Here is a 50,461-nt window from a genome sequence, read left to right as displayed (position 1 = left end):
TCCAGGAGTGGTCCGCCGTTGCGGATGGTGTCGGCGATGGGGTGTTGCAGGTGGGGGTCGAGTGCGGCGCACACCTCGTCGAAGGCGGCGGCGAATGCGGGGAAGTGTTCGTACAGTTGTGTGCCCATGCCGAGTCGTTGTGAGCCCTGGCCGGTGAAGAGGAACGCGGTCTTCCCGGGGTTCACGACACCCGAGACCACACCCGGCGCCGGCCTCCCCTGCGACACCGCCCGTAGGCCCTCCAGGAGTTGGGCCTGATCTGAGCCGAGTACGACGCTTCGGTGGGTGTGCGTGGCACGTGTGGTGGCCAGGGACCAGCCGACGTCGACAGGCGAGACCGCAGTGTTGCGGCTGCACAGGTCGATGAGCCGATCAGCCTGCTCGCGCAGGGCCTGGCCGCTCTTGGCCGACAGCAGCCAGGGCATCATCACCGATGGCGTCACCGATGGCGTCACCGGCGGCTCCACCGACTGCACCACCGACGGAACGGTGGAGTTCGTGCCGGGCGCGGCCGGGGAGTCTTCCTCGGCAGGACCCTGCTCGAGGATCACATGCGCGTTCGTCCCTCCGAATCCGAACGACGAGACCGCCGCGCGCCGCGTCCGACCCGTCTCCGGCCATTCCCGTGGGCGGGTCAGGAGTTCGACGGCTCCGGAGGACCAGTCGACCATCGGTGTGGGTTCGTCGACATGGAGCGTTCGGGGCAGGACGCCGTGCCGCATGGCCTGCACCATCTTGATCACCCCGCCGACACCCGCGGCCGCCTGCGCATGCCCGATGTTGGATTTGAGTGAGCCGAGGTAGAGGGGGTGGGGGGTGGTGCGGTTGTGGCCGTAGGTGGCGAGGAGGGCTTGGGCTTCGATGGGGTCGCCGAGGCGGGTTCCGGTGCCGTGGGCTTCGACGGCGTCGATGTCGTCGGTGGTGAGTCCGGCGTCGGTGAGGGCTTGGCGGATGACGCGTTCTTGTGAGGGGCCGTTGGGGGCGGTGAGGCCGTTGCTGGCGCCGTCCTGGTTGACGGCGGATCCTCGGAGGACGGCGAGGATCTGGTGGCCGTTGCGGCGGGCGTCGGAGAGGCGTTCGACGAGGAGGAGGCCGACGCCTTCGGACCAGGCGGTGCCGTCCGCCGCCGCCGCGAACGACTTGATACGCCCGTCGGGCGCCAGGCCCCGGAGCCGGGAGAACTCGACGAAGGCGACCGGCGTCGACATCACGGTGGCGCCGCCCGCGAGGGCCAGGTCGCATTCGCCTCGGCGCAGTGCGCCGGCCGCGAGGTGGAGGGCGACCAGGGAGGACGAGCAGGCCGTGTCGACCGAGATCGCCGGCCCCTCGAAGCCGAAGGTGTACGAGAGCCTGCCCGCGGCGATGCTGCCCGCGCTGCCGCTGAAGAGATAGCCCTCGGAGGTCTCCTTGGGCAGACCCGGCCGTGAGCCGTAGTCGTTGTACATGACACCCGCGTACACGCCGGTGCGACTGCCCTTCAGCGTCCCGGGGTCGATGCCGGCCCGCTCGAAGGTCTCCCACGCCGTTTCGAGCAGCAACCGCTGCTGAGGGTCCGCGGTCGACGCCTCACGGGGCGACATCGCGAAGAAGCGCGCGTCGAACTCCGCCGCGTCGTGCAGGAATCCGCCTTCACGCCCGTAGCTGGTGCCGACGTGATCCGGTTCGGGGTCGTAGAGGTTCTCCAGGTCCCAGCCGCGGTCCGTCGGGAAGGGGGTGATGGCGTCGACGCCCTCCGCCGCGAGCCGCCACAGCTCCTCGGGCGAGGTCGCCCCACCGGGGTACCGGCAGCCCATCGACACGATCGCGATCGGCTCCCGCGCTCTCTCCTCGACGTCGCGCAGTCGGTCGCGCGCGTCACGGGCGTCCGTGATCGCTCGCTTGAGGTACTCGCGGAGTGTGTCCTCGTCCGCCATGATGCTCAGCTCCCCGGTGAGGTGTTCTCGTGCTCCCTTGATGTGCGCCACATGGCGGAAGTCGAATGTCTCCCACGGAGATTTATCGCAGCCGGCGACCATGAATGCGGCGAATTTCAGAAGGGCCCATGGATCGTAATGCGAGTCTGCGCATGCTGCGGTAACTGCCGCCGGTCCGGGCGAGGTGGTCGGCTCGTTACTTCGCAGTGACTGAAGGGTTCCTGGCGCGTTGTTACCTTCTCCGGGCATCCAGTCGAAATTCCCTTGGGTGGTCGAGCGGTCGCCTGAACAGAGGAGTTCAATCATGGCGCAACTCACGAACGACGTCGAAAAGCACACGGCGCTCTATGTCGAGGCGTTCAACGCGGGTGACGCGGACGCCGTGAACGCGATGTACACGGATGACGCCGTGGCGGTCTGGGACCGGGGTGTTCCGCTCACCGGACAGGCCCGGATCGATTCGGTCGAGGAATACCTCGCCGCGGGTCCGAGGATGACCGCGGTGCCGCGCCAGTCCTTCGTGACGGGCGACACGGCCCTGCTGATCGTCGACTGGACCATCGACACCACGGACGCGGACGGAAACGCCGAGCACCTCTCCGGAGTCGGGGTCGACGTGCTGCGTCAGGGTGCGGACGGGAACTGGCGGTACGCCATCGACGACCCGTACGGCGAGGAGTAGGCGCGCCCGGCTCCCCTCGCCTCCGGCCCCACGCCGGCAGGCGCGTCGTACGCACCATCACCCTCAACGAAGAAAGCAGGGGTCTTTCACTCCATGGCCATCACCGTCGACATCGACTTCGACAAGCCCGACCTGACCGACGACACCGATCTGCAGAACGAGATATTCCTGCAAGTCTTCAACTCCGGTGACGGCGAGCTGTTCGACCGGCTCTACCTGCCGGACGCGATCTCCAACTTCTCGGGGACACCGCTGACCGGCAAGGAACGACTCGCGTTCTTCAAGGAGTTCCTGGCCTCCAAGCCGGTGCTCCAGGCGGAGGTCACGCACTCCTACGTCGCCGGCGACGTGGCCCTGATCGGCGTGCGCTTCGTCATCGACGGCACCGGCGCCGACGGTGAACCGCTCCACATCGAGGGCAACTGCACCGATGTCCTGCGCCGTGGCACGGACGGGCGCTGGCTCATGGCCGTGGACCGCCCCGTCGCGGGCAGCCTGCTGCCCGAGTAACCGAGGCCCCGGGCTTCCGGCCCCGGAAGACGCCCGTCCCCGTGTGCCGGAGGGGTCCGCTGGTGCACGGCGATAGGGCGTACCGCAGCGGATGAGCGGACCGTTGCCGGTGAATGGGCGGGCGATCGGAACGACGCCCCGACGGTCCGGGAGCCAGCCGGGTCCTCCGTTCTCCTCCGTGAGGTTCCTTATCACCCGTCCATTACCGCTCGTCTGAACAGCGGTCGTCCCTGCCCGGCAGCCGCCGCCTCATCTCGTGCGACATCGCGCAATTCCCGATCGGAGCTTCACGATGATCAATGTCTTCCAGCCGAGCCTCGGCTCCGAGGAACTCGCCGCGGTCGCGGCGGTGTTCGAGAGCAACTGGCTCGGCCACGGACCGCGCACCAGGGAATTCGAAGCCGCTTTCGCCGCACACCTGGGCGTGGCGGCGGAGCAGACGATCTTCATCAACTCGGCCACCGCCGGACTGTTCCTCAGCACCGAACTCCTCGGCCTCGGCCCGGACGACGACGTCGTGCTGCCCTCCGCGAGCTTCGTCGCCGCCGGCAACGCGGTCGCCGCCACGGGCGCCCGTCCGGTCTTCTGCGACGTCGACCCGCACCTGCTCAACCCGACCGTCGAGCACGTCGAGCGCGCCCTGACCCCGCGTACCAGGGCCGTCCTCCTTCTGCACTACGGAGGGCGGCCCGGCGACGTCGTCGCCATCGCCGAACTGTGCCGCGCCCGCGGTATCACGCTCATCGAGGACGCGGCGTGCGCCGTGGCCTCCGCCGTCGACGGTGTCACGTGCGGCACCTTCGGCGACGTGGCGATGTGGAGCTTCGACTCCATGAAGGTCCTGGTGACCGGCGACGGCGGCATGCTGTACGTCCGCGACCCCGAACTCGCGCGCAAGGCGCGCCGGTTGGCCTATCACGGACTGGAGCAGTCCAGCGGCTTCTCGGCGGCCAAGGTCTCGCACCGCTGGTGGGAGCTGGACGTCAGGGAGTTCGGCCGCCGGATCATCGGCAACGACGTCACCGCGGCCATCGGCGGCGTCCAGCTCCGCCGGCTCCCCGAGTTCGTGGAGCGCCGCCGGGCCATCGCCGAGCGGTACGACACCCTCCTCGCCGGCGTGGAGGGGCTGCGCCTGCCGGCCCCGCTGCCGGCCGGGCACGACTCGACGTACTACTTCCACTGGGTGCAGATGGACGCCGGCATCCGCGACCAGGTCGCCGCCGACCTCCTCGCCAAGGGCATCTACACCACCTACCGCTATCCGCCCCTGCACAAGGTGCCCGCGTACGGCGACCCCGGCACCCATCTCCCCGGCACCGACATAGCCGCCGAGACCACCCTCCTGCTGCCGCTGCACCAGGGACTCGACGACAGTGAGGTGAGCACCGTCGCCCACGAGCTGCGAAAGTCGGTCGAACACCGCCTCACACAGCTCGCCGGCTGACCGGACGCGACCAGGAGAGGCTGTCATTTCCGTGCACATCGCCGAAACCGCGGTCCCCGGCGTCCACGTCGTGACTCCCGAGCCGCACACCGACGAGCGCGGCGACTTCTTCGAGGGCCTGCGCACGGACCTCCTCGAAGCCGCCGTCGGACGCCCCTTCGTGCCGCGCCAGATCAACTACTCGACCTCGCGCCGTAACACCCTGCGCGGGATCCACGGCGTGGCCATACCGCCGGGGCAGGCGAAGTACGTCACCTGCGTGCGCGGCGCACTGCGCGACATCGCGGTGGATCTGCGGGTCGGCTCGCCCACCTTCGGCGCGTACACGACCCACGTGCTCGACGCCGCGTCGGGCAGGGCGGTCTACATACCGGAGGGCGTAGGCCACGGGTTCCTCACCCTCACCGACGACGCCCGTATCTGCTACGTACTCTCCAGCGTGTACATCCCCGGCACGCAGATCGACATCAACCCCCTGGACGCCGATCTCGCCCTCCCCTGGGGCTTCTCCGAACCCCCACTGATGTCCCGCAAGGACGCGACGGCCCCCGGCGTTCGCGAAGCCGTATCCACGGGACTTCTGGCCTCATGGCAGGAAGCGACCCGAGGCACACACTCCTCAGCTTCAAGGAAGGCACTGTCATGAAGGCTCTGGTGCTGTCGGGCGGGGCGGGTACGCGCCTGCGCCCCTTCAGCTATTCGATGCCGAAACAGCTGATCCCGATCGTGAACAAGCCGGTCCTCGAGTACGCCGTGGAGAACATCGTCGATCTCGGGGTGAGCGAGATCGCCGTGATCGTCGGCGACCGCGCCGCGCAGATCACCGAAGCCCTCGGCGACGGGTCCCGCTTCGGCGCCCGCATCACCCCCATCCACCAGGACAGGCCGCGGGGGCTCGCCCACTGCGTCGAGCTGGCACGCCCGTTCCTCGGTGACGACGACTTCGTCATGTACCTCGGCGACAACATGCTCCCCGAGGGCATCACCAAGATCGCGGAGGAGTTCCGTGCCGACCGCCCCGCCGCCCAGATCGTCGTCTCCAAGGTGCCCGACCCGCGCGCCTTCGGCGTCGCCGAGCTCGACGCGGACGGCGCCGTCGTCTCCCTGGAGGAGAAGCCGAGCCGGCCGCGCAGCGACCTCGCCCTGATCGGCGTGTACTTCTTCACCAGCGCCGTCCACCAGGCCGTCGCCGCCATCGAGCCCAGCGCCCGGGGCGAGCTGGAGATCACCGACGCCATCCAGTGGCTGCTCACCCACGGCCACGGCGTGAGGGCCGGCGAGTACGACGGGTACTGGAAGGACACCGGCAGGGCCGACGACGTACTGGAGTGCAACCGGCACCTCCTCGGCGCCCTGAGCCGCCGTGTCGACGGAGACGTCGACGCGACCAGCGAACTCGTCGGCCCGGTCGTCGTGGAGCACGGCGCGCGCGTCGTACGCTCCCGCATCGTGGGGCCTGTCGTGATCGGCGCCGGCACGCTCGTGGAGGACAGCCGGATCGGCCCGGACACCTCCATCGCCCGCGACTGCGTCCTGCGAGCCACCCAGCTCACGGACTCCATCGTCATGGCCGGCGCGTCGATCACCCAGGTGCCGGGGCTGCACGGCTCGCTCATCGGCCGCTCCGCGAGCATCGGGCCGAGCGATCACGCCGAGGCCCACCACCGTCTCGTGGTCGGCGACCACACCCATGTGGAGGTGGCGGCATGAGGGTACTGGTCACCGGCGGCGCCGGGTTCATCGGATCCCACTACGTCCGCACCATGCTGGCCGGGGGCTACCCCGGCTACGAGCAGGCCCACGTCACCGTCCTCGACAAGCTGACCTACGCCGGCAACCGGGACAACATCCCCCTCGGGCACCCCCGCCTCGACCTGGTCGAAGGCGACGTCTGCGACCGCGACCTGCTGCTCGACGTGCTCCCCGGCCACGACGCCGTCGTCCACTTCGCCGCCGAGTCCCACGTCGACCGCTCGCTCGCCCTCGCCGACGCGTTCGTCCGTACGAACGTCCTGGGCACCCAGATCCTCCTCGACGCCTGCCTCGCCGCCGGCGTGGGCCGCGTCGTCCACGTCTCCACCGACGAGGTGTACGGCTCCATCGCCGAGGGCTCGTGGACGGAGGAGTGGCCCCTCCTGCCGAACTCCCCCTACGCGGCGTCGAAGGCCGCGTCCGACCTGATCGCCCGCGCCTACTGGCGTACGCACGGACTGAACCTCTCGATCACCCGGTGCTCCAACAACTTCGGCCCCCACCAGCACCCCGAGAAGCTCATTCCGCTGTTCATCACCAACCTCCTCGAAGGCGAGCGGGTTCCGCTGTACGGCGACGGGCTCAACGTGCGGGAATGGCTGCACGTCGACGACCACTCGCGGGCCATCCAGCTGGTCCTCACCCGGGGACGCGCGGGCGAGATCTACAACGTCGGCGGCGGAAACGAGCAGACCAACCTCTCCGTCACCGAGCGGCTTCTCGAGCTGTGCGGGGCGGACCGGTCGAGCATCCGGCACGTCGAGGACCGCAAGGGACACGACCTGCGCTACTCGCTCGACGAGACCAAGATCCGCGAAGAGCTGGGCTACGCCCCGCGGATCGACTTCGGGCAGGGCCTGGCGGAGACCGTCGCCTGGTACCGCGACAACGTGCACTGGTGGAAAGCGTCCAAGGAGCGGGCCCGTGGCTGAGGAGCGATCGATGAGCGACCACAAGGCGCTGGTCCTGGACGAGGTCCGCAAGTACCACCTCGACCAGCAGGACACCGACGGCTTCGTGCCCGGGGTCACGGAGATCTGGCCCTCCGGAGCCGTCCTCGACGCGGACGACCGGGCGGCCCTCGTCGAGGCCGCGCTCGACCTGCGCATCGCGGCCGGGCCGAGCTCCCGGCGGTTCGAGTCCGCCTTCGCCCGCCGGCTGCGGCGCCGCAAGGCGCATCTGACGAACTCGGGCTCCTCCGCCAACCTGCTGGCGCTGTCCGCGTACACCTCGCACCTGTTCGAGGACCGCAGGCTCCGCCCGGGCGACGAGGTGATCACCGTCGCCGCGGGCTTCCCCACCACGGTGAATCCGATCGTGCAGAACGGCCTCATCCCCGTCTTCGTCGACGTGGAGCTGGGCACCTACAACACCACGGCCGACCGCGTGGCGCAGGCCATCGGCCCCAAGACCCGCGCCATCATGATCGCCCACGCGCTCGGCAACCCCTTCGAGGCGGCGGAGATCGCCCAACTCGCCAGGGACCACGGCCTGTTCTTCATCGAGGACAACTGCGACGGCGTGGGCTCCACGTACCAGGGGCAGCTCACCGGCACCTTCGGCGACGTCACGACCGTCAGCTTCTACCCCGCCCATCACCTCACCATGGGCGAGGGCGGCTGTGTCCTGACCTCCGACCTGAAGCTCGCGCGGATCGTGGAGTCCCTACGCGACTGGGGACGGGACTGCTGGTGCGAGCCCGGCAAGAACAACACGTGCCTGAAGCGCTTCCAGTACCAGATGGGAACGCTTCCGGAGGGCTACGACCACAAGTACATCTTCTCCCACGTCGGCTACAACCTGAAGGCGACCGACCTGCAAGCGGCCCTGGGCCTGACCCAGTTGGAGAAGCTCGACGGGTTCATCGAGGCCCGCAGGCGGAACTGGCGCCGACTGCGCGAGGGGCTCGACGGCGTCCCGCATCTGCTGCTGCCCGAACCCACCCCGGGCAGCGACCCCAGCTGGTTCGGGTTCGTGATCACCGTGGACGCGGACGCGCCGTTCAGCCGGGCCGAGCTGGTCCATCACCTGGAGGACCGCAAGATCGGCACCCGTCGGCTCTTCGCCGGCAACCTCACGCGCCACCCCGCCTACCTGGACCGCCCCCACAGGGTCGTCGGCGACCTGGTCAACTCCGACATCGTCACCGACCGCACCTTCTGGGTCGGGGTCTATCCGGGGCTGACCGAGCCGATGCTCGACTACGTGATCGCCACGGTCAAGGAGTTCGTGGAGGCACGCGTATGAACACCGCGCCATCGCTCCTGAGTGCACGTCATGACCCCGCCCTGGGACCACGGTTCATCCGGTCCGCGCAGGTCACCGACGCCGGCGCACAGCTCCGCACGGCGGACTTCGACCGCTGGCTCCAGGGCCGCAGGAAGGCTCACCACTTCCGCGTGGAGCGCATCCCGTTCGCGGAGCTGGACGGCTGGTCGTTCCAGGACGGTACCGGCAACCTCGGCCACCGCACCGGAAGGTTCTTCACCGTCGAGGGGCTGTCCGTCGACACCGACACGGGCCCCTTCCCGCACTGGCAGCAGCCGATCATCAAACAGCCCGAGGTCGGGATCCTCGGCATCCTGGTCAAGGAGTTCGACGGCGTTCCGCACTTCCTGATGCAGGCCAAGATGGAGCCCGGCAACCGCAACCTGCTCCAGCTCTCGCCCACGGTGCAGGCCACCCGCAGCAACTACACCAAGGTCCACCGCGGCGCGGACGTGAAGTACCTCGAACACTTCACCGATCCCGGTCGCGGCCGGGTCCTCGCGGACGTCCTGCAGTCCGAGCACGGCGCGTGGTTCTTCCGCAAGGCCAACCGCAACATGCTCGTGGAGACGGACGAGGACATCCCGCTCGACGAGGACTTCTGCTGGCTGACCCTCGGCCAGATCGGCGAACTCCTGCGCCGTGACAACGTGGTGAACATGGACTCCCGCACCGTCCTCGCCTGCGCGCCCGTCGCCTCCTCGGAACCGGGCGCCCTGCGGTCCGACACGGCCCTGCTCTCCTGGTTCACCGCCCGACGCTCCGCGGCCGAGGTACGGGCGGAGCGCATCCCGCTCGGCCAGGTCCAGGACTGGGTACGGGGGGAGTCGTCCATCGACCACGTCAAGGGGCGGTTCTTCCGCGTCGTCGCCGTCGCCGTGGAGGCCGCCAACCGGGAGGTGCGCGGCTGGACGCAGCCCCTGTTCGAACCGTGCGGCATCGGCGTCACCGCGTTCGTGACCCGCCGCATCGGAGGAGTGCCGCACCTGCTCGCCCACGCCAGGATGGAGGGCGGCTTCCTCGACCGGATCGAGCTGGCACCGACCGTCCAGTACACGGCGGCCAACCACGCGGAGCGCACGGGAGACGGACGGCCCCCGTTCCTCGACCTCGTCCTCTCCGCCGATCCCGATCGCGTGCGCTACGACGTGCTCCACTCGGAGGAGGGCGGGCGCTTCCTCAACGCCGAGAGTCGCTATCTCTTCGTGGATGCCGACGAGAGCGAGGCCCCCCTGGACCCGCCCCCCGGGTACGCCTGGGTGACGCCCGGCCAACTGCGCTCGCTGGTGCGCCACAGCCACTACGTCAACGTCCAGGCCCGCACCCTGCTCTCCCTCCTGAACACCGGTGCGGTGACGCTGTGACCCCACCCGTACGCCTGGCCGTACTCGGCTGCGCCGACATCGCCCGCCGCCGCATGCTGCCCGCCTTCGCCGCCTGCCGCGACATCACGGTCGCGGCGGTGGCGAGCCGGGACCCGGCGAAGGCCCGGGCGCTCGCGCACACGTACGGCGGCCGTGCCCTCCACGGCTACGACGCCGCCCTGGAGGACGACGAGATCGAAGCCGTGTACGTACCTCTGCCCGCCGCGCTCCACGCGCACTGGGTCCGAGCGGCCCTGCTGGCCGGCAAGCACGTCCTGGCGGAGAAACCCCTCACCACCACCCGGGCCGAGACCGCCGAACTCCTCGGCCTCGCCCACTCCCGAGGGCTGGCCCTGGTCGAGAACGTCATGTTCCCGCACCACTCCCAGCACGCGGCGGCACGGGCGCTCGTCGAGGACGGTGCCATCGGTGAACTGCGCTCCTTCCATGCCGCTTTCACGGTCCCCAGACGGGACCCCGCCGACATCCGCTACCGCCAGGACCTCGGCGGCGGAGCGCTGTGGGACACCGGCGTCTACCCGGTGCGCGCCGCCCTGCTCGCCCTCGGCGAGGGGCTGCGGGTCGCCGGGGCTGTCGCCCTCCGTGGCCCGAAGGACGAGGTGGACACGGGCGGCACGGTCCTGCTCCACACCCCGGCAGGCGTCGGCGCCCAGCTCACGTACGGACTCGACGACGCCTACCGCAACGTCTACGCGTACGCGGGAAGCCGGGGCCGGCTGACCGTCGAACGCGCCTTCACGCCGCCGGCCGACCACACCCCGGTGCTGCGCCTGGAGTCGGGCGGCGAGGTCACGGAGGTTCGGCTCGCCGCCGAGGACCAGGTCGCCCGGGCAGTCGCCTCCTTCGCGCACGCGGTGCGCACCCGCGCGAGGGCGGACAAGGATCTGCTGGGACAGGCCACGCTGCTGGAGGAGATCGCCGCTCGCGCCGCGGGCGCCGAAACCGCGTGCCCTCCCCGGACGACCCTGCGAGACTCCCCTCATGTCTAGTGATCTTCTGTTGGGGAAAGTCGTCCTGATCACCGGGGCGAGCAGCGGCATCGGCGCGGCGACGGCGGAGGCCTGCGCACAGGAGGGCGCGGCGGTGGTCCTGACCGCGCGCCGCGAGGACCGGCTGGCCGAACTCACCGAGAGGCTCCGGGCGAAGGGGGCACGGGCGTCGTACGTCGTCGGGGACGTCACCGTCCCCGACGACGCCAAGCGGGCCGTGGACTTCACGGTCGCCGAACACGGGCGCCTCGACGGGGCGTTCAACAACGCCGGCATAGGCGGGGACCGCACTCCGCTGCATCTGATGTCGGACGAGGTCTACGAGACCATCATGGACACCAACGTACGCGGGGTGTTCAACTGCCTGCGCCACGAGCTCGCGGCGATGCTCGAAGGCGGGGGCGGCGCGATCGTGAACAACAGCAGCGTCGGCGGACTGGTCGCCATCCCCACGGCGGCCCCGTACGTCGCGTCCAAGCACGCGGTCATCGGCCTCACGCGGGCCGCCGCGGACGAGTACGCCCACCAGGGTGTGCGGGTGAACGCGATCGCGCCGGGCACCACCCGGAGCGAGATCACCCGTGACTGGTTCGGACGCAACCCCGGCTTGGAGGAGCTCGCCAACTCCCTGACGCCGCAAGGCCGAACGGCCGAGCCCGAGGAGATCGCGCAGGCCGTGGTGTGGCTGCTCAGCGACCGCTGCCCGTTCCTGACCGGTGCCGTGGTGCCGGTGGACGGCGGGTTCGTCAACAAGTGACGGCAGCGTGGGCGGGCGGGCGAGGCTCTCGCCCGCCCGCCCACGCACGGGGGCCGGACAGCCGGCGTACGGCCGTGGCGGCCGCGTCGCCGAAGCCGGTCAGCTCATCCGCCCGCTCCGCGGAAGACCGCCGAGAACGCGCGGACACCGTCCTGTGTGCCGGTCACCGACACGGCGAAGCGGCCGGGCTCGGCGGGAAGCAGCTCCGCCTCGACCAGACACGGCCGGTCGAACTCCACGTACCGGACGTAGCTGGTGGACACCTCCGTGGGCCGGAAGGTCTCGGGCCCCAGCACCGCGTGCGCCGCCTGGTCGGCGGCCTCCATCAGCGTCAGACCCGGCACGTGGTCGACGGGGTGGTCGAAGAGCACCGTGTTGGACACGTCGTTGCGCAGCTGCCAGCGGTAGGGCTCTTCGGTGGGCGAGAGCAGCACGTCGGTGACGTCCTCGCGCCCCACGCGCGCCGGATCCACCGGCTCGGGCAGCGGCCAGGCACCCCAGTCGACCGTGAGGTGCTCGCCTCTGACACGGCGGTAGACCTGGGGGGACATCCAGCCGAACTCCGAGTCGGCCCGGGCAACGGTGGTGCCCTCGTGGTGGATGCGGAAGTGCATGTGCAGCGAACTGCGGTTCTGGCGACCTCCTTTGGCGCGCGCCACCGTCACGTCGACCTCCAGGTGGGAGGGTTGCCGCCCGTCCGGTATCGGGAAGGGGTCGGCGACGGTGATGTCGAGGAAGCGCAGCAGGGTCTGATGATCGAGAGGGACGTCGTACTCGGCATGCGCGACGACCAGCCCGCTCTGCCTGATCGTCTGGTTGAGGACGCGTGGATCGTACGGCCGTCCGGCGGAGGGTGAGGGCCAGCGGACGCGGAGTGTCGAGCTGTGCTCGCCGGTGCGTTCCCAGCTGGTCACGAGGATGGATTCGCGGATCCTGAGGTGGGTGTAACCGCCCAGGCGTGCCGAAAGGTCGGTGGCGGACGACGGTGCGGGGCGCGGACCGGGTAACGGGCAACGGGCAACAGAGACTGCGGGCAAGGCCCCCCCTTGGACTTGTGAACGCTGTCGTGATGTTGTGGTTGTAAAGTACCGGTCCTCCGTTCGGTTTTTTTGGTTTGGTCAATGTGAGTTCAAGCACTGGCAAAGAGAGTGCCATGGAGGCAACTGGTGGCGAGACAGGAACGAGCGATCCGCACCCGCAGAGCGATCCTTGTGGCGGCTGCGGAGATGTTCAACGAGCTGGGGTACGACGCCACCACCATCGGTGGACTCATCGAGCGGATCCAACTCACGCGTGGCGGGCTGTACTTCCACTTCACGTCGAAGGAGGAGCTGGCGCGTGCCGTGCTGGACGAGGCGGTCACCACGGAAGGCGCCACGCCGCAGCAGTTCAAGCTGCAGGAGTGGGTGGACCTGGCGCTCCTGCTGGCCTACCGCCTGCCCAGGGAGCCCCTGTTGAGCGCCTCGGTCCGGCTGTCCGTGGACCCCAAGGCCCGCAGCCTCTTCGGTACCCGGTGGCCCGACTGGATCGTGGTCAGCCGTGACGTCCTCCAAGAGGCCCAAGTGCGCGGGGAGTTGCTGCCCCACGTCGATCCGGGCGAGACGGCGCGGCTGTTCGTCGGGGCGTGGACCGGCGTTCAGTTGGTGACCGAGGCGCTGCCGGACGCCGATCTCTCGGAGGAGATCTCGGCGCTGCTGGCGCTCGTGCTTCCCAACGTCGCGTCCGCCGGCGTACTGGCGAAGCTGGACACCTCGCCCTACCGCGCCGAGCGCCTGCTGGCGGCCGTCGATCCCGCCCGGCTTGTCCCGGTTCCGGTGCGGGGGCAGGAGGCCGGTCACCCCGCATGACGGAGGAGGCCGGTCATACCGGGCGTCTCGACTCCCGTTCGCAGGGGTCGTGTTCCATTGAAAACGGACGTCTGACCTGTTTCGTGAGCGGCAGCCGGCCGCCAGGGGCCACGTCCGGATCGCCACATCACGGGGGAATCTTGAACAGGCACGTCTCACCACCTGTCGACGCGGCGGGTACCGCCCTGCCGCGTCCTGTTCTCGACGCCGAGCTCGGCCGCCGCCTGTTCGGCTCGATGCCGCGCGCCGAGCAGCGTCGTAAGGCCGAGCGGTATGTGCGCGGCCTGCTCGACCGGCCCGGCCGCAAGACCCTGCGCAACATCGCGGCGCAGTTCGAGGGGGACGCCGCGCAGCAGAACGTGCATCACTTCATCAGCGCATCGCCCTGGGACTGGATGCCGGTGCGCCACGCTCTGGCCAGGCATGTCCAGCACGCCCTGGCTCCCGAGGCATGGGTCGTCAGGCCCACGGTGATCCCGAAGGCCGGACCCCATTCGATCGGTGCCGACCCGCAGGGGGCCGGCCTCTACGGCCAGCAGGCGGTGGGGGTCTGGATGGCCGCGAACCGGTACGCCGTGCCGGTCGACTGGCGGTTGCGGCTCTCCGACCGCTGGCTGGAGGACCCGCTCAGGGGGCGCGCGAACATACCCGAGGACGCCACCTCCGGCACCCTTGAGCAGTGCGTTCGGGATGCCGTCGCCGGTGTCGAAGGGGTCGAGGGGGTCCTGGGCGGCCCCGTCGTCGTCGATGCCGAGGAGATCGACGGGCCGGCGCTCGCGGGCCGGCTCGCATCGCGTGGCACCCGTTTCCTCGTACGCGTGCCCGCCGGTGCCCTGCTCCGGCTGAACCGGGCCAAGCTGCCCCGGTTCGGCGACCGCGACCGGACCGCGGCGGAGCTCGCGGCCACCCTGCCCCGCCTGCGGCGGCAGGTGAATCCCGGGGACGGGCCGACGACGGCGGCGGCCATCCCCGTCACGCACCCGGAGGCGCTCAGGCGGGGCATGCTGCTGGTGGGGGAGTGGCGCAACGGGCCGGGGGACCCGAGCCTGTGGCTGACCAACGCCGACGCGCCGGATCTGTCGTCGCTGCTGCGGCTGACCCGGCTACCCGCCGTCGTGGCACGCGACTTCACCGCCGTCTCGGCGCGCGTGGGTGTCACCGACTTCGCCGGACGCTCGTTCCCCGGCTGGCACCGGCACGTCACGCTGGCGTCGGTCGCCCATCACGTCCTCGCCACGCACACGTATGGCGTGGGCGGATCGCGCGGGCCGGATTCACCGGACTACCGTCCGGTAATATGACATTCTCGTGGTTACTCATGAGGACGCCCGTCCCTCTGCTCCCTAGTGTCGACAGCAACACACCAGCAGCACCGACACAGGCGGCGGAAGCGCCGGAACGGGAGCGTGCACAGTGCAGTTCAACCTCATCGGGCCCTTCGAGATCGTGACCGATGACGGACAGTCGTGCGCTCCCCGGGCACCGAAGATCTGTCAGATGCTCGCCGTGCTCGCCCTCCAGCCGCGCGAGGCCGTCGCCACGGACACGCTCATCAGGGAACTGTGGGGCGAAGAGGCGCCGAACAACGCGATCAGGACCCTGCAGACCCACGTCTACCACGCACGCAAGATGCTGGAGGACATCCTGTCGCCCGCGGCCGAACTGCTCGTGACCCAGGCGCCCGGCTACCGGCTCGACATCAACGACGACGAGGTCGACGCCCTGGTCTTCGAGCAGTTCGTCCGGCGGGCCCAGTGGGATCTCGCCCAGGGCTCTCCCGAACGGGCCGCCGATCACCTCACACGGGCCCAACAGCTGTGGCGCGGCCCGGTGCTGAGCAACATCCCCGTCAAGGGAGTGCTCACAGGACGCATCGCCCACCTTCAGGAACTCCGCATCCGGGCCCTGGAGCTCCGCGTCGAGACCGAGACCCGCCTCGGCCGTTCCCGCGAGTTCCTCCCCGAACTGCGCGCCCTCGTCAACGACCACCCCCTGCACGAGTGGTTCCACGGTCAGCTCATCGCGGCCCTGCACCGCGCGGGCCGCCGAGGAGAGGCCCTGCAGGCCTATCAGAGCCTGTATCAGATCCTCAGAAGCGAACTCGGCCTGGAGCCGTCCGAGGAACTCCAGCGCCTTCAGGCCGAGATCCTCCACACGACCGCCCGCACAGCCGTCCCCCTGAGGCCCGGCCAGGCCCTGGCGGCCCGCTCGGCCGCCCCCCTGCGCGACTCGGCGGTCGCCAGCTGACGCCCACCCGGCGGGCTCCCGCACAAGGCGGGGTGCTCGGGCCTCACGCGGCACGCGTGAGGCCCGGACTCATCTCGTCGTCCGTCACCTGACTCCGCCTCCGTGCACCGGACCCACCGGCCGGCCGGCCCTCGCCACGGTCGTCGTACGCGGTTGCCGCGCGGGTTCCGGCGGACCGGCCCCCCGTCCGGGGCTACCGGTCCGCACGTACCGGAGCAGCCACAGCGCTGCGGATCCCATCACCCGGTCCGACCGGTCGGACCGTTCCCCACCGCCGTGTCGACGACGTGCGTCGGCGCCATGTTCTTCTCCGGGGTCGTGTGCACGGACAGGCCCTTCGCTCGGGAGATCGGCCGGTGGACGATCGATGCCCTCAGTACAGACCCTGCCGTCGCGTCAAGGTCAACCGGTGCCGCCGCGCCACTGCCACGGCCACGCCCCCGCCACGGTCGCGCCCCCGCCGTGTCCCCCGCCACGGCCGCGTCCGGTGGCGCGCCCGCCCCGCCAATCGGTCGGACGCGCCGCTCGTACGGGTGAGGTGCGGGCACCGTCGGCCGCCGCCGCCACCCCCGGTGCCCGATGATCGCTGGCGGTCGGTCGCCCCGTGTCCCCGGGCCGTGCCGTCCACCGCAACCCGGAAGGGACGCCATGCGCATTCTGCTCATCGCCGCCGGTTTCAACAGCCTCACCCAGCGCGTGCTGGTCGAGCTGCGCGACCGCGGGCACACCGTTCCCGTGGAGGTGACGCCCGACGGGTCCGCCATCCGCGACGCCGTCGCGCGCCACGCTCCGGACCTGGTCGTCGCCCCCATGCTGAAGGCCGCCGTGCCCAGGGACGTGTGGACCGCGCACCGTTGTCTGATCGTGCATCCGGGCCCGGTCGGTGACCGGGGACCGTCGTCGCTCGACCGGGCCGTCCAGGAGGGCGTCACCGAGTGGGCCGTCACGGTCCTCCAGGCCGAGGAGGAGATGGACGCCGGCGACGTCTGGGCGTCCGCACCCTTCCGTGTCCCGGACGTCGGCAAGAGCGACCTGTACCGCAACGAGCTGTCCGACGCCGCCGTCACCGCCGTGCTCCTCGCCGTCGAGCGGGTCGCCGCCGGGGCCGAGCCGCAGCCGCAGAACGGCGCGGTCCACGCCCGCCCCGCGCTCCGCCAGGAACAGCGCGCGATCTCCTGGAGCGAGGACGGCACGGAGACCGTCCTGCGCATCCTGCGCGCCGCCGACTCCCAGCCGGGAGTCCGCGACCACCTGCTCGGCGCCGAGTGGTTCCTGCACGGCGGCCACCCGGAGGACGGCCTGCGCGGCCGCCCCGGTGAGCTGCTCGCCACCCGGGCGGGCGCCGTCTGCCGTGCCACCGCGGACGGCGCGGTGTGGATCCCCGAACTCCGCGCCCGTACCGGGCCCGGCCGCCCCCGTGCCTGCAAGCTCCCCGCCACGCTGGCCCTCGCCGGCCGGCTGCCGGATCTCCCCGAACTGCCGGTGCCCGTGGACCCGCCACCCGGCGGACGGACCTGGTCCGACATCCGGTACCGGGAGCAGGGGCCGGTCGGCGTCCTCTCCTTCGCCTTCCCCGGCGGCGCGATGAGCACCGACCAGTGCCGCCGCCTGCTCGACGCCTACCAGGCCGCCCGCACACGCCCCACTTCGGTGCTCGTGCTCGGCGGCGGGCGCGACTTCTTCTCCAACGGCATCCACCTCAACGTCATCGAGGCCGCGGCCGACCCGGCCGCCGAGTCCTGGGCCAACATCAACGCCATGAACGACCTGGTCGAGGCGGTGCTCACCACCACCGACCGGCTCGTCGTCAGCGCGATCGGCGGCAACGCCGCCGCCGGTGGGGTGATGCTCGCCCTCGCCGCCGACGAGGTCTGGTGCCGCTCGGGTTCGGTGCTCAACCCGCACTACCGGCGCATGGGCCTGTACGGCTCGGAGTACTGGACGTACACCCTGCCCCGCAAGGTGGGCGCGGCCCTCGCGGCGCGGCTCACCGATGAGGCCCGGCCCGTCTCCGCGGCCGCCTCGCTCGTCATGGGGCTCGTCGACCGGGTCGTCGACTGCGGACCCGCGGACTTCGCCGACGAGATCACCCGATCGGCCCTCCAGCTGGCGTCCCGCGGTGGCGTCCAGCCACGCATCGCCGCGAAGAAGGCCGAGCACGAGCGCCGGGAAGCCGTCACTCCCCTTGCCGCGTACCGCGAGCAGGAGCTCGCCCGGATGCGGCGGATCTTCGACGACCCCGCCGCGGCCTACCACCGACTGCGCCGGGCCTTCGTCCGAAAGGAGGCGAACGGTGTGCTTTCCCCCGACGGCCCAGATGCGGGCGCGGCCGGACCGGTTGACTGTTAAGCAAGACCCAGGCCCGAAATGTGGCCTTTGCCCATCCCTCCTCAGGAGGCGCGACCCATGAGCGCAGCAACGCCGGCACCGGTCGAGGACCGGGGCGCCGCCCCCGGCAGCGAAGAGAAGCCGATCCACATCCTCTGGATCAACGCGGGTCTGAGCTGCGACGGCGACTCCGTGGCTCTGACCGCCGCCATGCAGCCCAGCATCGAGGAGATCGCACTCGCCGGGCTGCCGGGACTGCCCAGGATCGCGGTCCACTGGCCGCTGATCGACTTCGAGTGCGGCCCGGTGGGCGGCGCCGACACGTTCATCGAGTGGTTCTTCAAGGGTGAGCGGGGCGAGATCGACCCGTTCGTGCTGGTCGTCGAGGGCTCGATCCCGAACGAGGCCATCAAGCAGGAGGGGTACTGGTGCGGCTTCGGCGACGACCCGGAGACCGGCCAGCCCATCACCACGAGCGAGTGGATCGACCGGCTCGCTCCCAAGGCCCTCGCGGTCGTCGCGATCGGCACCTGCGCCACGTACGGCGGCATCCACGCCATGGCGGGGAACCCGACCGGAGCGATGGGCGTGCCGGACTATCTGGGATGGGACTGGAAGTCCCACGCCGGCATCCCGATCGTGTGCGTGCCCGGCTGCCCCATCCAGCCGGACAACTTCGCCGAGACGCTGACGTACCTGCTCTACCAGGCCGCAGGCTCCGCGCCCATGATCCCGCTGGACGACAAGCTCCGCCCCACCTGGCTGTTCGGCGCGACCGTGCACGAGGGCTGCGACCGGGCCGGCTACTACGAGCAGGGCCAGTTCGCGTCGACGTACGACTCGCCCAAGTGTCTGGTGAAGCTCGGCTGCTGGGGGCCGGTCGTCAAGTGCAACGTCCCCAAGCGCGGCTGGATGAACGGCGTCGGCGGCTGTCCGAACGTCGGCGGCATCTGCATCGCCTGCACGATGCCCGGCTTCCCGGACAAGTTCATGCCGTTCATGGACGAGCCTCCCGGCGGCAAGGTCTCCAGCGCCGCCAGCGGGGTGTACGGCTCCGTCATCCGCCGCCTGCGCACCATCACGGCCAGGACCGTGGACAAGGAACCGAAGTGGCGGCACACCGGCGAGCGGATCACGACCGGCTACCGGCCGCCCTGGTGACGGTCATGTCACCGCGGCGCACACCCCGCCAGACCCCCGCTCCACCCCGCTAGACCCCAACCAACCGCACTGTTCGCGAAGTCTAAGAGCTCACGAAGGGCACCACAACGACCATGGCACCTCCGGCGAAGACGACGGGTGACGGCTCCGGACTGGTGGAGATGGCCTGGGATCCCATCACCCGGATCGTGGGCAGTCTCGGCATCCACACCAAGATCGATTTCAAGCAGAAGCGCGTCGCGGAGTGCTACAGCACGTCCTCCGTCTTCCGCGGCTACAGCGTCTTCATGCGGGGCAAGGACCCCCGCGACGCGCACTTCATCACCAGCCGCATCTGCGGCATCTGCGGTGACAACCACGCCACCTGCTCCGTGTACGCGCAGAACATGGCGTACGGAGTGAAACCGCCGCACCTCGGCGAGTGGATCATCAACCTCGGCGAGTCCGCGGAGTACATGTTCGACCACAACATCTTCCAGGAGAACCTGGTCGGGGTCGACTACTGCGAGAAGATGGTCCGCGAGACCAACCCCGGGGTCCTGGAGCTGGCCGAGCGCACCGAGGCCCCGCACGCCGCCGAGCACGGCTACCGCACGATCGCCGACATCATGCGGTCGCTCAACCCCCTCGAAGGCGAGTTCTACCGGGAGGCGCTGCAGGTCAGCCGCTACACCCGGGAGATGTTCTGCCTGATGGAGGGACGGCACGTCCACCCCTCCACGCTCTACCCCGGAGGCGTCGGCACCGTCGCGTCGGTCCAGCTCTTCACCGACTACATGAGCCGGCTCATGCGGTACGTGGAGTTCATGAAGCGCGTCGTCCCGCTCCACGACGACCTCTTCGACTTCTTCTACGAGGCGCTGCCCGGCTACGAGGAGGTCGGCCGGCGCCGCGTCCTGCTCGGCTGCTGGGGCGCGCTCAACGACCCCGAGCACTGCGACTTCACCTACGCCAACATGACCGACTGGGGACGGAAGATGTTCGTCACCCCGGGCGTCGTCGTCGACGGCAAACTGGTGACCAACGACCTCACCGAGATCAACCTCGGCATCCGGATCCTGCTCGGCAGCTCGTACTACGAGGACTGGCAGGGGCAGGAGCAGTTCGTCACCCACGACCCGCTCGGCAACCCGGTCGACCCGCGCCACCCGTGGAACCAGCACACCATCCCGGCGCCGCAGAAGCGCAACTTCGACGACAAGTACAGCTGGGTCATGTCCCCCCGCTGGTTCGACGGCAAGGACCACCTGGCCCTGGACACCGGCGGCGGCCCCATCGCCCGCCTGTGGTCCACGGCCCTGTCCGGCCTCGTCGACATCGGCTACGTCAAGGCGACCGGACACAGCGTCGTCATCAACCTGCCCCGCACGATGACCAAGCCGGAGACCACCTTCGAGTGGAAGATCCCGCAGTGGAGCAACGCCCTGGAGCGCAACCGCGCCCGGACGTACTTCCAGGCCTACGCGGCTGCCGTCGCCCTGCACTGCGCCGAGAAGGGCCTGGAGGAGGTCCGCGCCGGACGCACCCAGACCTGGGAGAAGTTCGAGGTCCCCGACGAGTCCATCGGTGTCGGCTTCACCGAGGCCGTCCGCGGTGTCCTCTCGCACCACATGGTCATCCGCGACGGCAAGATCGCCAACTACCACCCGTACCCGCCCACCCCGTGGAACGCCTCCACCCGGGACACCTTCGGGACGCCCGGCCCGTACGAGGACGCCGTGCAGAACACGCCGATCTTCGAGGAGAACACCCCGGAGAACTTCAAGGGCATCGACATCATGCGCGCCGTGCGCAGCTTCGACCCCTGTCTGCCGTGCGGCGTCCACATGTACACGGGCAACGGCAGGACCGTGAAGTCGATGCACGTCCCCACCGGCCTGAGCGGTCTCGCCGGATGAGCGCGACCACCGCCGAACAGGCGGGTCGACGGGTCGAGGAAGTGCTGGACCGGCTGGCGGAGAACGGGGACGCGGAGGCCTGCGCGGCCGCCGAGGAAGTCGTCCGCGTGCTCATGGAGTTCTACGGAAGCGGCCTCGCCCGCGTCGTGGACCTCCTGGGCCGCCCCGCCGCCCGTCCCTCCGCCGGCCCGTCGACCGCCCAGGCCGCCCCGGCGGGCACGCAGCCCGCCGGCCCGCTGGACCCGCTGCTCGGGGACGAGCTCGTCGCGAGCCTGCTCACCCTGCACGGACTGCACCCCGAGGACGCGCAGACCCGGATCGGGCGCGCCCTGTCCACTCTGCCGCAGCCCGTGGAGAACGCCGGATTCGACGCGGAACGAGGGATGTTGCGGCTGCGCGTCACCGCGGCGTCCTCCGGCTCCGCGTCCAGCGGCTGCGGCTGTCCCAGCACACAGGAGTCCGTACGGCAGGCGGCCGTGGACGCCCTGGCGTGCTTCGCCCCCGAGGTGACCGACGTCGAGCTGGAACCCGCCGCTCCGCGCGAGCCGACCCTGCTCCAGATCGGCACGCGTCCGTCCCTCGCGGGCGCGGACGGCCGCTCCACGGCGGCCCTGTGAACGGGCCGCCGAACGGCGCCGTGCGGGCGCCGCGCCCCCCGGGCCTGCGCAGGTTCACCGCCCCACGGCCGCCGCGCGAGGAGCGCTGCGAACTGTGCGGGGCGCGCCTCGCCGACGAACGCCACCGGCACCTGGTGGACATCGACAAGCGGGCCCTGGCGTGCGCCTGCGGCCCGTGTGCGCAGCTCATGGACGGCTCCGGCGGCTCTCAGGGCCGCTTCCGGGCCGTCCCCGGCCGCTTCCTCGTCGATCCGGAGCACCGGATCGACGACCAGGCGTGGGAGTCGCTGCGGATCCCGGTCTCGGTGGCGTTCGTCTTCCGCAACTCCGCCCTCGACCGGCCCGTGGCGCTCTACCCGAGCCCCGCGGGCGCCACCGAGAGCGAGCTGGAGGAGGCGTCCTGGCGCTCAGTCCTCGACGCCACCCGGCTCGCCGCCCTCCTCGAACCCGATGTGGAGGCCCTGCTGCTGCGGCGCCACGAGGGCCGCACGGAGTGCTTCCTCGTGCCCATCGACCTCTGCTACGAACTGGTGGGCCGCATGCGACTGCTCTGGCAGGGCTTCGACGGCGGCGCGGAGGCGCGCGCCGATCTCGACGCCCTCTTCACCCATGTGCGCGGCCGGGCCCGCGAGCCGCAGGGGAGTCGGCCGTGACCGAGTTCTCCTTCAGCTGCACCGACGTCCGCGCCGACCCCTACGCGGCGGGTCCGACCCTCGTGTTCCGGCTGCGCATCACCGCCTCCGGCGGGACCCGCGTCCACGCCCTCGCGCTGCGCTGCCAGATCCGCGTCGAACCCGCCCGGCGCGGCTACGACGACTCCGAGGCCGAGGCGCTCGGCGACCTGTTCGGCGAACGCTCCCGCTGGGGCAGCAGCCTCAACCCGGTCCAGTTCGCCCAGGTCTCCGTCATGGTGCCCGGCTTCACCGACGAGATCGAGACCGACCTCGTCGTGCCGTGCACCTACGACACCGACATCGCCGCGTCCCGCTACTTCCGCGCGCTCTCCGGCGGCGACGTGCCTCTGCTCCTGTTGTTCTCCGGCACCGCGTTCACCGGCGCCGGCGGCTTCCATGTCGAACCCGTGCCCTGGGACAAGGAGATCTCCCACCGGATGCCCGTGAAGGTCTGGCGGGAGATGATCGACCAGCACTTCCCCGGCTGCGGCTGGCTCCGGCTCCCCGCCGACACCATGGACGCCCTGCTCGCCTACCGGTCGAGGAACGCCCTCCCCTCCTGGCAGGCCACCGTCGAGACCCTGCTCGAAGCGGCGGGGGAGAGGACACGATGACCACCGTCGCCTTCACCCCCGGCACCGAGGCGCGGTTCGCCGTCGCCCGGCACGTCGCCGACGCCGTCCTCTTCGAGGGGTACGTGCTCTACCCGTACCGCGCGTCCGCCGCGAAGAACCGCCTCCGCTGGCAGTTCGGGGTCCTCGTGCCGCCGTCCTGGAGCGCGGCCGCCGAGGAGCACGACTTCCAGCACACCGAGTGCCTCATCGAGCCCAGGACCGGCGCCGAACTCGCCGTGGAGGTCCGCTTCCTGCGCGCCCAGCGCCGCACCGTCGAGGAGCTCCGCGCGGACGGGACGTTCGCCCCCACCGCCGAACTCCGCCTGGCCGACCGCGTCCTGGTGGCCTGGGACGAAGGCGTCGAGGAGCGGGTCGCCCTCGTCGTCCCGGTCGGCGACCTGGCGGGCGACGGCACCGCCCTGCCGTTCACCCGCCCCGCCGCCGAGGAGACCGAGGACGTCACCGACGCCGACGGACGCCTCCTCGGGCGGCTGGTGCGCCGGCGCGAGGAGATCAGCGGCACGCTGCGCATCTCGGCGACCGAACTCGACGGCCCGTACCGCGTCCAGCGGCTCTCGGTCACCGTGGAGAACACCAGTGCCTGGACCGCGGAGCCGGCCGCCGACCGCCACGCGGCGCTGCCGTACTCGCTGGTCGCCACCCACACGCTGCTCCGGCTCGACGGCGGTTCGTTCCTCTCGATGACCGATCCGCCGGAGTGGGCGAAGGGCGCCGTCGCGGCCTGCCGCAACCTCCACACCTGGCCCGTTCTGGCCGGTGAACCAGGACGCGACGACCTGATGCTCTCCTCGCCGATCATCCTCGAGGACCACCCCGCCATCGCACCCGAAAGTCCCGGAGCCCTCTACGACGCCACCGAGATCGACGAGATCCTCGCCCTGCGCACCGCCGCCCTCACCGACGAGGAGAAGCGCGAGGCCCGGGGGACGGACGCCCGCGCCGCGGCCGTGATCGAGCTGGCGGACACCATGCCGCCCGAGGTGCTCGAACGCCTCCACGGAGCGGTACGCAGCCTCCAGAGCGTCACCGGACCCAAGGAACCGGACGTCGACGTCCTGCGCCCCGACACCCCCTGGTGGGACCCCGGCGGCGACACCGGCGTCGATCCGGGGCGCGACCACGTCCTCGTCGACGGACGCGCCGTCCGTGCGGGCAGCAGGGTCGTCCTGCGCCCGGGTCTGCGCCGCAGCGACGCCCAGGACCTCTTCCTCGACGGGCGCACCGCCCTGGTCGAAGCCGTCCTGCACGACGTCGACGGAGGGGTGCACATCGCCGTGACCGTCGAGGACGACCCGGGCGCTGACATCCGCCGCGAACAGGGCCGGTTCCTCTACTTCCAGCCCGACGAGGTCGACGTGCTGGAGGACGCGTGAGCGGGCAGCCGGCGCCGGGCGCCGCCGGCACCCCCGCCGCCCCGGCGGCTCGCACCCTCGTGGCCGGGGTCGGCAACATCTTCCTCGGCGACGACGGCTTCGGGGTCGAGACCGTCCGGCGGCTCACCCGGGAGGACCTTCCCCCGCACGTCGAGGTGGCCGACGTCGGCGTCCGCGGTGTCCACCTCGCGTACCAGCTCCTCGACGGCTGGGACACCCTCGTCCTCGTCGACGTCACCGCACGCGGCGGCGCACCGGGGACGCTGTACCTGATCGACGCCTCGGACGCCGCCGGACGGAGCTCCGCCCAGGAGCCCGCACCCCTCGACGGCCACCGGATGACGCCCGACGCCGTCCTCGCCCTGCTCGACACCCTGTGTGCGGGAACCGGAGCCGCGCCCCCGCGCCGGATCTTCGTCGTCGGCTGCGAACCCGCCGCCCTCGACGAGGGCATCGGGCTCACCCCGCAGGTCGCCGCCGCGGTGCCCGAGGCGGTGCGCATGGTGACCGAGCTGGTCCGCCAGGAAGCCGTCGTATGAACACCGAAACGGAGAGCACCATGTCCAAGAACGTCGTCGGCACCGCCGCCGCAGTCACCGCCGCCCTGGCCGCCGTGGCCGTCGTGGTGGGAGTCCTTCCCGACCTCCGGCGCTACCTGCGCATCAGCAGGATGTGACACCGGAACCCGGCACCGGCGGCGGGCCGGTGGCCTCGGCTGCACCGAACGGACGACACCGCCGTGCGATCCCGGCGCGCCGGGCCGACCCCGCCGCCCGCCCGTCCTCTAATGGCGCCCGAGAGACACCCCGCGTCCAGGACGGAGACCGATGCACGAGATGTCCGTGGCGGTCGCCGTCGTCGACCAGGTCGAGGCGGCGGCGCGGTCCCGCGGCGCCGTCGGTGTCAGCAGCATCCGGCTGGACGTGGGCGAGCTGGCGGGTGTCGTCGGCGAGGCCCTCGCCTTCTGCTTCGAACTCGCCTGCGCCGGAACCGTCGTCGAGGGCGCCGAGCTGATCACCCGTACTGTCCCGGGCACGGCGCGCTGCGCGCCGTGCGCCGAGGACTGGCCGGTCGGCATGCCTCCGCAGCTGCTCTGCCCCGGCTGCGGTGCCGCGGCCGACGAACTCGTCTCCGGCCGCGAACTCCGGATCAGGGAAGTCCGCTGGGCCGACCCCGAGACGGCCGGCGAACGACGCCCCCAACCGATCACCGAGGAGAGCTGAGCATGTGCCGAGCCGTCGATCTCCAGCGCGCCGTCCTCGCCAAGAACGAGGCAGCGGCACAGATCCTGCGCACCGAACTCACCGCCCGCGGCACCGCCGTCGTCAACCTGCTCTCCAGCCCCGGCAGCGGTAAGACCGCCCTGCTGGAGCGTGAACTGCGCCTCGCCGGCGAACGAGGCGTCAGTGCGGCCGCGCTCACCGCGGACCTGGCGACCGAGAACGACGCCCGGCGGCTGGCCCGGTCGGGGGCTCCGGTCAAGCAGGTGCTCACCGACGGCCTCTGCCATCTGGAGGCCGACATGGTCGCCCGGCACCTGCACGACTGGCTGCCCGAGACCACCCGGCTGCTGTTCGTCGAGAACGTCGGCAACCTCGTCTGCCCCGCCGGCTACGACCTGGGCGAGACCCTCCGGGTCGTCCTCGCCTCGGTCACCGAGGGGGAGGACAAGCCCCTGAAGTACCCGACGGCGTTCGGCCTCGCGCAGCTGGTGATCGTCACCAAGACGGACATGGCCGACGCCGCCGAGTTCGACGAGGCCGCCTTCCGCCGGAACGTGGAGCAGGTCAACCCCGGTGTCGAGGTCGTCCTCAGCTCCGTGCGCGACGGCCGGGGCGCCGGCGCCCTGCTGGACCGCGCGCTCGCGGCGGCCGAGGGGAACCGCGTCCACACCCCGGTGATGGCCCAGGCCGGCGCGTGACCACGGCACGGCCCGGAACCGCGCCCGACACGGCCCCACGGCGCAGCCGGGTGGTCGTCCGCGGTGTCGTGCAGGGGGTCGGGTTCCGGCCCTTCGTCTACGCCCTCGCCACCGGGCTGCGCCTCTCCGGCCACGTCACCAACACGGCCGACGGCGTCGTCGCCGAGGTCGAGGGCGACCCGGCGGACGTGGCGGCCTTCTGCGCCCGCATCGCCCCCGACGCTCCGCCGCTGGCCCGGGTGGAGTCCGTGGAAGCGGCGGATGTGGCCGCGAGCGGCGGCAGCGGCTTCACGATCGTCCCCTCCCGCCAGGGCGGCGCCGTCCGCACGCTCGTCCCGCCGGACACCGCCACCTGCGCCGACTGCCTCACGGAGCTCGCCGACCCGGCCGACCGGCGTCACCTCCACCCGTTCATCACGTGCACCCACTGCGGGCCCCGGTTCACCATCGTCACGGGCATGCCCTACGACCGGGTCCACACCACCATGGCCGGCTTCCCGATGTGCCCGGACTGCGCCCGCGAGTACGCGGATCCGGCCGACCGCCGCTTCCACGCCCAACCCGTCGCCTGCCCGGCCTGCGGCCCCCGCCTGAGACTGGTCACGCCCGCCGGAGCCGGGTCCCGTACCGGCACGGAAGCGGCTGCCGAGGTCGGCTCAGACCCCCTCGCCGAGGTCGGGTCCGACTCCGTTGCCGAAGTCGGCTCCGACCCCGTCGCCGACGCGCGTCGGATGCTCGCGGCGGGCGCGATCCTGGCCGTCAAGGGTCTCGGGGGCTACCACCTCGCCTGCGACGCCACCAACCCCGACGCCGTGGCCGAACTGCGCCGTCGCAAGGCGCGCGGTGACAAACCGTTCGCGATGATGGCGGCCGACCTCGCCGACATCGAGCCCCTCGTCCACCTCGGCCCGCTCGAACGCGACCTCCTCACCGGGAGCGTCCGGCCCGTCGTCCTTCTGCGGCGCCGCGAGCACGCACGGCCGCGCCCCGGGGCCGCCCCGGCGCAGGCGGTGGCACCCGGCAGCCCGGACCTCGGCTTCATGCTCCCGTACACCCCCGTCCACCACCTGCTCCTCGGCCTGGGCTCAGCGGACGGGGAGGGACCGCGGCTGCTGGTCATGACCAGCGGCAACCTCTCGGGCGAACCCATCGTCACCGACGACGACGAGGCGCTCACCCGACTCGCCGGCCTGGCCGACGCCTGGCTGCTGCACGACCGCGCCATCCACGTGCCCTGCGACGACTCCGTCGTCCGCGTCTGCGACGGCGAACCGCTGACACTGCGGCGGTCGCGGGGGTACGCCCCGCTGCCCGTGACGCTGCCCGTCGAGGTCGCTCCCGCGCTCGCCGTGGGAGGGGACCTGAAGAACGCGTTCTGTCTCGGCGAGGGACGCCAGGCATGGCTCTCCGCCCACATCGGCGACATGGACGACCTCGCGACGCAGCTCGCCCTCGCCTCCGCCGAGCGGCAGCTGGAGTCCATCACGGGCGTACGCCCCGGCCGGATCGCCACCGACCGCCACCCCGCGTACCGGTCCGCCCGCTGGGCGCGCGGCCAGGCCGCCGGACGCCCCGTCGTTCCCGTGCAACACCACCACGCGCACGTCGCGGCGGCGATGGCCGAGAACGGCCTCGACGGTACGCGACCGGTCATCGGCGTGGCCTTCGACGGCACGGGCTACGGCCTGGACGGCGCCGTATGGGGCGGCGAGTTCCTCGTGGCGGACTACGCCGGGTTCTCACGCTTCGCGCACCTGGCCTACGTTCCGCTCCCCGGTGGAGACGCGGCCGTACGCCGGCCCTACCGGATGGCCCTGGCCCATCTGCTGGCCGCGGGCCTGGCCGCCGACCCGGGACTGTCGTGCACCCGGGCCTGCCCGTCCGCAGAACTCTCCGTACTCACCCGGCAGTTGACGCGCGGGCTGAACTGCGTGCCCACGTCCAGCATGGGGCGCCTCTTCGACGCCGTCTCCTCCCTCGCGGGGATCTGCCACCACGCCGGCTACGAGGCCCAGGCCGCGATCGAGCTGGAGGCCGCGGCCCTGCGCGAGACCGCCGTCGCGGAGGACGGACGCTACGTCTTCCGGTCGGGCCGCCGCAGGACCGGTGAACCGATCGCCGCCGACCCCGCGCCCCTGCTGGCGGCGGTGGTCGAGGACGTGCTCGGCGGCACCCCCGCCGCCGTGGTCGCGGCGCGGTTCCACCATGCCGTGGCGCGCTGGGTCCGTACGGTCTGCGCCGCCGCGCGGAGCGAGACCGGAGTGGAGACGGTCGCCCTGACCGGGGGAGTGTTCGCCAACGTGGTGCTCTCCTCCGCCTGTGCCCGAGGACTGCGGGACGACGGCTTCACCGTGCTGCGCCACCGCAGGATCCCGCCGAACGACGGCGGCCTGGCCCTCGGCCAGCTCGTCGTGGCCGCCCGCACCGAGGACCACTCGGGGGGCGCGGGCGCCATGGACCACTCGGGGGGCGCGGGCGTCGCGGACCGACCCGCGGCCGTCCCCGGCACGCCACGACGAGAGCGACAGTGAGGAGACACCCATGTGCCTGGCGGTACCCGGAAAGGTGCTGGACGTAGAGGACCGGGACGGCACCCGGATGGCCACGGTCGACTTCGGCGGCGTGGTCAAGGAGGTGTGCCTGGAGTACCTGCCGGACCTGCAGCCCGGTGAGTACGCGATCGTCCATGTGGGGTTCGCCCTGCAGCGTCTGGACGAGGAGTCGGCCAGGAGGACGCTGGAGCTGTTCGAGACGCTCGGCATGCTCCAGGAGGAGTTCGGCGACCCGTGGGAGTCGGCCGCCGGAGCGACGGTAGACGACGAGCGGCCGGCGCACGAGGGCGTGGCCGGAGAGGTGCGGCGGTGAAGTACATCGACGAGTTCCAGGACCCCGAGCTGGCCAGGAGGCTGCTCGACGAGATCCGCGCGACGGTGACGCGGCCCTGGGCGCTGATGGAGGTCTGCGGTGGTCAGACCCATACCATCATCCGGCACGGGATCGACCAACTGCTGCCCGAGGAGGTGGAGTTGATCCACGGCCCGGGCTGTCCGGTGTGCGTGACGCCGCTTGAGGTGATCGACAAGGCGCTGGAGATCGCGTCCCGGCCGGGCGTGATCTTCTGCTCGTTCGGGGACATGCTGCGGGTGCCCGGCACCGACCGCGACCTGTTCCAGGTCCGCGGGCAGGGCGGTGACGTCCGGGTCGTCTACTCGCCGCTCGACGCGCTGCGGATCGCCGAGCAGAACCCGGATCGCGAAGTGGTCTTCTTCGGCATCGGGTTCGAGACGACGGCTCCGCCCAACGCGATGACGGTCCATCAGGCACGCAAGCTGGGCATCCGCAACTTCAGCCTGCTCGTCTCCCACGTCCGGGTGCCCCCGGCGATCGAGGCGATCATGAACTCCCCCGACTGCCGCGTCCAGGGCTTCCTCGCGGCGGGGCACGTGTGCAGCGTGATGGGCACGGCCGAGTACCCCGAACTCGCGGAACGCCACCGGGTGCCGATCGTCGTGACCGGCTTCGAGCCGCTGGACATCCTCGAAGGCGTAAGGCGCACTGTCCGCCAGCTGGAGCGCGGGGATCACACCGTCGAGAACGCCTATCCGCGGGCGGTGCTCGCCGAGGGCAACCCGGCCGCGCGGGCGATGCTGGACGACGTCTTCGAGGTCACGGACCGCGCGTGGCGCGGGATCGGGGTCATCCCGGACAGCGGCTGGAAGCTGTCGGAACGGTACCGGGCGTACGACGCCGAGCACAGGTTCTCCGTCGAGGGGATCACCACGCGCGAACCGGCAGAGTGCCGGAGCGGCGAGGTGCTGCAGGGGCTGCTCAAGCCCCACGAGTGCGAGGCGTTCGGTACGACCTGCACCCCGCGCTCCCCGCTGGGCGCGACGATGGTCTCCAGCGAGGGGGCGTGCGCCGCGTACTACCTCTACCGGCGGCTCGACCTCGGCACCCCGGCGCGGACGTCGCCGGCACAGAAGTCTCCGGCAGAGAAGTCCGCCGCCCTGGAGGGAAGTTCCGTTGTCTGAGCTGATGCGCGACACCGCTCCGGGCCAGGCGCCCGACCTGCTCGCCTGGACGTGTCCGGCGCCGCTGCGGGACCAGCCGCGTGTGGTGATGGGCCACGGCGGGGGAGGCGCCCTCTCCGCCGAACTGGTCGAGCAGATCTTCGCGCCCGCCTTCGGCGGACCCTCGCTCTCGGTCACCACCGACGCCGCGACCGTCGAACTCGGCGGCGCCCGGCTGGCGTTCTCCACCGACTCCTTCGTGGTGCGTCCCCTGTTCTTCCCCGGGGGCAGCATCGGCGACCTGGCCGTCAACGGCACGGTGAACGACCTCGCCATGAGCGGCGCCCGCGCGGCCTATCTGTCCTGCGGGTTCATCCTGGAGGAGGGCGTGGAGACCGATGTCGTGACCCGCGTCGCCCAGGCGCTCGGCGCGGCGGCGCGCGCGGCGGGCGTGGAGGTGGTCACCGGGGACACCAAGGTGGTCGAGGCAGGCCACGGCGACGGCATCTACATCAACACCTCCGGCGTGGGTCTCATCCCTGCCGGGGTCGATCTCCGCCCGCAGCGCGTCGTACCCGGCGACGTGGTGATCGTCAGCGGCCCGATCGGCGTGCACGGCGTGGCGATCATGAGCGTGCGCGAGGGCCTGGAGTTCGGGGTCGAGATCGAGAGCGACTGCGCCGCGCTCGGCGGCCTGGTCGAGGCGATGCTCGCGGTCACCCCGGACCTGCACGTGCTGCGTGACCCCACGCGCGGGGGGCTCGCCGCCTCGCTCAACGAGATCGCGGCCGCGTCGGGCACCGGAGTCGTCGTACGGGAGCGGGACGTCCCCGTCCCGGACCCCGTGGCGAACGCGTGCGCGGTGCTCGGCCTCGATCCGATGTACGTGGCGAACGAGGGCAAGCTGGTGGCCTTCGTCCCGCGCGAGCACGCCAACGCCGTACTCGCCGCGATGCGCGCGCACCCGCTGGGCGCGGGAGCGGCTGTGATCGGGGAGGCCGTCGAGGCGCATCCCGGCATGGTGGTCGCCCGTACCGGCCTCGGTGGTACGCGTGTGGTGGACATGCCGCTCGGGGAGCAGCTGCCCCGGATCTGCTGAAGGTCAGCCGCGGGCGCGGCGGTGGCGCGAGGTGTCGAGGGTCCAGGTGTGGGTGCAGTTCGGGCACTGCAGGTGGACCCGAGGCCCCTTGTTGGAGATCAGGTAGCGCCAGTGCTCCGAGCAGTTGCGGCGCTCGCCACAGGGCGTGCAGTCGCGCGCGTCGTCGCATCCGGGGCAGGCGACCCAGGCGCGGCGGGCCCGGTCGGCGTGGGGATCAATGGGAAGACGCACGACCCGGCTCCTCTCCCGGCAGCACACCCTCCGACACGAGCATGGCGTGGATCCGCTGCTGCTCCTCGTCCAGACCGGAGTAGAGCAGGGCGTACGCGGCCTGCTCCTCCCGCAGCACGGCCACGGGGTCCCAGTCGGGCCCCAGCGCCGCCACGACCTCGGCCCGGCGGCGGGCCTCCTCAAGGGTGAGGTCGATGGTGAAGGTGACGTGGTCGGGATCGGTGTCGTGGCTCATGGGAGGTGCTTTCGACGGCGCTCTCGGAGGAAATCCGAAAATCGGACAGGTTCTGCCACGTGTATCAGAGGGGTCAGGGGGTGCGGAAGGGGCGGGTCGCGCGGTGAGACGGGGTCGGAGGCGCGAAGCGGTACCCCGAATCCGGCGGACGAGGCGCCCCAGGGCACGGATCGAGGGATCGGGACGCCCCGCAGGAGGCCGGCGGCCGATCTCCACGCGGCAGGTTGGTGTGTCGCATCTCATGCGAAACCGGTCACCCGGACCGTGGTGACCACGTCTGTCCGAGCCGCCCGCGGGCAGTCTTGCGGATCTCGCAACTCCGCCGATTCGGGGGCAAGATCGTTGTAGTGTCCGCGCCATGACTACGGACACCACCGACGCGGAATGCCTTGCCCTCACCCGCTCACTGCGCCGCCGGGGCGCGATCGTCCTCGCTGTCTTCGCCCTGGTCTGGGCGCTCGCCGGCGGCTCGGGCATATCGGCGGCACCGATGTCGGTCGCGGTCGGCGTCGTCGCCGCCCTCGTGACGGCCGGCGCGGTGGTGCTCGCGTTCCGGGGCACGGCGGGCCCCGTCACGAGACCGGTGCGGCTGCCGGAGAAGTGGAACCGGGGGGTCGGCATGGTCAACATGGCCGAGCTGGTGGCGATCTTCGTGGTGATCGCCGAGTCGAACGCCTCGGGTCACCCGGAGTTCATCCCCGTCGGCATCTGCCTCGTCGTGGGCCTGCACTTCTTCCCGCTGGCCCGGCTCTTCGACCAGGGGCAGTACAAGTGGACCGCGATCTTCCTGACGGTGGTCGCGCTGGTGGGGCTCGTGGTCCTGGCGGCCGGAACCACGGCGGAGACGGTCCGCACGGTGGTGGGTCTGGGGGCGGCGGTCGTCCTGTGGGCCTCGTCCTTCCACGTGGCCCTGCGCGGCTGACGTCCGAACCCGTTCGGCACAGCCGCGCCCGTGTTCGCGTCGTACGGGCCGCCGTGCGGGGTAGATCGCGGCCCTGCGCCGAAAACCCTCGGTCGCCCTGACGATCGCCACCGAGGCCCACCCGCCGACGATCCTGCTGCTCCGCCGCGAGGCGCTGGACGTGGTCGACGGCACCCCGGACGAGTTCTTCCGGTCGAGCGGCAGCTACGAGATGACCGCCGGGCAGCGGGCGGAGTGGGAGACCGAGGTCCGATCGCCTACGTCCGCATGGTCCGGATCGTGGTGAGCCCGACATGGGCGAAGCTGATCGACTTCGAGACGACGCTGCCGAGCGCGGTCGAGGAACTGCTGAGACGCCGCGAGGAACGCGGCGGCGCGTGACACACGTGTCGCTGTGGGCCTCTCCGGAATTCCGGCCGCCCGGCGACCGCCCCCTCCACCGCAGAGCTCGGAGCTATGGTGGGCCGGCGGGTGAGGCCGACAGGCGGAGCGGTTGGGGTGGGCATGGGTGGATGGGTCACGGCTGTGAGCCGGAATGGCACGTATGCGTTCAGCAAGCCGAACCGGGAGTCCGTCACGCTGGTGGCCGGGCTCGGGGTCGAGGGGGACGTGCATGCCGGGGAGACCATCCGGCATCAGTTCCGCATGACGTACGAGCCGGACCTGCCCAACCTGCGCCAGGTCCATCTGATGCACGAGGAGCTCTTCGACGAGCTGGCCCGCAAGGGTTTCGACGTCGCGGCCGGGCAACTCGGGGAGAACGTCACCACGCGGGGCGTGGACCTGTTGGGTCTGCCCACCGGCGCCCTTCTCCACCTCGGAGCGCAGGCGGTGGTCGAGGTGACGGGCCTGCGCAACCCGTGCGCGAAGATCAACGACTTCCGGAGGGGCCTGCTCGCCGAGGTCTTCGAACTGGACCCCGGGTCGGGAGAGTTCACCTTCAAGTCCGGCGTCATGGGTGTCGTCCGCCATGGCGGCCCGGTCCGCCCGCACGACCGCGTCGAGGTCGAACTCCCTCCCGGCCCGCACCGTCCCCTCGAGCGCGTCTAGGTTCCGCCTCCGATCGGAGCACCGGCGGACGCCGTGCACGTGGCGATGCCCTGGTCGGCCGCCCGGACGCGGGCGGCCGACCAGGGCATCAGGTCCCGCCGGCTCAGGCGAGGTCGAACCGGTCGAGGTTCATCACCTTGTCCCACGCCGCCACGAAGTCGCGTACGAACTTCTCGCTCGCGTCCTCGGAGGCGTACACCTCCGAGATCGCGCGGAGCTGGGAGTGCGAACCGAAGACGAGGTCGACGGCGGTCGCGGTCCATTTGACGTCGCCCGTGGCGCGGTCCCGGCCCTCGAAGACGTTCTCCGTCGAGGCAGACGGCTTCCACTCCGTGTCCATGTCGAGCAGATTGACGAAGAAGTCGTTCGTCAACGCCTCCGGCCTGTCCGTGAACACACCGTGCCCGGACTGCTTGAAGCCGGTGTTCATCGCCCGCATGCCGCCGGTCAGCACCGTCATCTCCGGAGCGGTCAGCGTCAGCAGGTTGGCGCGGTCGAGCATGAGGGTCTCCGGCGACAACTTCTCGCCGGCCCGCAGATAGTTGCGGAACCCGTCCGCCCTCGGTTCGAGCACCGCGAACGACTCCACGTCCGTCTGCTCCTGCGAGGCGTCCGTCCGCCCCGGAGCGAACGGCACCGTCACGTCGTGCCCCGCGTTCTTCGCGGCCCGCTCGACGGCCGCGCAGCCGCCGAGGACGATCAGGTCGGCGAGCGAGACCTTCTTGCCGCCGGACTGGGCGCCGTTGAAGTCCTGCTGGATCCGTTCGAGGCCGCGCACCACCTCGGCCACCTCGGGCAGGTCGTTGACCTCCCAGTCCTTCTGCGGCGCGAGCCGGAGCCGTGCCCCGTTCGCCCCGCCGCGCTTGTCGGTGCCGCGGAAGCTCGCCGCCGCCGCCCACGCGGCCCCGGCCAGCTGGGAGACCGAGAGCCCCGAGTCGAGGATCCGGCGCTTGAGGTCGGCGATGTCCGCGTCCCCGACGAGCTCGTGGTCGACCGCGGGCACGGGGTCCTGCCACAGCTGCGACTCGGGAATCCACGGGCCCAGGTAGCGCGAGACGGGTCCCATGTCACGGTGCAGCAGCTTGTACCATGCCTTCGCGAACGCCTCCGCGAGGAGTTCGGGGTTCTCGTGGAAGCGCTTCGAGATGGGTGCGTAGACCGGATCCATCTTCAGCGACAGGTCCGTCGTCAGCATCATGGGCGCGTGGCTCTTCGACCGGTCGTGGGCGTCGGGCACCGTGCCCTGCGCCGCCGGATCCGTGGGCGTCCACTGCTTGGCCCCGGCCGGGCTGGTCGTCAGCTCCCACTCGTACCGGAACAGGTTGTCCAGGTAGCCGTTGTCCCACTTCGTCGGCTCCGAGGTCCAGGCGCCCTCCAGACCGCTGGTGATCGTGTCGGCGCCCTTGCCGGTGCCGGACGTGTTCCGCCAGCCGATGCCCTGCTGCTCGATGGGGGCGGCCTCGGGCTCGGGTCCCACGTACGAGGGATCCACGGCGCCGTGGCACTTGCCGAACGTGTGGCCGCCGACGATGAGCGCCACCGTCTCCTCGTCGTTCATCGCCATGCGTCCGAACGTCTCGCGGATGTCGCGCGCCGCGGCGATCGGGTCCGGATTGCCGTTGGGGCCCTCCGGGTTGACGTAGATCAACCCCATCTGCACGGCGCCGAACGGACCGGTCAGTTCCCTGTCGCCGCTGTAGCGCTCGTCGCCGAGCCAGGTGTCCTCCGGGCCCCAGAAGATCTCCTCGGGCTCCCAGATGTCCTCCCGACCGAAGCCGAATCCGAAGGTCTTGAACCCCATCGACTCCATGGCGCAGTTGCCGGCGAAGACCAGGAGGTCGGCCCAGGAGATCTTCCGCCCGTACTTCCGCTTCACCGGCCAGAGCAGACGGCGCGCCTTGTCGAGGCTCGCGTTGTCCGGCCAGCTGTTCAGCGGGGCGAAACGCTGGGCGCCGGAGCCGCCGCCGCCCCGGCCGTCCTCGATGCGGTACGTGCCCGCCGCGTGCCAGCTCATGCGGATGAAGAGCGGCCCGTAGTGGCCGTAGTCGGCGGGCCACCAGTCCTGCGACGTCGTCATCACGTCGATGACGTCCCGCTTCAGCGCGTCGACGTCGACGGTCGCGAACTCCTTCGCGTAGTCGAAGTCGCCGTCCATCGGGCTGGACTGCGGCGAGTGCGTGTGGAGGACCTGAAGGTCGAGCTGATTCGGCCACCAGTCCCGGTTCGTCCTGGGGCGATCCGGCGTAGGGGTGGGGGAGGGAATTACCGGGTTTTCGCTTTCGCTGCCGGACACGTCCGTCCTTCTTCCTGTCTCGTGATTTCCTGCAGGTGGCGTCCGTATGGTCGCGCACGGGGGACCGCACCGCACGGGAACACGCAGGGCACGCCCAGGTATGGCGCGGCGGAAAAGCGGCCGGGGCACGCCGGAAAAGGGGCTTCGCGGGCGGCGGATCGCTGCTTCGGTGGTTGTGCCGCCCCGGGAGTGGGACGCTGATAGAAAGCTGGGGGCCCGCTCCGAGGAGAACCGGGAGGGCACAATGGGACGTGATGTCCCGGCGCTGGAGTTCACCCGTGAAGACCGCCGCCGGTTCCGGAACAAGACGCACTCGTGCCTCGACGTGTTCGCGCGGATGCTGCGCGAGTCGAGGTTCGATTTCGAACGGCCGCAGGTCGGTCTGGAAATCGAACTGAATCTCGTGGACGCCACCGGCGAGCCCGCCATGCGCAGCACGGAGGTTCTGGACGCGATAGCGGATCCCTCCTGGTCGACCGAGCTGGGCCGGTTCAATCTGGAGATCAACGTCGAGCCGAGGCGGCTCACCGCGGGCGGCCCCGACTCCTGGGAGCAGGAGATCCGCGACGCGCTCAACCATGCCGAGCAGAAGGCCGCGGAGATAGGCGCCCATCTCGTCATGATCGGCATTCTGCCGACGCTGGAGCTGAAGGACGCGGGCCCCGACTCGCTCTCCGAGAATCCGCGGTACCGCCTGCTGAACGAGCAGATCTTCTCCGCGCGCGGCGAGGACCTGCTGATCTCGGTTGACGGAGTGGAGCGACTGCGGACCTACGCGGAGACCATCACGCCGGAGGCGGCGTGCACCAGCACGCAGTTCCACCTCCAGGTCTCGCCGGACGAGTTCGCGGAGTACTGGAACGCCGCGCAGGCCATCGCCGGCGTGCAGGTGGCCCTGGCGGCGAACTCGCCGTTCCTGTTCTCCAAGGAGCTGTGGCGCGAGACGCGCATCCCGCTCTTCGAGCAGGCCACCGACACCAGGCCGGACGAGATCAAGGTGCAGGGCGTACGGCCCCGGGTCTGGTTCGGCGAGCGGTGGATCACCTCCGTCTTCGACCTGTTCGAGGAGAACACGCGGTACTTCCCCGCCCTGCTGCCGCTCTGCGACGACGAGGACCCGGAGGAGATGCTCGAGCGCGGCGAAACACCGGGCCTGGGCGAGCTCACCCTGCACAACGGGACGGTCTACCGATGGAACCGCCCCGTCTACGCCGTCGTCGACGGTGTGCCGCATCTGCGGGTGGAGAACCGGGTGCTGCCCGCCGGCCCCACGGTCGCCGACGTGCTGTCGAACGGCGCCTTCTACTACGGGCTCGTCCGCGCCCTCGTCGACGAGGACCGGCCGGTCTGGTCGCGGATGTCGTTCGCGGCGGCGGAGGACAACCTCCACGCCGCGGCCCGGTACGGGATCGACGCCCAGCTGTACTGGCCCGGCATGGGCGAGGTCCCGGCGACCGAGCTGGTCCTGCGGCGGCTGCTGCCGCTGGCCGACCGCGGTCTCGAGCGGCTGGGCATGGACGCGGGCTGGCGGGAGCCGCTCCTCGGCATCATCGAGCAGCGCTGCGTGACCGGCCGTAACGGCGCCGTATGGCAGTCCGAGATGTTCCACCACATCCAGGACATCGCCCACGCGGACCGCCACCAGGCGCTCCGGCGGATGACCCAGCAGTACATCGAGTACATGCATCTGAACGCTCCGGCCCACACCTGGCCGGTCGAGTGAGACCGCCCCAACGACCTTTCGGAGGGCGGACGACGTGACGCGCCCGGAGTGGCTCCTGAACAAGGGCGAACGCGGTAACGACGCCACGTGCCTCGACAGCCGCCGCCCGGACGGAAAGGCCTGGTCGCAGGGGAACGAGGCGCGCCCTCTGGTGCACGGTGCGGTCTACTTCCGGGAGCTGCTGGCGGCCGTCCGCGTCATGCGCCGCGGTGACCTGCTGCTCTTCACCGACTGGCGCGGCGATCCCGACGAACGGCTCGCCGGACCCGGTACCGAGATCGGCGCGGTGCTCAGCCGCGCGGCGAGACGCGGAGTCGTCGTGAAGGGGCTGGTGTGGCGCTCCCACCTGGACGGTCTGCGGTTCAGCGAGGAGGAGAACCGGCACCTCGGCGCCGTGATCGAGGAGGCGGGCGGAGAGTGCCTGCTCGACCTGCGCGTACGGCCCGGAGGCTCGCACCACCAGAAGCTGGTGGTGCTGCGGCACCCCGGCCGCCCGGAGCTCGACGTGGCGTACGTGGGCGGCATCGACCTCTGCCACAACAGGAACGACGATGCCGCCCACCGGGGCGACCGCCAGTCCCTGCCCATGGCCGCCGCCTATGGTCCGCACCCGCCGTGGCACGACGTCCAGCTCGCCCTCCGCGGCCCGGTCGTCGGCGATGTCGAGGCCGTGTTCCGGGAGCGCTGGGACGACCCCGCTCCGCTCAGCCGCAGCCCGCTCACCCGGCTCCGGGAGCTGGTGCACCGGGAGGACACCTCGGCGGGCACGCTGCCGCCGCAGGAACCCGACCCGGCGCCCTGCGGTACGCACACCGTGCAGCTCCTGCGCACGTACCCGAACCGGCTGCTGCGCGGCTACCCCTTCGCACCCGACGGCGAACGGAGCATCGCCCGGGGGTACCTCAAGGCGCTGCGCAGGGCCCGTGCGCTGATCTACGTCGAGGACCAGTACCTGTGGTCCCCGAGGGTGGTCGCCGGCTTCGCCCGCGCGTTGGCCCGGCAACCCGATCTGCTGATGATCGGCGTCGTCCCCTCGGTCCCGGAGCAGGACGGCCGGTTCTCGCTGCCCATGAACCTGATCGGACGCGTCGAGGCGCTGGACGAGCTGCGCCGCGCGGGCGGTGACAGGGTCGCGGTGTACGGAGTGGAGAACCGGGCGGGGACCCCCGTCTACGTGCACGCGAAGGTGTGCGTGATCGACGACGTCTGGGCCTCCGTGGGCTCCGACAACATCAACCTCCGCTCCTGGACGCACGACTCCGAGCTCAGCTGCGCCGTCGTCGACGAGACCACGGACCCGCGGCGGCCGCGGGACCCCGGCGGTCTCGGCGACGGCGCGCGGGTCTTCGCCCGCGAGCTGCGCCTGGAGCTGATGGGTGAGCACCTGGACGTGGAAGGTACGGCCAGGCAGCGGGCGGCCGCCGCGGGCGCGCTCTGCGACCCCGCGTTCGCCTTCGCCGCCTTCGAGAAGGCGGCGGCCGACCTGGACGGCTGGCACGCGCGGGGCCGTCGTGGACCACGGCCGCCGGGCCGGCTGCGCCGTTACGCCGCCCCGGATCTGCCCGCCGCCCAGCGGGTGTCGGCGACCCCGCTGCACCGTGCGCTGATCGACCCGGACGGCCGCCCGCAGCGGCTGCGGCGCCGTAACGCGTTCTGATCCGGTCCGGTCAGGGGGCGGTCGGGCCCGCCGTGATCGGCACACCGTTGGTGCGCAGGACCTCCCGGACGTCCAGGATCAGCGGGAAGACCTCGTGGTTCCGGTCCCCGCCCTGCTCGTCCCAGGCCCGCTGCTCGGCTTCCACAGCCATCCGGTCCTGGGCGAACACCCGCTCCGTGAAGCGCCGGATGAACGGCCAGGCGAGGTCCAGCGCCCCTGGGATCGACGGCTTCGCGATCATCAGGAGGCCGTACGCGTGATTGGTGCGCTGCTCTGCGTCCTCCGGCACATAGGCGACCCAGAGGGAGAACGCGGGGAGTTCGGACTGCGTGGGCACCGCCTGGAGCGTCTGGTACGGGTATTCGGTGCGTACGGTGACGACGTCGGGCGAGTCGGCGCCGCCGATCCCCTCAGCGGAGAGCAGCCCGGCGCCGCGGTCCTTCCTGCCGCCGCCGGGAACGAAGAGATAGCGCGCCTCGACGAACTGCGGTCCGGTGTCATAACCCAGGAGTTCGGGCTGGATCTTGCCCAGGACACCCCGGTGGAGAAACTGGTGGTTCATGTCGAGCAGGTTCTCGTGCATGAACGTGTAGTGGCACCGAACGGTGCGCGAGAACGTCATCGTCTTGTGCCGGGGCGAATGGAACTCGGGCAGCACGGGAAGCGGAGTCGTCGCCGCCTTCTCCGGATCGCCGGGAAAGACGAACACCAGTCCGTACATTTCCCGGACCGGAAAGGCGCGTACGCCGCGTGGCGGCCGGTCGACGCCCTTCGGGAGATAGGGGATCTGCGAGATGCGTCCGTTTCCGCGATACGCCCACGCGTGATAGCAGCATCGCAGCGTCTCGCCTTCCACGACGCCCATGCTCAGCGGTACCTGACGGTGCGCGCACCGGTCCTCCAGTGCGAAGACCTCACCGCTCGCACCGCGGTACAGGGCGATCCGTTCACCCGCGAACACGGCGGCGAACGTCTCTCCCTTGCGGACCTTCCGGGACAGTGCGACCGGATACCAGAAATCGGGATGGATTCCGATTCTCCGGAGGTCGGTGAAATCCTCGGACTCTTCGGCTGTCGTACGCCGTGGTTGCGCCTCGGTCATTCACCACTCCCTCGCCGGGCAGGCCTTCGCTGCGGGAACGCTTTCCTCTGCAGGGTGGCAGCGGGCGGAGAGTTCAGCCACCGGGAACCAGGGCCGCTGGGGTGATGCCCGCCTCGCCCGGAGCCGGCCGCAGACCCCCGCCCGGAAGCCGACCGACTCGGCCGGAGCGACCGCACCGAGCGCGGCCGCTCCGGCGTCGGCGTAGGGCACCGTCAGACTCTCTCCGGACGGGGAGCGACGCACAGTCCCCAGATGATGAGGGCGTCGAGCGCGATGAACAGCAGCGCCCATCCGGGGGTGTACGGCAGCCACATGAAGTTGGCGATCATGCTGAGGCCCGCCAGCCCCACGCCGACGACCCGCGCCCAGGTGGCGCCCGTGAACAGGGCGACCCCGGTGAGTGCGATCACGATGCCCAGGATGAGATGGATCCAGCCCCATGCGGTGAGGTCCAGCTCGTAGACGTAGTTGCGGGTCGCGATGAACACATCGTCCTCGGCGATGGCCGAGATGCCCCCGAGCAGCGTCATGATGCCGCTGAAGAGCATGATCACGGCGGCGAACACGAGCCAGCCGCTGCTGTGCGTGTTCTCTCTGCGGCCGGGTTCGCTCACGTGTGTGGTCATGACAGGTTCCTCCCTGTCGTCTGGCCTGTCCGCCGGGACACCTCTCGGCGTGGCGAGTCGGATACATCCAATCTGACCCCGCGCCACCCCGGGCGCACGTCGACGGCGGGCGGAGTGGAGAGCTCCGGATCATGTGGGCCCGTGTCGGGAACCGAACCCTTCGCGTTGGCACTCATGATCCGTGGGTTCCGGGGACGGCGCGCGCCGCGGCCGGGTCCCCCGGAGCCTCACGGCAGACCCCAGCCCGTGTGCCGTGTCGAACGAGTCGAGGAATCAAACGTGCCCCTGTCGTCGCATCGACGCCTTGCCCTCAGCACAACCCTGCTCGCCGCCCTCGCGGCCGGAGTCGTCCCCGCCACCGGCGCGGCCGCCGCACCCGCCACCGCCTCCGCCACCGCCTCGGCCACCGCCTCCGACGCGGCCGCCGCGGCGGCGGCCGCCCGGCCCACCAGCCCCGCCCCCGACATGGAGGGTGTGACCGCCGCGCTGAACGCGGCCATGGCCAAGGGCGCGCCCGGCGCCATGGCCCGCTTCACCGGTCCGAGAGTCGTGCGGACGAAGACCCTCGGCGTCCGCGACCGTGTCTCGGGCGCGCCCATGGACGCCGCCGCGCGTTTCCGGATCGGCAGCGTCAGCAAGACCTTCTCCTCCGTCGTCCTGCTGCAGCTGGTGGACGAGGGCAAGGTGGAGCTGGACGCGCCGGTCAACCGCTACCTGCCCGGGCTGCTGCCCGACGACAGGATCACCGTGCGTCATCTGCTCACCCACCGCAGCGGGTTGGCGGACTACACCGACAAGATGTTCAACCAGACCGTGCCCGGCTTCGAGGCCGTACGGAAGCGGGTCTTCAGCTACCAGGAGCTGGTGGACCTCTCGCTGGCCGAGCCGCGCACCACGCAGCCCGGCGTGGCGTACAAGTACTCGAACGCGAACTTCGTGGTCGTCGGCATGCTCATCGAGAAGGTCGCCGGCGGTCCGGTCGCCCAGGAGTACGGGCGCCGCATCATCGAGCCGCTGGGTCTGCGGAACACCTCGTACGTGCACCCCGGCACCCAGATCGACGGGCTGCACGCACGTGGCTACCTGCACCCCGACGAGGCGGGCGCGGCGCTCGTGGACTCCACGGAGCAGACCGTGTCCTGGGCGCAGTCGGCCGGGGCGATCATCTCCAACCCGGCAGACCTGAACACCTTCATGACCGCGCTGATGCGGGGCAGGCTGCTGTCGCCGAGGATGCTCGACGCGATGACGACCGTCACCCCGACGGACGCCACCAACACCCGCTTCTACGGCCTGGGTCTGCGCCGCTACGACCTGTCCTGCGGCACCCAGGTGTTCGGCCACACGGGGACCGTGCAGGGCTTCTACACCTACGCCTTCGCCACGCGGGACGGCCGGCGCAGCCTCGCCGCGATGGCGAACACCTCGAACCGGGGTGAGGCCAACACCGCCCTGGGCGGAACGCTGGAGTCCGCGTTCTGCGGCAAGAAGCCGGTGACGGCGAAGTCCGCGTCCCCGGCGGAGCGCGGCTTCTCGGTGCTCCCGGCCGAGCAGGACCTGCCCGAGCGCGGCTGATCCATGACCCCGCCCCGCCCGCGCGCAGTCGCGGGCGGGGCCGGGCGCGATCCACCTCGGGGGCCATGGCGAGGACCGCGTACCCCCACCCTCCCACCGGCCGTCGGCACGCAGAAGAGGCGTGCACGAAAGAACCGCGGGCATATTCCGCGACGATCACGCCGACCCCCGCCAGGTGGGGCGGGGCCGCCGCCTCCGGCCCGTCACGCGCCCGTCGCGGGCTCACACCGCCGGTCGGGCGGGTGTGTGACGAGCGTTACCGAGCATGATCGTCCCTGGTCACACCGGCGCAACGGACGGTGCGTACCGTCGGGGCCACGCTCGATCGACAGAGAGGCCCCAGCCCGTGCCCCCACAGGACTCGTCGGCCGCTGTCGCCCAGGTCCGCACCGTCTGCTCCTACTGCGGCGTGGGGTGCGGACTGCTCCTCGACATCGCCGCGGGCCCCGACGGCCGCCGCACCGTCCGCAAGGCCTCGGGGGACAAGGCACACCCCGCCAACCGCGGCCGGCTGTGCACCAAGGGCGCGACGACAGCCGAGATGTTGGCCGCGCCGGGCCGGCTGACCACCGCGCTCGTACGCCCGGAGCGCGGGGCCGAGCCCCGGCCCGCCCCGGTGGACGAGACGATCACGAACACGGCCCTGCGCCTGCGGGCCGTCATCGACGAGCACGGACCGGACGCCTTCGCGCTGTACGTGTCCGGGCAGATGAGCCTGGAGGCGCAGTACCTCGCGAACAAGCTCGCCAAGGGCTACATACGCACACGGCGGATCGAGTCCAACTCCCGGCTGTGCATGGCGAGCGCGGGCAGCGGCTACAAGCTGTCCCTCGGCGCCGACGGCCCGCCCGGTTCGTACGACGACCTCGACCGGGCCGACGTCTTCCTCGTCATCGGCTCCAACATGGCCGACTGCCACCCCGTCCTGTTCCTGCGCATGATGGAGCGGGTGAAGGCCGGTGCCCGGCTGATCGTCGTCGACCCGCGGCGCACCGCCACCGCGGACAAGGCCGACCTCTTCCTCCAGATCACCCCGGGCACCGACCTGGCCCTGCTCAACGGGCTGCTCCACCTGGTGCACGAGAACGGGCACACGGACGCCGGCTTCATCGCGGAGCGGACCGAGGGCTGGGACGCGATGCCGGCCTTCCTCTCCGACTACCCGCCCGAGAAGGTCGCCGGGATCACCGGGCTGCCGGAGGCCGACATCCGGCGCGCGGCGGAGTGGATCGGCACGGCGGGAGAGTGGACGAGCTGCTGGACCATGGGGCTCAACCAGTCCACGCACGGCACCTGGAACACCAACGCCCTGATCAACCTCCACCTGGCGACCGGCGCGATCTGCCGGCCGGGCAGCGGTCCCTTCTCCCTCACCGGCCAGCCCAACGCCATGGGCGGACGCGAGATGGGGTACATGGGCCCCGGGCTCCCCGGGCAGCGCTCGCTGCTCGTCGACGAGGACCGGGCGTTCGTCGAGGAGCTGTGGGGGCTGGAGCCCGGCACCGTACGCGAGGACGGCTCCGGCACGGGCACCGTCGACCTCTTCCGGCGCATGGCCGACGGCGAGATCAAGGCCTGCTGGATCATCTGCACCAACCCCGTCGCCTCCGTCGCCCACCGCGGCACCGTCATCGAGGGCCTGGAGGCGGCTGAACTCGTCATCACGCAGGACGTGTTCGCCGACACCGAGACCAACGCCTACGCCGACGTCGTCCTGCCCGGCGCCCTGTGGACCGAGACCGAGGGCGTACTGATCAACAGCGAACGCACCCTCACCCTCGCCCGGCCCGCCGTCGACCCACCGGGGGAGGCGCTAGCGGACTGGCGGATCATCGCCCGGATCGCCTGCGCGATGGGGTACGAGGACGCCTTCTCCTACGACAGCGCCGAGGAGGTCTTCGAGGAGATCAAGCGCGCCGCGAACCCGAAGACCGGGTACGACCTGCGGGGAGTGACGTACGAGCGGCTGCGCGTCGCGCCCGTCCAGTGGCCCGCCCCGGCCGCCGACGGCCCGGACCGCAACCCGATCCGCTACCTGGCGGAGGACGGCGGTCCGGTGTTCCCGACGGCGAGCGGACGCGCGGTGTTCTTCGCCCGCCCCCACCTGCCGGCGGCCGAGATGCCCGACGACGACTATCCGTTCGTCCTCAACACCGGGCGGCTCCAGCACCAGTGGCACACCCTCACCAAGACCGGCAGGGTCCCGGCGCTCAACCGGCTCGCCCCGGGTCCGTTCGTCGAGATCCACCCGGAGGACGCGGAACGCCTCGCCATCGGGGAAGGCGACTCGGTCGAGGTCGCCTCACGGCGCGGCCGGGCCGTACTGCCGGCCGTCGTCACCGACCGGGTGCGCCCGGGGTGCTGCTTCGCGCCGTTCCACTGGAACGACCTGTTCGGCGAGTACGTGAGCATCAACGCGGTGACCAACGACGCCGTCGACCCCCTCTCCCTCCAGCCCGAGTTCAAGATGTGCGCGGTGACGCTGATCAGGGTCGCGGCCCGCGTGGAGGGGCCGCCGACGCCCGCAGCGCGGGGCGCGGCCGTCGAGCCGTCCGCGATCTCCGGGCCGTCCGCGATCTCCGGGCGCTCCGCGGCCTCCGGGCCGTCCGCGGCCTCCGGGCCGTTCGCGCTCGCGCCGTCCGCCGTCCTGCCCGCCGCGACGGCCGTCTTCGGCCTGGACACCACGCCCCCGCCCGCGCTCGCCGAGCACGAACGCCAGTACCTGGTGGGCTTCCTGGCGGGGCTGGCGTCCGGGGCGTCCGGGGCGTCCGGGGTTCCCGTACTGCCGCCGGGCGCGCCGTTCAGCGAGGAGCACGCCCGCTGGGTGAACGGCGCGCTCGCGGGCCTGTACTCCCGGGCGCCGCAGTCCGTCACGGAACCCGCGGCAGGCGCCGCCAGGACCACCGGCCGTGAGGTCGTCGTGCTCTGGGCGTCCCAGACGGGCAACGCCGAAGGGCTCGCCGCGTCCGCCGCCGAGCGGCTCGCCGCGGCGGGCCATCGCGCCGCGCTCCTCGGTATGGACGGCGCCGATCCGACGTCCCTGCCGCCCGCCGCCGACCTCCTGCTCATCACCAGCACCTTCGGCGACGGCGACGCCCCGGACAACGGCGCCGGTTTCTGGGACGCGCTCACCGCCGCGGACCCTCCGAGCCTGGAGGGCCGGCGCTACTCCGTGCTCGCCCTCGGCGACTCCTCGTACGACGACTTCTGCGGCCACGGCCGGCGTCTGGACCGGCGCCTGGACGAGCTGGGCGCCGTCCGCCTGGCACCGCGCGCCGACTGCGAACCGGACGACGACGACTCCGCCGACGCCTGGCTGGAGCAGGTCCTCGACCGGCTCACCGGAGATCCGGCGCCGGAGGCCGCGCCGCCCGCCACCCCCAGGCCGCCCGCCACGCCCACGCCGCCGGGCACACCTCTCCGCACACCGCGGCAGGCCCTTGCCACCGCCCGGCTGACGGGCAACCGACTGCTCAGCCTGGAAGGGGCGGGCAAGGAGGTACGCCGGTTCACCTTCGACACCCGGGACAGCGAGAGTCCGCTCCCCTACGAGGCCGGGGACGCCCTCGGTGTGCATCCCGTCAACTGCCCCGACCTCGTGAACGAATGGCTGGCGGTCACCGGAGTCGATCCCGCGGCCGTGGTCGAGGTCTCCGGGCTGGGCGCGGTCGGTCTCGCCGAGGCCCTGCACCGGCACCTGGACATCACCCGGCTCACGCCCGGCCTCCTGGCCTTCGTCAACGAACGGACCGGCGACCGCGATCTGAAGAAGCTGCTGCGCCCCGACAACAAGGGCGAGCTCGCCCGCTGGTCCTGGGGCCGGCAGGCCGTCGACGTCATCGCCGAGCACGCGGTCCGCGCCACCGCGCAGGAGTGGGCGAGCGTCCTCAAGCGCCTCCAGCCGCGCCTGTACTCCATTTCCTCCAGCCCGCTCACCGACCCCGACGAGGTGGCGCTGACGGTCTCCGTGGTCCGGTACGAGAACCTCCACGGCCACCCGCGCAAGGGAGTCTGCTCGCCGTTCCTCGCCGATGCGCCGCTCGGCGCCGCCGTGCCGGTCTTCGTCCAGCGCTCACCCCACTTCCGGCCCCCGGCCGACCCCGGCACGCCGATGGTCATGGTCGGCCCGGGGACGGGGGTGGCGCCCTTCGTCGGCTTCCTCGAAGAACGCCGGGCCCGCGGCCACGGGGGCCCGAACTGGCTCTTCTTCGGGGAGCAGCACCGCGCCACGGACTTCCTGTACGAGGACGAGCTGGGCGCCTTCCTCGCCGGGGGGACGCTCAGCCGGCTCGACACCGCCTTCTCGCGCGACCAGCGCGCCAAGGTCTACGTACAGGACCGGATGCGCGAGCACGGCCACCAGCTCTGGAACTGGCTGCAGGACGGCGCGCACTTCTACGTCTGCGGCGATGCCTCGCGGATGGCCAAGGACGTCGACCGGGCGCTGCGCGACATCGCCGTGGCCCACGGCGGTCTCGACGAGGAGGGGGCGGCGGTGTACGTCAAGCAGCTCGCCGCCGACAAGCGGTACGTCCGCGACGTCTACTGACCCCCGTGCGCCCCGGCTTCAGGTCAGCCGCCGTCGGGCGAGGAGTCCAGGGAGCGCAGTGCCTCCTGGGCCCGCTTCTCCATCTCCTCCGGAGCGACGTCCTCCACGTGGGTGGCGACGCTCCAGCGGTGACCGAAGGGGTCCTCGAACTGGCCCGTCCGGTCGCCGTAGAACTCGTCCTTGACCGGCGACAGCTCCGTCGCGCCGGCGGCGAGTGCCCTGGAGAAGACCGCGTCCACGTCCTCCACGTACACGTGCAGGGTCACGGGGGTGCCGCCCACCGCCTTCGGCGAGCGGAAGCCGATGTCGGGGAACTCGTCCGCGAGCATGAGCATCGAAGTGCCGAGCGCCAGCTCGGCGTGGCCGATCCTGCCGCCGGGAGCGGGCATCCTCATCCGCTCGTCCGCGCCGAGCACGGAGACGTAGAAGTCGATCGCCGCCGCCGCGCCGTCGACACAGAGATAGGGAGTGACGCTCGGATAGTCCTCGGGAACGGGCTTCACGCTCACCGGAGCTCCGCCTTTCGCAGGGGGACGATCACCGCCGACCGTCGCATGCGACCACTGATATCCCGAACATCCGGGGCCCCGCCCACGCCGCGCGGCGCCCCGCGGCCGCATACCCCGAAGGGCCGCCCCTCGTCCGCCGCTGCCCCGGCCTCCGAGCCGGTGCGCTCGCCGCCTCCCGGGCCCCGGCCGCTGTGGGGCGGGCCGCGACAACTCCCTTGTCCGCCCGATGATCACGGGTTAGTGTGCCCCGGCCCCGGCACTCGTCGGGTGATCACTGCAGGTGGGGGACATGGCGGAGGACATCGACGCGCTACCGAAGGGCGCGGGCGTGTGGGGACAGGTCGTCGCGGGTCTGCTGCTGGTCCCGGCGCTGGGGCTCGGCGCGTGGGCCCTGGGGGAGACGTCCGACACGGGCGGCGGCCCGCCGCGGCCCGCGGCGTGCTCGGACGGGGAACCCGCCACGACGCGGGGGAGCACCGCCGAGGCACGCGGGCGGCTCTCCGGTGACCAGCTCTGCGAGGCGCTGAACCGCCCCGATCTCGCCCGGCTCCTGGGCACTCCCGGGGAGATGGCGACGTCCGCGAACGGCAGCGACGGCTCCCCAGGACTCACGGGCGAGGCCCGGGACATCGCCACGCCCACCTCCGAGGTCGAGTTCCCGACCTACACCGTGACGCTCGCGGCGACCTACGACGGGCGTCCGGTGGCCGGGTACACCCCGTTCGGCGGGCACAGCGCCGAGGAGCGCGCGGTGCTGGGCCGCCCGGCGGTCCTCTACTCCGACCAGACGATCAGCATCCGCTTCCGCCTCGACGGGAGCGACGCCGAGACCGGTCCCGGCGTCCCGGCCCGCACCGTCGTCGTGGCCCGGGACGCCGAGGACGGCGGCGGCTCCTACGAGGTGACCCTCTGGCGCCAGGACGGCGCGGTGCCGGACGACGCGGTGCTCCTCCGGGTCGCCGAGACGATCCTGCCGACGCTCCCGGGGTGGACCCCCGCGAGCGCCGCGCGGCAGTGACCGGTCACCGCCAGGAGGACGGGGTGCGCGGCTCGCGCCACATCGCCCACAGCACCGGGCCGCCACCCGGCAACCGCAGTTCTTCGCGCACCCGGAACCCGAAGTGCTCGTAGAAGGGCAGGTTGTCCGGCTTGGAGGACTCCAGGTAGGCGGGCAGCCCCGCCGCGTCGGCCTTGGCCAGTCCGGAGCGCAGCAGCGCGGCCCCGTGGCCCTGGCCCTGGGCCGCGGGGTCGGCGCCGATCAGCGCCAGGTACCAGTGCGGCTCCTGGGGCGTGTGCTGGGCGGCGGCCTCGACCGCGGCCCCGAACACGGGCGCCCGGTCACCGAGTATGTTCTGCAGCTCCTGGATCGTCTCCGCGTCCGGAACGGCCTTGGCCTGCGCCTCCGGCGGCACCCAGAAGGCCGCCGCCGCCGCGGTGCGCTCGCACACCGCGTGGTGGACGTACTGCCGGGTGAACAGGGTGGTGAAGTAGCGGCCGAGGGCCGCCTCGCGCGAGACGTCGTCCGGGAAGAACCAACGCATCATCGGGTCGTCGTCGAAGGCGCGGGTCAACGCGCGGCCGATCAGCGGGGCGTCGTCGATCGTCGCCGTCTGCGGAATGTTCGTTGTCGACATACGGGTCATTCTGCGCCCCGATGATCTTGGACCGCGCGGCGGGGTCCCGGTCGGGACGCCCGCCCGCGCTCCCGTCACTCGCCGGTCGCCTGCGGCTCGTCCGAGTCGAGGATGGACGTCTCCAGCTTCCGGAGGAGGCGGGCGAGTTGGCGGCGCTCGGCGGGCGACATGGCGTCGAGCATCCGGCGTTCGTTGTCGAGGTGCTCGGCGAAGACCGTGTCCACGGTGGCCAGGCCGTGGTCGGTGAGGCGGGAGTAGACGACCCTCCGGTCGTCGGCGTCCCGTTCGCGCACGATCAGGCCGTCCTTCTCCAGGCGGTCGATCCGCAGGGTCACCCCCGCGGACGAGACGAGGCCGGAGTCGGCGAGCTGTCCCGCCGTCAGCCGGTACGGCTCACCCGCGCGCCGCAGCGCGGTGAGCACGTCGAACCCGGCCACGGAGAGTCCGTGCCGCTCGATCGACGCGGTGATCCGGGTGTTGTAGCGGAGGAAGGTGCGGTGCAGGCGGGCGAGAACGTCGAGGGGGCTCGTGTCCAGCTCCGGGCGTTCACGCGCCCAGTCCTCCATCACCTTCGCCACCGCGTCGCGGCTCGCCGGCTTCGATGCAGCCATGGTCATCCCCTCGTACGGCTCCGGCCGGCACCCCTCCGGCATCTCACAGCGCTGAGAATCTTACCGCTCAGGCATTCGGGCGCCGGGGGCGCCGGGGGCGTCGGGGCCCCGAGGCCCACAGGGGCCGGAGGCCGAAGTCCACGGCGACCGGACGCCGAACGCCCCGGGGCGACGGGAGACCGCCGGCCCCGGGGCTGGTCGAACGACGTCCGGCGTCAGCTGTTGAGCTCCTCC

46 protein-coding genes (1 of these 46 only partly in view) are annotated in these 50,461 nt (G+C 71.5%); 35 read left to right on the top strand and 11 right to left on the bottom strand.

Features of this window, described 5'->3' with window-relative positions:
• Positions 1-1,913, bottom strand: a 1,913-nt coding sequence (locus ACZ3IJ_RS12540; protein WP_467467649.1) for a type I polyketide synthase, incomplete at its 3' end; no start/stop codon positions are given.
• Between the two features lie 304 nt (positions 1,914-2,217).
• On the opposite strand from ACZ3IJ_RS12540, the gene ACZ3IJ_RS12535 reads away from it, so the two are divergent.
• From ACZ3IJ_RS12535 to ACZ3IJ_RS12490, 10 genes are all read left to right on the top strand, one after another.
• Positions 2,218-2,595: a YybH family protein gene (locus ACZ3IJ_RS12535; RefSeq protein WP_467467648.1), complete on the top strand. Its 378-nt coding sequence runs from the start codon at positions 2,218-2,220 to the stop codon at positions 2,593-2,595.
• 93 nt (positions 2,596-2,688) lie between these two features.
• Positions 2,689-3,105 carry a YybH family protein gene (locus tag ACZ3IJ_RS12530; protein WP_467467647.1) on the top strand — a complete coding sequence of 139 codons (417 nt, stop codon included), beginning with the start codon at positions 2,689-2,691 and terminating at the stop codon, positions 3,103-3,105.
• A 292-nt stretch (positions 3,106-3,397) separates the two neighbouring features.
• On the top strand, positions 3,398-4,549 hold the full coding sequence (locus ACZ3IJ_RS12525; protein ID WP_467467646.1) for a DegT/DnrJ/EryC1/StrS family aminotransferase: 1,152 nt from the start codon (positions 3,398-3,400) through the stop codon (positions 4,547-4,549).
• A gap of 31 nt (positions 4,550-4,580) precedes the next feature.
• Entirely contained in the window at positions 4,581-5,195 is a 615-nt protein-coding gene (locus ACZ3IJ_RS12520) for a dTDP-4-dehydrorhamnose 3,5-epimerase family protein (protein ID WP_467467645.1), read from the top strand.
• Positions 5,192-6,259: a glucose-1-phosphate thymidylyltransferase gene (locus ACZ3IJ_RS12515; protein ID WP_467467644.1), complete on the top strand. Its 1,068-nt coding sequence runs from the start codon at positions 5,192-5,194 to the stop codon at positions 6,257-6,259. The genes ACZ3IJ_RS12520 and ACZ3IJ_RS12515 overlap by 4 nt, the downstream gene beginning before the upstream one ends.
• Complete coding sequence (gene rfbB, locus ACZ3IJ_RS12510; RefSeq protein ID WP_467467643.1) at positions 6,256-7,233, top strand: dTDP-glucose 4,6-dehydratase; 978 nt, start codon at positions 6,256-6,258, stop codon at positions 7,231-7,233. Before ACZ3IJ_RS12515 ends, rfbB begins: the two co-directional genes overlap by 4 nt.
• A gap of 10 nt (positions 7,234-7,243) precedes the next feature.
• Entirely contained in the window at positions 7,244-8,548 is a 1,305-nt protein-coding gene (gene rfbH / locus ACZ3IJ_RS12505) for a lipopolysaccharide biosynthesis protein RfbH (protein ID WP_467467677.1), read from the top strand.
• Entirely contained in the window at positions 8,545-9,933 is a 1,389-nt protein-coding gene (locus tag ACZ3IJ_RS12500) for an NDP-hexose 2,3-dehydratase family protein (RefSeq protein ID WP_467467642.1), read from the top strand. Before rfbH ends, ACZ3IJ_RS12500 begins: the two co-directional genes overlap by 4 nt.
• Entirely contained in the window at positions 9,930-10,943 is a 1,014-nt protein-coding gene (locus ACZ3IJ_RS12495; protein WP_467467641.1) for a Gfo/Idh/MocA family protein, read from the top strand. The genes ACZ3IJ_RS12500 and ACZ3IJ_RS12495 overlap by 4 nt, the downstream gene beginning before the upstream one ends.
• Positions 10,936-11,700: an SDR family NAD(P)-dependent oxidoreductase gene (locus ACZ3IJ_RS12490; protein ID WP_467467640.1), complete on the top strand. Its 765-nt coding sequence runs from the start codon at positions 10,936-10,938 to the stop codon at positions 11,698-11,700. Before ACZ3IJ_RS12495 ends, ACZ3IJ_RS12490 begins: the two co-directional genes overlap by 8 nt.
• Before the next feature lie 104 nt (positions 11,701-11,804).
• Here ACZ3IJ_RS12490 and ACZ3IJ_RS12485 read toward each other — a convergent pair whose 3' ends face one another.
• Positions 11,805-12,737: a ScbA/BarX family gamma-butyrolactone biosynthesis protein gene (locus ACZ3IJ_RS12485; RefSeq protein ID WP_467467639.1), complete on the bottom strand. Its 933-nt coding sequence runs from the start codon at positions 12,735-12,737 to the stop codon at positions 11,805-11,807.
• A gap of 129 nt (positions 12,738-12,866) precedes the next feature.
• Here ACZ3IJ_RS12485 and ACZ3IJ_RS12480 point away from each other — a divergent pair, with 129 nt between their 5' ends.
• From ACZ3IJ_RS12480 to hypE, 18 genes are all read left to right on the top strand, one after another.
• A complete protein-coding gene (locus ACZ3IJ_RS12480; RefSeq protein WP_467467638.1) occupies positions 12,867-13,547 on the top strand; it encodes a ScbR family autoregulator-binding transcription factor in 681 nt (226 codons plus the stop codon).
• A 140-nt stretch (positions 13,548-13,687) separates the two neighbouring features.
• Positions 13,688-14,848 (top strand): IS701 family transposase, encoded by a 1,161-nt coding sequence (locus tag ACZ3IJ_RS12475; protein WP_467467637.1) that lies wholly within the window; start codon positions 13,688-13,690, stop codon positions 14,846-14,848.
• Positions 14,849-14,960: 112 nt separating this feature from the next.
• Positions 14,961-15,794, top strand: coding sequence for an AfsR/SARP family transcriptional regulator (locus ACZ3IJ_RS12470; protein WP_467467636.1), 834 nt, complete (start codon positions 14,961-14,963; stop codon positions 15,792-15,794).
• 648 nt (positions 15,795-16,442) lie between these two features.
• Positions 16,443-18,143, top strand: coding sequence for a hydrogenase maturation protein (locus ACZ3IJ_RS12465; protein ID WP_467467635.1), 1,701 nt, complete (start codon positions 16,443-16,445; stop codon positions 18,141-18,143).
• Between the two features lie 57 nt (positions 18,144-18,200).
• Positions 18,201-19,283: an NADH-quinone oxidoreductase subunit B family protein gene (locus ACZ3IJ_RS12460; RefSeq protein ID WP_467467634.1), complete on the top strand. Its 1,083-nt coding sequence runs from the start codon at positions 18,201-18,203 to the stop codon at positions 19,281-19,283.
• 113 nt (positions 19,284-19,396) lie between these two features.
• Positions 19,397-21,181, top strand: coding sequence for a nickel-dependent hydrogenase large subunit (locus ACZ3IJ_RS12455; RefSeq protein WP_352191255.1), 1,785 nt, complete (start codon positions 19,397-19,399; stop codon positions 21,179-21,181).
• Positions 21,178-21,798: a hypothetical protein gene (locus ACZ3IJ_RS12450; protein ID WP_467467633.1), complete on the top strand. Its 621-nt coding sequence runs from the start codon at positions 21,178-21,180 to the stop codon at positions 21,796-21,798. Before ACZ3IJ_RS12455 ends, ACZ3IJ_RS12450 begins: the two co-directional genes overlap by 4 nt.
• The gene (locus tag ACZ3IJ_RS12445; protein ID WP_467467632.1) at positions 21,795-22,451 is read left to right on the top strand and encodes a DUF5947 family protein; all 657 of its coding nucleotides are present in this window, start codon (positions 21,795-21,797) and stop codon (positions 22,449-22,451) included. The genes ACZ3IJ_RS12450 and ACZ3IJ_RS12445 overlap by 4 nt, the downstream gene beginning before the upstream one ends.
• Positions 22,448-23,086: a DUF6084 family protein gene (locus ACZ3IJ_RS12440; RefSeq protein WP_467467631.1), complete on the top strand. Its 639-nt coding sequence runs from the start codon at positions 22,448-22,450 to the stop codon at positions 23,084-23,086. The genes ACZ3IJ_RS12445 and ACZ3IJ_RS12440 overlap by 4 nt, the downstream gene beginning before the upstream one ends.
• Entirely contained in the window at positions 23,083-24,480 is a 1,398-nt protein-coding gene (locus ACZ3IJ_RS12435; RefSeq protein ID WP_467467630.1) for a hypothetical protein, read from the top strand. The genes ACZ3IJ_RS12440 and ACZ3IJ_RS12435 overlap by 4 nt, the downstream gene beginning before the upstream one ends.
• On the top strand, positions 24,477-25,019 hold the full coding sequence (locus ACZ3IJ_RS12430) for a hydrogenase maturation protease (protein ID WP_467467629.1): 543 nt from the start codon (positions 24,477-24,479) through the stop codon (positions 25,017-25,019). The genes ACZ3IJ_RS12435 and ACZ3IJ_RS12430 overlap by 4 nt, the downstream gene beginning before the upstream one ends.
• Positions 25,016-25,156 (top strand): DUF6893 family small protein, encoded by a 141-nt coding sequence (locus ACZ3IJ_RS12425; protein ID WP_467467628.1) that lies wholly within the window; start codon positions 25,016-25,018, stop codon positions 25,154-25,156. The genes ACZ3IJ_RS12430 and ACZ3IJ_RS12425 overlap by 4 nt, the downstream gene beginning before the upstream one ends.
• A 151-nt stretch (positions 25,157-25,307) precedes the next feature.
• On the top strand, positions 25,308-25,703 hold the full coding sequence (locus tag ACZ3IJ_RS12420) for a hydrogenase maturation nickel metallochaperone HypA/HybF (RefSeq protein ID WP_467467627.1): 396 nt from the start codon (positions 25,308-25,310) through the stop codon (positions 25,701-25,703).
• 2 nt (positions 25,704-25,705) lie between these two features.
• Positions 25,706-26,401: a hydrogenase nickel incorporation protein HypB gene (gene hypB, locus ACZ3IJ_RS12415; RefSeq protein ID WP_391799427.1), complete on the top strand. Its 696-nt coding sequence runs from the start codon at positions 25,706-25,708 to the stop codon at positions 26,399-26,401.
• Positions 26,398-28,932: a carbamoyltransferase HypF gene (gene hypF / locus ACZ3IJ_RS12410; RefSeq protein ID WP_467467626.1), complete on the top strand. Its 2,535-nt coding sequence runs from the start codon at positions 26,398-26,400 to the stop codon at positions 28,930-28,932. Before hypB ends, hypF begins: the two co-directional genes overlap by 4 nt.
• Positions 28,933-28,942: 10 nt before the next feature.
• The gene (locus ACZ3IJ_RS12405) at positions 28,943-29,266 is read left to right on the top strand and encodes a HypC/HybG/HupF family hydrogenase formation chaperone (RefSeq protein WP_467467625.1); all 324 of its coding nucleotides are present in this window, start codon (positions 28,943-28,945) and stop codon (positions 29,264-29,266) included.
• A complete protein-coding gene (gene hypD, locus ACZ3IJ_RS12400; protein WP_467467624.1) occupies positions 29,263-30,432 on the top strand; it encodes a hydrogenase formation protein HypD in 1,170 nt (389 codons plus the stop codon). The genes ACZ3IJ_RS12405 and hypD overlap by 4 nt, the downstream gene beginning before the upstream one ends.
• 4 nt (positions 30,433-30,436) lie before the next feature.
• Positions 30,437-31,510: a hydrogenase expression/formation protein HypE gene (gene hypE / locus ACZ3IJ_RS12395; RefSeq protein WP_467467676.1), complete on the top strand. Its 1,074-nt coding sequence runs from the start codon at positions 30,437-30,439 to the stop codon at positions 31,508-31,510.
• 3 nt (positions 31,511-31,513) lie between these two features.
• Here the strand turns inward: hypE and ACZ3IJ_RS12390 are convergent, their stop codons facing one another.
• The gene (locus ACZ3IJ_RS12390; RefSeq protein WP_467467623.1) at positions 31,514-31,741 is read right to left on the bottom strand and encodes a hypothetical protein; all 228 of its coding nucleotides are present in this window, start codon (positions 31,739-31,741) and stop codon (positions 31,514-31,516) included.
• Complete coding sequence (locus ACZ3IJ_RS12385; protein ID WP_467467622.1) at positions 31,725-31,976, bottom strand: DUF6400 family protein; 252 nt, start codon at positions 31,974-31,976, stop codon at positions 31,725-31,727. The genes ACZ3IJ_RS12390 and ACZ3IJ_RS12385 overlap by 17 nt, the downstream gene beginning before the upstream one ends.
• Before the next feature lie 358 nt (positions 31,977-32,334).
• Between ACZ3IJ_RS12385 and ACZ3IJ_RS12380 the strand changes: the two genes are divergently transcribed.
• Both ACZ3IJ_RS12380 and ACZ3IJ_RS12375 read left to right on the top strand, forming a co-directional pair.
• Positions 32,335-32,898 carry a DUF7010 family protein gene (locus ACZ3IJ_RS12380; RefSeq protein WP_467467621.1) on the top strand — a complete coding sequence of 188 codons (564 nt, stop codon included), beginning with the start codon at positions 32,335-32,337 and terminating at the stop codon, positions 32,896-32,898.
• 504 nt (positions 32,899-33,402) lie between these two features.
• On the top strand, positions 33,403-33,948 hold the full coding sequence (locus ACZ3IJ_RS12375) for an MOSC domain-containing protein (protein ID WP_467467620.1): 546 nt from the start codon (positions 33,403-33,405) through the stop codon (positions 33,946-33,948).
• 103 nt (positions 33,949-34,051) lie between these two features.
• On the opposite strand, the gene katG is transcribed toward ACZ3IJ_RS12375, so the two are convergent.
• Entirely contained in the window at positions 34,052-36,241 is a 2,190-nt protein-coding gene (katG, locus tag ACZ3IJ_RS12370) for a catalase/peroxidase HPI (RefSeq protein WP_467467619.1), read from the bottom strand.
• 244 nt (positions 36,242-36,485) lie between these two features.
• On the opposite strand from katG, the gene ACZ3IJ_RS12365 reads away from it, so the two are divergent.
• Positions 36,486-37,964, top strand: a complete 1,479-nt coding sequence (locus ACZ3IJ_RS12365; RefSeq protein WP_467467618.1) for a glutamate-cysteine ligase family protein — start codon at positions 36,486-36,488, stop codon at positions 37,962-37,964.
• A 34-nt stretch (positions 37,965-37,998) separates the two neighbouring features.
• Complete coding sequence (locus ACZ3IJ_RS12360; RefSeq protein WP_467467617.1) at positions 37,999-39,621, top strand: phospholipase D family protein; 1,623 nt, start codon at positions 37,999-38,001, stop codon at positions 39,619-39,621.
• Positions 39,622-39,631: 10 nt separating this feature from the next.
• On the opposite strand, the gene ACZ3IJ_RS12355 is transcribed toward ACZ3IJ_RS12360, so the two are convergent.
• Both ACZ3IJ_RS12355 and ACZ3IJ_RS12350 read right to left on the bottom strand, forming a co-directional pair.
• A complete protein-coding gene (locus ACZ3IJ_RS12355; protein WP_467467616.1) occupies positions 39,632-40,723 on the bottom strand; it encodes a Rieske 2Fe-2S domain-containing protein in 1,092 nt (363 codons plus the stop codon).
• A gap of 212 nt (positions 40,724-40,935) precedes the next feature.
• Positions 40,936-41,349 carry a DUF7144 family membrane protein gene (locus ACZ3IJ_RS12350; RefSeq protein ID WP_467467615.1) on the bottom strand — a complete coding sequence of 138 codons (414 nt, stop codon included), beginning with the start codon at positions 41,347-41,349 and terminating at the stop codon, positions 40,936-40,938.
• A gap of 279 nt (positions 41,350-41,628) precedes the next feature.
• Here ACZ3IJ_RS12350 and ACZ3IJ_RS12345 point away from each other — a divergent pair, with 279 nt between their 5' ends.
• A complete protein-coding gene (locus tag ACZ3IJ_RS12345) occupies positions 41,629-42,924 on the top strand; it encodes a serine hydrolase domain-containing protein (RefSeq protein ID WP_467467614.1) in 1,296 nt (431 codons plus the stop codon).
• Positions 42,925-43,345: 421 nt separating this feature from the next.
• Complete coding sequence (locus ACZ3IJ_RS12340; RefSeq protein ID WP_467467675.1) at positions 43,346-47,473, top strand: molybdopterin-dependent oxidoreductase; 4,128 nt, start codon at positions 43,346-43,348, stop codon at positions 47,471-47,473.
• 23 nt (positions 47,474-47,496) lie between these two features.
• Here the strand turns inward: ACZ3IJ_RS12340 and ACZ3IJ_RS12335 are convergent, their stop codons facing one another.
• The gene (locus ACZ3IJ_RS12335) at positions 47,497-47,982 is read right to left on the bottom strand and encodes a VOC family protein (RefSeq protein ID WP_467467613.1); all 486 of its coding nucleotides are present in this window, start codon (positions 47,980-47,982) and stop codon (positions 47,497-47,499) included.
• 289 nt (positions 47,983-48,271) lie between these two features.
• On the opposite strand from ACZ3IJ_RS12335, the gene ACZ3IJ_RS12330 reads away from it, so the two are divergent.
• Positions 48,272-49,000, top strand: a complete 729-nt coding sequence (locus ACZ3IJ_RS12330) for a DUF6215 domain-containing protein (RefSeq protein ID WP_467467612.1) — start codon at positions 48,272-48,274, stop codon at positions 48,998-49,000.
• 4 nt (positions 49,001-49,004) lie between these two features.
• On the opposite strand, the gene ACZ3IJ_RS12325 is transcribed toward ACZ3IJ_RS12330, so the two are convergent.
• From ACZ3IJ_RS12325 to ACZ3IJ_RS12315, 3 genes are all read right to left on the bottom strand, one after another.
• The gene (locus tag ACZ3IJ_RS12325; protein ID WP_467467611.1) at positions 49,005-49,625 is read right to left on the bottom strand and encodes a GNAT family N-acetyltransferase; all 621 of its coding nucleotides are present in this window, start codon (positions 49,623-49,625) and stop codon (positions 49,005-49,007) included.
• A 65-nt stretch (positions 49,626-49,690) separates the two neighbouring features.
• Positions 49,691-50,227 carry a MarR family winged helix-turn-helix transcriptional regulator gene (locus tag ACZ3IJ_RS12320; RefSeq protein WP_467467610.1) on the bottom strand — a complete coding sequence of 179 codons (537 nt, stop codon included), beginning with the start codon at positions 50,225-50,227 and terminating at the stop codon, positions 49,691-49,693.
• Positions 50,228-50,442: 215 nt separating this feature from the next.
• Positions 50,443-50,461: the final stretch of an MFS transporter gene (locus ACZ3IJ_RS12315; RefSeq protein WP_467467609.1), read on the bottom strand. Its footprint extends 1,361 nt past the window's final position; 19 of the gene's 1,380 nt are visible here — the last part of the coding sequence; its start codon lies off the right edge, out of view; its stop codon occupies positions 50,443-50,445.

This window comes from Streptomyces sp. NPDC013317 (genome assembly GCF_055563155.1).
Note: the sequence above shows the minus strand (reverse complement) of the source record. Positions and strands in the feature narration are given on the sequence as shown.

What these genes read in the sequence shown, in the direction of transcription:
- ACZ3IJ_RS12320 (WP_467467610.1), bottom strand. Translation starts at nt 50,227, where the DNA reads ATGGCTGCATCGAAGCCGGCGAGCCGCGACGCGGTGGCGAAGGTGATG.
- ACZ3IJ_RS12515 (WP_467467644.1), top strand. Translation starts at nt 5,192, where the DNA reads ATGAAGGCTCTGGTGCTGTCGGGCGGGGCGGGTACGCGCCTGCGCCCC.
- ACZ3IJ_RS12355 (WP_467467616.1), bottom strand. Translation starts at nt 40,723, where the DNA reads ATGACCGAGGCGCAACCACGGCGTACGACAGCCGAAGAGTCCGAGGAT.
- hypE (WP_467467676.1), top strand. Translation starts at nt 30,437, where the DNA reads ATGCGCGACACCGCTCCGGGCCAGGCGCCCGACCTGCTCGCCTGGACG.
- ACZ3IJ_RS12530 (WP_467467647.1), top strand. Translation starts at nt 2,689, where the DNA reads ATGGCCATCACCGTCGACATCGACTTCGACAAGCCCGACCTGACCGAC.
- ACZ3IJ_RS12490 (WP_467467640.1), top strand. Translation starts at nt 10,936, where the DNA reads ATGTCTAGTGATCTTCTGTTGGGGAAAGTCGTCCTGATCACCGGGGCG.
- ACZ3IJ_RS12435 (WP_467467630.1), top strand. Translation starts at nt 23,083, where the DNA reads ATGACCACCGTCGCCTTCACCCCCGGCACCGAGGCGCGGTTCGCCGTC.
- ACZ3IJ_RS12525 (WP_467467646.1), top strand. Translation starts at nt 3,398, where the DNA reads ATGATCAATGTCTTCCAGCCGAGCCTCGGCTCCGAGGAACTCGCCGCG.
- ACZ3IJ_RS12325 (WP_467467611.1), bottom strand. Translation starts at nt 49,625, where the DNA reads ATGACCCGTATGTCGACAACGAACATTCCGCAGACGGCGACGATCGAC.
- ACZ3IJ_RS12330 (WP_467467612.1), top strand. Translation starts at nt 48,272, where the DNA reads ATGGCGGAGGACATCGACGCGCTACCGAAGGGCGCGGGCGTGTGGGGA.
- ACZ3IJ_RS12455 (WP_352191255.1), top strand. Translation starts at nt 19,397, where the DNA reads ATGGCACCTCCGGCGAAGACGACGGGTGACGGCTCCGGACTGGTGGAG.
- ACZ3IJ_RS12450 (WP_467467633.1), top strand. Translation starts at nt 21,178, where the DNA reads ATGAGCGCGACCACCGCCGAACAGGCGGGTCGACGGGTCGAGGAAGTG.
- ACZ3IJ_RS12380 (WP_467467621.1), top strand. Translation starts at nt 32,335, where the DNA reads ATGACTACGGACACCACCGACGCGGAATGCCTTGCCCTCACCCGCTCA.
- ACZ3IJ_RS12500 (WP_467467642.1), top strand. Translation starts at nt 8,545, where the DNA reads ATGAACACCGCGCCATCGCTCCTGAGTGCACGTCATGACCCCGCCCTG.
- ACZ3IJ_RS12385 (WP_467467622.1), bottom strand. Translation starts at nt 31,976, where the DNA reads ATGAGCCACGACACCGATCCCGACCACGTCACCTTCACCATCGACCTC.
- ACZ3IJ_RS12425 (WP_467467628.1), top strand. Translation starts at nt 25,016, where the DNA reads ATGAACACCGAAACGGAGAGCACCATGTCCAAGAACGTCGTCGGCACC.
- ACZ3IJ_RS12420 (WP_467467627.1), top strand. Translation starts at nt 25,308, where the DNA reads ATGCACGAGATGTCCGTGGCGGTCGCCGTCGTCGACCAGGTCGAGGCG.
- ACZ3IJ_RS12350 (WP_467467615.1), bottom strand. Translation starts at nt 41,349, where the DNA reads ATGACCACACACGTGAGCGAACCCGGCCGCAGAGAGAACACGCACAGC.
- rfbH (WP_467467677.1), top strand. Translation starts at nt 7,244, where the DNA reads ATGAGCGACCACAAGGCGCTGGTCCTGGACGAGGTCCGCAAGTACCAC.
- ACZ3IJ_RS12535 (WP_467467648.1), top strand. Translation starts at nt 2,218, where the DNA reads ATGGCGCAACTCACGAACGACGTCGAAAAGCACACGGCGCTCTATGTC.
- rfbB (WP_467467643.1), top strand. Translation starts at nt 6,256, where the DNA reads ATGAGGGTACTGGTCACCGGCGGCGCCGGGTTCATCGGATCCCACTAC.
- ACZ3IJ_RS12375 (WP_467467620.1), top strand. Translation starts at nt 33,403, where the DNA reads ATGGGTGGATGGGTCACGGCTGTGAGCCGGAATGGCACGTATGCGTTC.
- ACZ3IJ_RS12465 (WP_467467635.1), top strand. Translation starts at nt 16,443, where the DNA reads ATGCGCATTCTGCTCATCGCCGCCGGTTTCAACAGCCTCACCCAGCGC.
- hypB (WP_391799427.1), top strand. Translation starts at nt 25,706, where the DNA reads ATGTGCCGAGCCGTCGATCTCCAGCGCGCCGTCCTCGCCAAGAACGAG.
- ACZ3IJ_RS12365 (WP_467467618.1), top strand. Translation starts at nt 36,486, where the DNA reads ATGGGACGTGATGTCCCGGCGCTGGAGTTCACCCGTGAAGACCGCCGC.
- ACZ3IJ_RS12460 (WP_467467634.1), top strand. Translation starts at nt 18,201, where the DNA reads ATGAGCGCAGCAACGCCGGCACCGGTCGAGGACCGGGGCGCCGCCCCC.
- ACZ3IJ_RS12405 (WP_467467625.1), top strand. Translation starts at nt 28,943, where the DNA reads ATGTGCCTGGCGGTACCCGGAAAGGTGCTGGACGTAGAGGACCGGGAC.